The 55881-nt window shown below is 72.3% G+C and carries 56 protein-coding genes (1 of these 56 only partly in view); 32 read left to right on the top strand and 24 right to left on the bottom strand.

The annotated features are described in order from the left end of the window. The 9 genes from IEZ08_RS23800 to IEZ08_RS23760 form a co-directional block, all read left to right on the top strand. A protein-coding gene (locus IEZ08_RS23800; protein WP_068923401.1) for an ABC transporter permease crosses the window boundary here: on the top strand, positions 1-581 show its 3' portion. The gene continues 430 nt to the left of window position 1, outside the view; only the last 581 of its 1011 coding nucleotides appear in the window; its start codon lies off the left edge, out of view; the stop codon is at positions 579-581. Next, positions 578-1480: an ABC transporter permease gene (locus tag IEZ08_RS23795; protein WP_189242920.1), complete on the top strand. Its 903-nt coding sequence runs from the start codon at positions 578-580 to the stop codon at positions 1478-1480. Before IEZ08_RS23800 ends, IEZ08_RS23795 begins: the two co-directional genes overlap by 4 nt. A 3-nt stretch (positions 1481-1483) precedes the next feature. Further along, positions 1484-2533 carry an ABC transporter ATP-binding protein gene (locus IEZ08_RS23790; RefSeq protein ID WP_229803450.1) on the top strand — a complete coding sequence of 350 codons (1050 nt, stop codon included), beginning with the start codon at positions 1484-1486 and terminating at the stop codon, positions 2531-2533. Further along, complete coding sequence (locus tag IEZ08_RS23785) at positions 2530-3540, top strand: ABC transporter ATP-binding protein (RefSeq protein WP_068923403.1); 1011 nt, start codon at positions 2530-2532, stop codon at positions 3538-3540. Before IEZ08_RS23790 ends, IEZ08_RS23785 begins: the two co-directional genes overlap by 4 nt. Then, positions 3537-4544, top strand: a complete 1008-nt coding sequence (locus IEZ08_RS23780) for a GNAT family N-acetyltransferase (protein ID WP_229803448.1) — start codon at positions 3537-3539, stop codon at positions 4542-4544. Before IEZ08_RS23785 ends, IEZ08_RS23780 begins: the two co-directional genes overlap by 4 nt. 162 nt (positions 4545-4706) lie before the next feature. After that, on the top strand, positions 4707-5624 hold the full coding sequence (gene murQ, locus IEZ08_RS23775; RefSeq protein WP_068923404.1) for an N-acetylmuramic acid 6-phosphate etherase: 918 nt from the start codon (positions 4707-4709) through the stop codon (positions 5622-5624). Continuing rightward, positions 5617-6702, top strand: a complete 1086-nt coding sequence (locus IEZ08_RS23770; RefSeq protein ID WP_203863463.1) for a serine hydrolase domain-containing protein — start codon at positions 5617-5619, stop codon at positions 6700-6702. Before murQ ends, IEZ08_RS23770 begins: the two co-directional genes overlap by 8 nt. A gap of 220 nt (positions 6703-6922) precedes the next feature. After that, positions 6923-7918, top strand: coding sequence for an alpha/beta hydrolase (locus tag IEZ08_RS23765; protein ID WP_189242919.1), 996 nt, complete (start codon positions 6923-6925; stop codon positions 7916-7918). A gap of 100 nt (positions 7919-8018) precedes the next feature. Next, positions 8019-9005 carry an aldo/keto reductase gene (locus IEZ08_RS23760; protein WP_189242918.1) on the top strand — a complete coding sequence of 329 codons (987 nt, stop codon included), beginning with the start codon at positions 8019-8021 and terminating at the stop codon, positions 9003-9005. An 86-nt stretch (positions 9006-9091) separates the two neighbouring features. Here IEZ08_RS23760 and IEZ08_RS23755 read toward each other — a convergent pair whose 3' ends face one another. Together IEZ08_RS23755 and sigJ are read right to left on the bottom strand one after the other, a co-directional pair. Beyond that, positions 9092-9505 carry a hypothetical protein gene (locus IEZ08_RS23755; protein ID WP_203863464.1) on the bottom strand — a complete coding sequence of 138 codons (414 nt, stop codon included), beginning with the start codon at positions 9503-9505 and terminating at the stop codon, positions 9092-9094. A gap of 153 nt (positions 9506-9658) precedes the next feature. After that, on the bottom strand, positions 9659-10618 hold the full coding sequence (sigJ, locus tag IEZ08_RS23750) for an RNA polymerase sigma factor SigJ (protein WP_068923408.1): 960 nt from the start codon (positions 10616-10618) through the stop codon (positions 9659-9661). Positions 10619-10780: 162 nt separating this feature from the next. On the opposite strand from sigJ, the gene IEZ08_RS23745 reads away from it, so the two are divergent. Beyond that, positions 10781-11254 carry an NUDIX domain-containing protein gene (locus tag IEZ08_RS23745; RefSeq protein ID WP_068923409.1) on the top strand — a complete coding sequence of 158 codons (474 nt, stop codon included), beginning with the start codon at positions 10781-10783 and terminating at the stop codon, positions 11252-11254. A gap of 47 nt (positions 11255-11301) precedes the next feature. On the opposite strand, the gene IEZ08_RS23740 is transcribed toward IEZ08_RS23745, so the two are convergent. Continuing rightward, a complete protein-coding gene (locus tag IEZ08_RS23740; protein WP_068923410.1) occupies positions 11302-12201 on the bottom strand; it encodes a MurR/RpiR family transcriptional regulator in 900 nt (299 codons plus the stop codon). Positions 12202-12301: 100 nt separating this feature from the next. Then, positions 12302-13960 (bottom strand): glycoside hydrolase family 3 protein, encoded by a 1659-nt coding sequence (locus IEZ08_RS23735; RefSeq protein ID WP_189242917.1) that lies wholly within the window; start codon positions 13958-13960, stop codon positions 12302-12304. 206 nt (positions 13961-14166) lie between these two features. Between IEZ08_RS23735 and IEZ08_RS23730 the strand changes: the two genes are divergently transcribed. Then, positions 14167-15747, top strand: a complete 1581-nt coding sequence (locus IEZ08_RS23730) for a glycoside hydrolase family 10-like protein (protein ID WP_189242916.1) — start codon at positions 14167-14169, stop codon at positions 15745-15747. Positions 15748-15780: 33 nt separating this feature from the next. On the opposite strand, the gene IEZ08_RS23725 is transcribed toward IEZ08_RS23730, so the two are convergent. After that, on the bottom strand, positions 15781-16758 hold the full coding sequence (locus IEZ08_RS23725) for an N-acetylglucosamine kinase (protein WP_189242915.1): 978 nt from the start codon (positions 16756-16758) through the stop codon (positions 15781-15783). 169 nt (positions 16759-16927) lie between these two features. Here IEZ08_RS23725 and IEZ08_RS23720 point away from each other — a divergent pair, with 169 nt between their 5' ends. Further along, positions 16928-18190: an anhydro-N-acetylmuramic acid kinase gene (locus tag IEZ08_RS23720; protein ID WP_068923413.1), complete on the top strand. Its 1263-nt coding sequence runs from the start codon at positions 16928-16930 to the stop codon at positions 18188-18190. Between the two features lie 5 nt (positions 18191-18195). Here IEZ08_RS23720 and pgm read toward each other — a convergent pair whose 3' ends face one another. Beyond that, positions 18196-19833 carry a phosphoglucomutase (alpha-D-glucose-1,6-bisphosphate-dependent) gene (gene pgm / locus IEZ08_RS23715; RefSeq protein ID WP_068923414.1) on the bottom strand — a complete coding sequence of 546 codons (1638 nt, stop codon included), beginning with the start codon at positions 19831-19833 and terminating at the stop codon, positions 18196-18198. 211 nt (positions 19834-20044) lie between these two features. Here pgm and IEZ08_RS23710 point away from each other — a divergent pair, with 211 nt between their 5' ends. Further along, positions 20045-21007: a helix-turn-helix transcriptional regulator gene (locus IEZ08_RS23710; RefSeq protein WP_068923415.1), complete on the top strand. Its 963-nt coding sequence runs from the start codon at positions 20045-20047 to the stop codon at positions 21005-21007. Positions 21008-21160: 153 nt separating this feature from the next. Next, positions 21161-22777, top strand: coding sequence for a methyl-accepting chemotaxis protein (locus tag IEZ08_RS23705; protein WP_068928778.1), 1617 nt, complete (start codon positions 21161-21163; stop codon positions 22775-22777). A 9-nt stretch (positions 22778-22786) separates the two neighbouring features. Here the strand turns inward: IEZ08_RS23705 and IEZ08_RS23700 are convergent, their stop codons facing one another. Next, on the bottom strand, positions 22787-22984 hold the full coding sequence (locus IEZ08_RS23700; protein WP_068923416.1) for a hypothetical protein: 198 nt from the start codon (positions 22982-22984) through the stop codon (positions 22787-22789). 17 nt (positions 22985-23001) lie between these two features. Here IEZ08_RS23700 and IEZ08_RS23695 point away from each other — a divergent pair, with 17 nt between their 5' ends. Next, on the top strand, positions 23002-23637 hold the full coding sequence (locus IEZ08_RS23695; protein WP_068923417.1) for a hypothetical protein: 636 nt from the start codon (positions 23002-23004) through the stop codon (positions 23635-23637). Here the strand turns inward: IEZ08_RS23695 and IEZ08_RS23690 are convergent. Continuing rightward, on the bottom strand, positions 23630-24478 hold the full coding sequence (locus tag IEZ08_RS23690; RefSeq protein ID WP_189242914.1) for an SAM-dependent methyltransferase: 849 nt from the start codon (positions 24476-24478) through the stop codon (positions 23630-23632). The two genes, IEZ08_RS23695 and IEZ08_RS23690, sit on opposite strands and share 8 nt — an antisense overlap. 197 nt (positions 24479-24675) lie before the next feature. After that, positions 24676-25287: an ATP-binding protein gene (locus tag IEZ08_RS23685; protein ID WP_068923419.1), complete on the bottom strand. Its 612-nt coding sequence runs from the start codon at positions 25285-25287 to the stop codon at positions 24676-24678. Between the two features lie 152 nt (positions 25288-25439). Here IEZ08_RS23685 and IEZ08_RS23680 point away from each other — a divergent pair, with 152 nt between their 5' ends. Further along, entirely contained in the window at positions 25440-25676 is a 237-nt protein-coding gene (locus IEZ08_RS23680) for a DUF397 domain-containing protein (RefSeq protein ID WP_068923420.1), read from the top strand. Positions 25677-25794: 118 nt separating this feature from the next. Then, positions 25795-26700, top strand: coding sequence for a Sco1979 family transcriptional regulator (locus IEZ08_RS23675; protein ID WP_068923421.1), 906 nt, complete (start codon positions 25795-25797; stop codon positions 26698-26700). Positions 26701-26709: 9 nt separating this feature from the next. On the opposite strand, the gene IEZ08_RS23670 is transcribed toward IEZ08_RS23675, so the two are convergent. After that, complete coding sequence (locus IEZ08_RS23670; protein ID WP_068923422.1) at positions 26710-27333, bottom strand: TetR/AcrR family transcriptional regulator; 624 nt, start codon at positions 27331-27333, stop codon at positions 26710-26712. Positions 27334-27408: 75 nt separating this feature from the next. Here IEZ08_RS23670 and IEZ08_RS23665 point away from each other — a divergent pair, with 75 nt between their 5' ends. From IEZ08_RS23665 to IEZ08_RS23655, 3 genes are all read left to right on the top strand, one after another. Beyond that, positions 27409-28269 carry an SDR family NAD(P)-dependent oxidoreductase gene (locus tag IEZ08_RS23665; RefSeq protein WP_068923423.1) on the top strand — a complete coding sequence of 287 codons (861 nt, stop codon included), beginning with the start codon at positions 27409-27411 and terminating at the stop codon, positions 28267-28269. A gap of 62 nt (positions 28270-28331) precedes the next feature. Continuing rightward, the gene (locus tag IEZ08_RS23660; protein WP_176728488.1) at positions 28332-28490 is read left to right on the top strand and encodes a hypothetical protein; all 159 of its coding nucleotides are present in this window, start codon (positions 28332-28334) and stop codon (positions 28488-28490) included. Between the two features lie 3 nt (positions 28491-28493). Next, positions 28494-29933, top strand: coding sequence for a WS/DGAT/MGAT family O-acyltransferase (locus IEZ08_RS23655; protein ID WP_068923424.1), 1440 nt, complete (start codon positions 28494-28496; stop codon positions 29931-29933). On the opposite strand, the gene IEZ08_RS23650 is transcribed toward IEZ08_RS23655, so the two are convergent. The 3 genes from IEZ08_RS23650 to IEZ08_RS23640 all read right to left on the bottom strand — a co-directional run bounded on the left by IEZ08_RS23650 (position 29898) and on the right by IEZ08_RS23640 (position 31259). After that, positions 29898-30347: an ATP-binding protein gene (locus IEZ08_RS23650; protein WP_068923425.1), complete on the bottom strand. Its 450-nt coding sequence runs from the start codon at positions 30345-30347 to the stop codon at positions 29898-29900. The two genes, IEZ08_RS23655 and IEZ08_RS23650, sit on opposite strands and share 36 nt — an antisense overlap. Positions 30348-30429: 82 nt before the next feature. Continuing rightward, positions 30430-30711 carry a DUF4031 domain-containing protein gene (locus tag IEZ08_RS23645; RefSeq protein WP_189242913.1) on the bottom strand — a complete coding sequence of 94 codons (282 nt, stop codon included), beginning with the start codon at positions 30709-30711 and terminating at the stop codon, positions 30430-30432. Continuing rightward, the gene (locus IEZ08_RS23640) at positions 30708-31259 is read right to left on the bottom strand and encodes a TetR/AcrR family transcriptional regulator (RefSeq protein WP_068923427.1); all 552 of its coding nucleotides are present in this window, start codon (positions 31257-31259) and stop codon (positions 30708-30710) included. Before IEZ08_RS23640 ends, IEZ08_RS23645 begins: the two co-directional genes overlap by 4 nt. A 155-nt stretch (positions 31260-31414) precedes the next feature. Here IEZ08_RS23640 and IEZ08_RS23635 point away from each other — a divergent pair, with 155 nt between their 5' ends. Continuing rightward, positions 31415-33004 carry an MDR family MFS transporter gene (locus tag IEZ08_RS23635; protein ID WP_068923428.1) on the top strand — a complete coding sequence of 530 codons (1590 nt, stop codon included), beginning with the start codon at positions 31415-31417 and terminating at the stop codon, positions 33002-33004. A gap of 108 nt (positions 33005-33112) precedes the next feature. Next, positions 33113-34066: a GNAT family N-acetyltransferase gene (locus IEZ08_RS23630; protein ID WP_189242912.1), complete on the top strand. Its 954-nt coding sequence runs from the start codon at positions 33113-33115 to the stop codon at positions 34064-34066. A 103-nt stretch (positions 34067-34169) separates the two neighbouring features. On the opposite strand, the gene IEZ08_RS23625 is transcribed toward IEZ08_RS23630, so the two are convergent. Continuing rightward, positions 34170-35552 carry an MFS transporter gene (locus IEZ08_RS23625; protein ID WP_189242911.1) on the bottom strand — a complete coding sequence of 461 codons (1383 nt, stop codon included), beginning with the start codon at positions 35550-35552 and terminating at the stop codon, positions 34170-34172. A 101-nt stretch (positions 35553-35653) separates the two neighbouring features. Between IEZ08_RS23625 and IEZ08_RS23620 the strand changes: the two genes are divergently transcribed. Continuing rightward, positions 35654-36547 (top strand): helix-turn-helix transcriptional regulator, encoded by an 894-nt coding sequence (locus IEZ08_RS23620; protein WP_229803446.1) that lies wholly within the window; start codon positions 35654-35656, stop codon positions 36545-36547. A gap of 72 nt (positions 36548-36619) precedes the next feature. On the opposite strand, the gene IEZ08_RS23615 is transcribed toward IEZ08_RS23620, so the two are convergent. The 4 genes from IEZ08_RS23615 to IEZ08_RS23600 form a co-directional block, all read right to left on the bottom strand. Continuing rightward, positions 36620-37933, bottom strand: a complete 1314-nt coding sequence (locus IEZ08_RS23615; RefSeq protein WP_068923431.1) for an AAA family ATPase — start codon at positions 37931-37933, stop codon at positions 36620-36622. Between the two features lie 9 nt (positions 37934-37942). After that, positions 37943-39412: a hypothetical protein gene (locus IEZ08_RS23610; protein WP_189242910.1), complete on the bottom strand. Its 1470-nt coding sequence runs from the start codon at positions 39410-39412 to the stop codon at positions 37943-37945. Between the two features lie 64 nt (positions 39413-39476). Continuing rightward, positions 39477-40574: a hypothetical protein gene (locus IEZ08_RS23605; protein WP_189242909.1), complete on the bottom strand. Its 1098-nt coding sequence runs from the start codon at positions 40572-40574 to the stop codon at positions 39477-39479. 88 nt (positions 40575-40662) lie between these two features. After that, on the bottom strand, positions 40663-41460 hold the full coding sequence (locus IEZ08_RS23600) for a hypothetical protein (RefSeq protein WP_068923434.1): 798 nt from the start codon (positions 41458-41460) through the stop codon (positions 40663-40665). Positions 41461-41567: 107 nt separating this feature from the next. Between IEZ08_RS23600 and IEZ08_RS23595 the strand changes: the two genes are divergently transcribed. Together IEZ08_RS23595 and IEZ08_RS23590 are read left to right on the top strand one after the other, a co-directional pair. Continuing rightward, positions 41568-42014, top strand: coding sequence for an NYN domain-containing protein (locus tag IEZ08_RS23595; protein WP_189242908.1), 447 nt, complete (start codon positions 41568-41570; stop codon positions 42012-42014). A gap of 297 nt (positions 42015-42311) precedes the next feature. Continuing rightward, positions 42312-42956 carry a TetR/AcrR family transcriptional regulator gene (locus IEZ08_RS23590; protein ID WP_068923436.1) on the top strand — a complete coding sequence of 215 codons (645 nt, stop codon included), beginning with the start codon at positions 42312-42314 and terminating at the stop codon, positions 42954-42956. A gap of 44 nt (positions 42957-43000) precedes the next feature. Here the strand turns inward: IEZ08_RS23590 and IEZ08_RS23585 are convergent, their stop codons facing one another. Next, complete coding sequence (locus IEZ08_RS23585; protein ID WP_068923437.1) at positions 43001-43852, bottom strand: helix-turn-helix transcriptional regulator; 852 nt, start codon at positions 43850-43852, stop codon at positions 43001-43003. A gap of 205 nt (positions 43853-44057) precedes the next feature. Here IEZ08_RS23585 and IEZ08_RS23580 point away from each other — a divergent pair, with 205 nt between their 5' ends. From IEZ08_RS23580 to IEZ08_RS23570, 3 genes are all read left to right on the top strand, one after another. Then, entirely contained in the window at positions 44058-45527 is a 1470-nt protein-coding gene (locus IEZ08_RS23580; protein ID WP_189242907.1) for an MFS transporter, read from the top strand. A gap of 125 nt (positions 45528-45652) precedes the next feature. Then, positions 45653-46510, top strand: coding sequence for a metalloregulator ArsR/SmtB family transcription factor (locus tag IEZ08_RS23575; RefSeq protein ID WP_189242906.1), 858 nt, complete (start codon positions 45653-45655; stop codon positions 46508-46510). After that, complete coding sequence (locus IEZ08_RS23570) at positions 46507-47106, top strand: dihydrofolate reductase family protein (RefSeq protein ID WP_068923440.1); 600 nt, start codon at positions 46507-46509, stop codon at positions 47104-47106. Before IEZ08_RS23575 ends, IEZ08_RS23570 begins: the two co-directional genes overlap by 4 nt. A gap of 137 nt (positions 47107-47243) precedes the next feature. On the opposite strand, the gene IEZ08_RS23565 is transcribed toward IEZ08_RS23570, so the two are convergent. Further along, positions 47244-48398, bottom strand: coding sequence for an alpha/beta hydrolase (locus IEZ08_RS23565; RefSeq protein ID WP_189242905.1), 1155 nt, complete (start codon positions 48396-48398; stop codon positions 47244-47246). 3 nt (positions 48399-48401) lie between these two features. Here IEZ08_RS23565 and IEZ08_RS23560 point away from each other — a divergent pair, with 3 nt between their 5' ends. Both IEZ08_RS23560 and IEZ08_RS23555 read left to right on the top strand, forming a co-directional pair. After that, the gene (locus IEZ08_RS23560; RefSeq protein WP_229803444.1) at positions 48402-49448 is read left to right on the top strand and encodes a TerC/Alx family metal homeostasis membrane protein; all 1047 of its coding nucleotides are present in this window, start codon (positions 48402-48404) and stop codon (positions 49446-49448) included. 84 nt (positions 49449-49532) lie between these two features. Then, a complete protein-coding gene (locus IEZ08_RS23555; RefSeq protein ID WP_068923442.1) occupies positions 49533-50027 on the top strand; it encodes a hypothetical protein in 495 nt (164 codons plus the stop codon). Between the two features lie 3 nt (positions 50028-50030). Here the strand turns inward: IEZ08_RS23555 and IEZ08_RS23550 are convergent, their stop codons facing one another. Next, positions 50031-50657 carry a nucleoside/nucleotide kinase family protein gene (locus tag IEZ08_RS23550; RefSeq protein WP_068923443.1) on the bottom strand — a complete coding sequence of 209 codons (627 nt, stop codon included), beginning with the start codon at positions 50655-50657 and terminating at the stop codon, positions 50031-50033. 216 nt (positions 50658-50873) lie between these two features. Continuing rightward, the gene (locus IEZ08_RS23545) at positions 50874-52673 is read right to left on the bottom strand and encodes a serine/threonine-protein kinase (RefSeq protein WP_068923444.1); all 1800 of its coding nucleotides are present in this window, start codon (positions 52671-52673) and stop codon (positions 50874-50876) included. Positions 52674-52845: 172 nt separating this feature from the next. On the opposite strand from IEZ08_RS23545, the gene IEZ08_RS23540 reads away from it, so the two are divergent. Both IEZ08_RS23540 and IEZ08_RS23535 read left to right on the top strand, forming a co-directional pair. Continuing rightward, positions 52846-53454, top strand: a complete 609-nt coding sequence (locus IEZ08_RS23540; protein WP_068923445.1) for a TetR family transcriptional regulator — start codon at positions 52846-52848, stop codon at positions 53452-53454. A 127-nt stretch (positions 53455-53581) separates the two neighbouring features. Beyond that, entirely contained in the window at positions 53582-53917 is a 336-nt protein-coding gene (locus tag IEZ08_RS23535; protein WP_068928781.1) for a hypothetical protein, read from the top strand. 5 nt (positions 53918-53922) lie between these two features. On the opposite strand, the gene IEZ08_RS23530 is transcribed toward IEZ08_RS23535, so the two are convergent. After that, the gene (locus IEZ08_RS23530) at positions 53923-54741 is read right to left on the bottom strand and encodes an ABC transporter permease (protein WP_068923446.1); all 819 of its coding nucleotides are present in this window, start codon (positions 54739-54741) and stop codon (positions 53923-53925) included. Between the two features lie 13 nt (positions 54742-54754). Continuing rightward, positions 54755-55474, bottom strand: a complete 720-nt coding sequence (locus tag IEZ08_RS23525) for an ABC transporter ATP-binding protein (RefSeq protein WP_203863465.1) — start codon at positions 55472-55474, stop codon at positions 54755-54757. Positions 55475-55881: the final 407 nt, after the last annotated feature.

Here is a 55881-nt window from a genome sequence, read left to right as displayed (position 1 = left end):
CGATCTCCGGCTCGCTGCTGCACGGGGTGCCGCAGTACGTGCTGGCGCTGCTGATGGGCGCGATCTTCACCACGCTGATCCCGGTCCTGCCGCCGGGCGGCACCGCCGACATCCTGTTCGAGCCCGGGTTCAACGCCGGCTACATCGGCTCGCTGATCGAGCACGCCACGCTGCCGGTGGTGACGTACGCGCTGGCGGGCTACGGCGGCTGGATCCTGGCGATGAAGTCGAGCGTGGTCACGGTGCTCGGCGACGACTTCATCCTGGCCGCGGAACTGCGCGGGATGAAACGCTCGATCATCTTCCGGTACATCATGCGCAACGCGATCCTGCCGCTGTTCACGATCCTGGCGATCTCGCTGGGCCTGCTGTTCGGCGGCGCGATCTTCATCGAGAAGATCTTCAACTACCCGGGACTGGGCTTCCTGCTCATCGAGAGCGTCACCAACCGCGACTACGCCCTGATGGGCGGCGCGTTCCTGATCATCACGGTGGCGATCGTGGTGGCCAACATCCTGGCCGACCTGTTCTACACGGTCATCGACCCGCGGGTCCGTTCCGGCGCGGAGGCGGCGGCATGAGCAGCGCCATCCTGGAGACCGGCGGCACGACGGCGGCCATGCGCCGCGACTTCTGGCGCGGCGTGTGGCGGGTGATGCGGCGCAAGCCCAGCCGCCTGGCCGGGGCCGTCATCCTGCTCGGCTTCGCGTTCATGGGCGTGTTCGGGCCGATGTTCCATCCCGAGCCGCTCCCGCGCGACCCGGACGAGATCTACGCGCCGATGAGCGCCGAGCACTGGTTCGGCACCGACGGGCAGGGGCGGGACGTGCTCGCGCAGGTCGTCACCGGCTCGCGGTACGTGCTGCTGAGTGCCCTGGTCACCGCCGTCATCACGGTGGTGCTCGGCACCGCGATCGGGCTGTTCTCCGGCTTCAAGCGGGGCCGCTGGGACACCGTGCTCATGCGGCTGACCGACATGAAGCTGACGATCCCCGGTCTGCCGCTGCTGCTGGTGCTGTCGACGGTGTGGTCGTTCGGCAGCGCGGTGGAGATGGGGCTGGTGCTGGGCCTGCTCGGCTGGGGCACCGTGGCGCGGGCGGTGCGCGCGCAGACGCTGTCGCTGCGCGAGCGCGGCTTCATCGAGGCGGTCCGCGGCCTGGGACTGCCCACCACCCACATCGTGGGCAGGGAGCTGCTGCCCAGCATGGCGCCGTACATCGCGATGAGCATGCTCATCACGGTCACCGGCGCCGTCTACGCGCAGGTGGGCCTGTTCTTCCTGGGCGTGCTGCCGTACGAGGCGGACAACTGGGGCGTCATGCTCAACCTCTCGGTGTTCGGCGGGGGCGCGCTGACCACCACCGCGGCGCTGCCGTACATGCTGGCGCCGCTGCTGGCGATCCTGCTGCTGACCCTGGGCATCGTGCTCGTGGTGGACGCCATGGACGAGATCTTCAACCCCCGCCTGCGTGAGGAGTGACGGGTGCCTGCGACCCCATCGGCCATCCCCGGCGGGAAGACCGCCTCCGGCGAGAGGACCGCTCCCGGCGTTCGGATCGGCGGGCTGACCGTCGTCTACCGGACCCCGGCCGGCGAGCTGCCCGCCGTCTCCGGAGTCGACCTGGACCTGCCACCCGGGACGATCACCGGCGTGGTCGGCGAGTCGGGCTCCGGCAAGTCCACCCTGGCGCTCTCGCTGCTCAACGCCGTCCAGCCGCCCGGCCGGATCAGCGCCGGCAGCGTGGAGATCGACGGCCTCGGCGACGTCGTGGCCCTGCGCGGCGAGGACCTGCGCAGGGCCCGGGGACGGCACGTCGGCTACGTCTTCCAGGCCGCCCAGAACTCTCTCAACCCCCTCAAGACAGTCGGGAGGCAACTGCTCGACCTCGGCCGCTCACACGGGGTGGGGGACCTGCGCGCCCTGGTGCGCGAGGCCGGGGACCTGCTCGGCCGGATGGGCCTGGACGGCGCCCGCGTGCTGGACTCCTACCAGCACGAGTTGTCCGGCGGCATGCGCCAGCGCGTCGGCATCATGTTCGCGCTGGTCCTCAACGCCCACCTCGTCGTGCTGGACGAGCCCACCACCGCGCTGGACATGATCACCCAGGCGACGATCCTGCGGATCATCCGGGAGGTCCACGAGGAGCGCGGGCTCACCACCCTGGTCATCACCCACGACCTCGGCGTGGTGGCGGAGGTCGCCGACCGGTTGGCCGTCATGTACGGCGGGCGCCTGGTCGAGCAGGGCCCCACCCGCCAGGTGCTGGGCGACCCCCGCCATCCCTACACCCGGGGCCTCATCCAGGCCATCCCGCGCCTGGTCGGCGACATCGGCGAGGCCAGGGCGCTGCCCGGCCGCCCGCCGACGCTCGCCACGATCCCGGCACGGGGATGTGTGTTCCGGGAACGGTGCCCGCTGCGCATGGACGTCTGCGAGAGCGAGCACCCGCCCGCGGTCGCGCACGGGGCGCGGCTCGTGTCGTGCCATGCCGTCGAGGCGGTCACCGCCGGAGCGCGGAAGGAGCAGGCGTGATCACGGGACAGGGCATCACCAAGACCTTCAGGCAGCGGGGCGGCGTGCTCGGCGGCCGGGAGGTGAGGGCGCTGCGCGGTGTCGACGTCGCCATCGCCAGGGGCGGGGCGGTCTCGTTCATCGGCGAGTCCGGCTGCGGGAAGACGACCCTGGGCCGGATCCTCGCCGGGCTGGAGAGCCACGACTCCGGTGAGATCACCATCGACGGCGTCTCCATGGCGTCGCTGCGCCCGCGGGCGCGCCGGCCGTACTTCCGCCGGATCCAGCTCATCCACCAGGACCCCTACTCGGCGCTCAACCCGACCCGCACGGTGCACCAGGCGCTGACCGCGCCCCTGGCGCTGCGGGCCCGGCAGACCGGCCGGCCGAAGGGATGGATCGACGAGCGGGCCGCGGAACTGCTCGGGCTGGTCGGCCTCGACCCCGGCTACGCGCTGCCGCGCTACCCGCACCAGCTCTCCGGCGGCATGCGCCAGCGCGTCGTCATCGCCCGGGCCCTGACCGTGGATCCGGAGGTGCTCGTCGCCGACGAGGCCGTCTCGATGATCGACGTCTCGCTCCGGCTGGGCATCCTGGCGCTGCTTCGGGACCTGCGCGAGCGGCTCGGCGTGAGCGTGCTGTTCATCACCCACGACGTGGCGACCGCCCGCTACATCGGCGGCGACGGCGAGCTGTACGTCATCTACCGGGGACAGGTCGTCGAGCGCGGCCCCGTGGAGACGATCATCTCCGCCCCCGTCCACCCGTACACCCAGGCGCTGCTGTCGGCGATCCCGGTGCTGCACGGCCTGGAGGTGCCGGGAGGGCAGGCGGTGACGCCGGTCGGGGCGCTGGAGGAGGACAAGCACGACGCGGGCTGCCTGTTCGCCCGGCGCTGCCCGTTCGCCACCGGGCGCTGCACCGCCGAGGTCCCGGTCCTCGGCCGCACCGGCGACATCCCGCAGGAGCACGCCTGCCTGCACCCCGAACGCCGCGGCGTCGTCGCCATGCCGGCAGGCCGGGCGTGAACCCGGTGGGCGGAGACCGGGCGGCCCGGCAGACCCCTGGCAAGCCCGGCGCGGGAGATCCCGCGCCGGGGGAGATCCGGGAGGCGTCCGCCGCAGAGCTGGCCGCGCTCGGCGAGACCGCCGGGGCCGCGCTCACCCTCGACCCCGGGGAGGGGCAGGCGCTGGTCTCCCGGCTCGCCGCTCCGCCCCCGGAACGCCGCTGGACCGCGCTGACGACTCCCGGTCTCGACGGCGCCGTCTTCGTCTCGGTCTCCGGGCGCGACGCCGCCGTCGGGCACATCGACCTGCTGGCCGTCCACCCCGGCGCCCGGGGCCGGGGGTACGGCCGGGCGCTCGTCGGCGCGGCCGAGGCGTGGCTGCGGGCCGAGGGGGCGGCCGAGGCCCGCTTCGCCGGGAACCCGCCCTGCTACGCCTGGCCGGGTATCGACGTGCGCTACACCCCGGCCGCCTGCCTGGCCGAGAGTCTCGGCTACGAGCGTTACCACACCGCCTGGAACATGACGGTCGACCTGGCCGCCGCGGATCTGTCCACCGAGGCCGACGTGGAACGCCTGGCGGAGCGGGGCGTCACCGTGCACGCCGCCGGACGGGACGACGCCGTGCACGCCGCCGGGCCGCCGCTGGAACGCGCCACGGCCTCCGCTCCGGCGGACGGGGGAGACCGCGCCGCCGTGGCCGCCTTCGTGCGCGCCCACTGGAAGGACACCTGGGCCTGGGAGGCGGAGCAGGCGAGCGGCTGCCACTACGCCGCGCGCGACGGGGAGATCCTCGCCTTCGCGGCCTGGGGCGCCCGGCCCTCCTGGTTCGGCCCGATGGGCACCGTCCCGGCCGCCCGGGGCCTGGGTCTCGGGCGGGTGCTGCTGCGCCGCTGCCTGGCCGAGATGCGGGCGGCCGGGACGGTGAGCGCGCAGATCTCCTGGGTGGGCCCGCTGGGCTTCTACTCGCGGGCGGTCGGCGCGCGCGCCGAGCGGGTCTTCTGGCTCTACCGCCGCAGCCTGCGGTGACCGGCGGGACGGAGACAGCGGAGGAGGCGGGGGAGGAGACGGAGGCGGGAACGGCCGCCGGAACAGGCCGCGCGACTCCGGGACGGATGAGTGACATGTCTCGTCTTAGAAGATAATTTACACAAGAGAAGGTCTTGATGAAAATTAGCGACATGGGGCGTCATGACTGATTCACTCGCCGGGCTGTCCACCGAACAGAGTGATCCGCGCTACCGGGAGATCGACCGGCTCTCGACCGAGCAGGTGGCCCGGCTGATGAACGCCGCCGACGCGACCGTGCCCGCGGCGGTGGCCGAGGCGATCCCGGAGATCGCCGCCGCGATCGACGCGATCGTCGACCGGATGAAGCGGGGCGGGCGCCTGATCTACGTGGGCGCGGGCACCTCGGGCCGGCTGGCCGTGCTGGACGCCTCCGAGTGCCCGCCGACCTTCGGCACCGACCCGGAGCTGGTGCAGGGTGTCATCGCGGGCGGCGAGCCGGCGCTGACCCGCTCGGTCGAGGGGGCCGAGGACGACGCCCCGGCCGGGGCCGCCGCCATGGAGGAGCGGCAGGTGGGCGCCCTCGACTCGGTGGTGGGCGTCTCCGCCAGCGGCCGGGCGGCGTTCGTCGTGGGAGCCCTGCGCGAGGCGGCGCGCAGGGACGCGCTGACCCTGGCGCTGACCTGCAACGCCGGCACCCCCATCGCGGCGGCGGCGCGGCACCCGATCGAGGTCGTCGTCGGCGCCGAGGTGGTGACCGGATCGACCCGGCTCAAAGCGGGGACCGCGCAGAAGCTGGTCCTCAACATGATCTCCACGATCGCGATGATCGGGCTGGGCCGTACCTACGGCAACAACATGATCGAGGTGTCGGCGGCCAACGCCAAGCTCGCCGACCGGGCCACGCGGATGGTCAGCGACATCACCGGGAGCGGCCTGCCCGCCGCCCGCTCCGCGCTGGAGTCGGCGGACTGGAACGTGAAGGTCGCGGTGCTCATGGTCGAGCAGGGTCTGGACAGCGAGGGCGCCCGCACCCTGCTGGCGGCTCACGGCGACAACCTCGAGGCCGCCCTGGCCGCCGAGGGGGTGCGCGGTGGCTGATCCGCCCGCGGCCTGTTCCGCGCTGGAGCGCGTCCTGGCGGACGCCGTGCCCGGGGTGTGCTCGGCCGCGGTGGCGGCGGTCGCCGTGGGCGGGCGGGTGGCCGCCGTCGCCGCGGTGGGCGAGGCCGTACGGTATGCCGGGGTGTCGGAGGAGCTCCTGCCCGAGCGCCCGCCCGTCCGGCACGACTCGCTCTTCGACCTCGCCTCGGTCACCAAACTGTTCACGACGGCCGTCGTGCTGTCCCTGGCCGAGGACGGGCTCGTCGGCCTCGACGAGCCCGTCGCCGGCCTGCTGCCCGCCTGCTACGGCGGGCACCCGGAGATCACCCTCCGGCACCTGCTCACCCACACGGCGGGCCTGCCGCCCGGCCGCCGGGCCGACCGGGAGATCCCCGGGGAGGGGCCCGAGGTCCACGCCGCCCGCATGGAGTGCGTGCTGTCCACCGCGCCGCTGCACGCCGCCGGAGAGCGCTACCTCTACTCCGACGTCGGGATGATCACCGTGGGCCGGGTGGCCGAGCTCGCCGGGGGAGCGCCCCTCGATGTGCTGGTCCGCTCCCGCGTCACCGGTCCGCTGGGCCTGGCCGACACCGTCTACCGGCCCGGCGGGCCGCTGCTGTCCCGGACCGTCGCCACCGAGTACAAGGCCGAGCGTTCCCGCCCCGGGTGCGTGCGGGGCGAGGTCCACGACGAGACCGCGTACGGCCTGGGCGGCGTCGCCGGGCACGCCGGGATCTTCTCCACGGCGGGAGACCTGCTCCGCTTCGCCGAGACGCTGCGCACCGGGGGAGAGCCCGTCCTGCGCCCGGACACCGTCGCGGAGATGACCCGCGACCAGGGGATCGAGGGCGACGGCTTCCGCCACGGGCTCGGTGTGCGGATCGGCGACCCCGCCATCACCGGCCCGCTGCCCGGCGCCTACGGCCACTCCGGCTTCACCGGCACCTCCCTCGTCGTCGATCCCGCCCGCGCGCTGACCGTCGTCCTGCTGACCAACAACGTCCACCCCCTGCGCGGCCGTCCCGGCATCCGGGCCCTGCGCCACGCCGTCGCCGCCGAGGCCCTGCGCCTGACCTGAGCACGGCCCCCCCGATCGTCCTTCCGGTGGAGGCGGGTCATCCCCGGGTCGCATCCCGGATCTCCGCGCTCCCGGTCCGGCGGGCCCGCGAGGTCGGTCCGAGGGCCGATCCGCCCGGCGGGGCCCCGATGGAAACCTGATCGCCGGGAGGGACGGCACCCCGCCACGGCGGGCGCCGGCTCCCTCCACCGTCAGCCGACATCACACGGGGATCGGATACATGGGGACGAGGAAAACCGGCGGCCGGAAACGGTCCGGAGGGAAGGGACGGCTGCGCAGGGCGGCCCGGATCGCGGGCGGGGCGGCGGCCGTACTGCTCCTCCTGGCGGGGGCCGGATGCGGGGCCGAGACCGTCGCGGCGGCGGGGGACGGCACCCGGCATCCGATGCCCGGCAGGCTCGTCGACGTCGGCGGCCACCGGCTCCACCTGCACTGCGAGGGCCCCCGATCGGGCGGTCCGACCGTCCTGCTCGACGCCGGATGGGGCGAGTCCTCCACCACCTGGGCGGGCGTGCGCTCCGCCCTGGCCGCCCGTTCGGTCCGGGCGTGCGCCTACGACCGCGCCGGGTACGCCTGGAGCGAGCCCGGCCCCGGGCCCCGGGACGCGAGCCGGGCGGCCGGCGAACTGCACACCCTGCTGGAACGCAGCGGTGAGAGCGGGCCGTTCGTCCTGGCCGCCCACTCCTACGGGGGCCACGTCGTGCGCCTGCTCGCCGACCGTCACCCCGGCAAGGTCGCGGGAATGGTCCTGGTGGACGTCAGCGACGCGTCCGGGACGTCGGACGCCGCCATCGAGGCGAGCGTCCCGCTGATGACCGCCCAGACGCGCCTGTACGGCCTGGCCGCCCGGCTCGGCCTCGTCCGCTGGGCCAGGGGCTGGTTGCTGCCGGACACCGCCACGGGGCCGGGCCGCGAGCACGCGCCGGTCGTCTACGGACCCGGCTCGCTGGCGGCGGCGGCCCGGGAGGCGGAGTCGTTGCCCGCCAGCACCCGCCAGGTCCACGCCACCGAGCGCCCCGGAGCGTGGGGGGACATGCCCGTCGTGGTGATCGCCGCCCGCGCCGGGGGCCCGCCGGGGGTTCACGAGTCCCTGGCGGAGCTGTCCGGCCGGGGCCGGTACGTGCTCGCCGACACCGACGAGCACTACGTCCACCTCGCCCGGCGGGACCTGGTGGTCGGCGCCATCGCGGAGGTCGTCTCCTCCGCCCGTCCCTGAACGGAGGCGCCACCGGCTCCGGGGCTTGACCTGGAGCGCGCTCCACGTCCCAGACTCCTGTCCGAGGCCCGGAGACGACGGGCGCGAACGGGAGTAAACAATGAAATATCGCACTATTGGCACCGATCCGAAGACCCGCCGCGAGGTGAGCGTGCTCGCCCTCGGCGCGATGCTGTTCGGGTCGGTGACCGACGAGAAGACGTCCTTCGCCATCCTCGACCGCTACGTCGAGGCCGGCGGGACGTTCATCGACACCTCCGACAACTACGCCTTCTGGGTCGACGGCGGTCAGGGCGGGCAGAGTGAGGAACTGCTCGGCCGGTGGCGGCGGAGCCGCGGCGTCGGCGACGAGGTCGTCATCGCGACCAAGCTGGGGGCGCGGCCGCTCGCGCCCGGGACCAGCTACGTCGACAACGCGGAGGGGTTGTCGGCCAAGGTCATCCGGGAGTCCGCCGAGCGCAGCCGGGAGCGGCTCGGGGTGGACAAGATCGACCTGCTGTACGCGCACATCGAGGACCGGACGGTCCCGCCGGGCGAGACCGTCGAGGGCTTCGCCGAACTGGTGGCGGAGGGGACGGTCGGCCTGCTCGGGGTGAGCAACCACGCGATCTGGCGGGTGGAGCGGGCCCGCGCCCTCGCCGTGGCGGCCGGGCTGCCCGGTTACGAGGTCCTGCAGTACCAGCACAGCTACCTCCGGGCACGCTCCGACATGCCCGAGCCGCTCTTCCCCGACGGCAGCCTCGGCCACGCCGGAGCCGAGCTCCGGAGCTACCTGCGGGCCGAGCCCGGCCTGACCCTGGTGGCCTACTCGCCGCTGCTCCACGGCGTCTACACCCGCCGGGACAAGCAGCTCCCGCCGGACTACGACCACCCGGGCACGCCCGCCCGGCTGGCGGTGCTGCGCGAGGTCGCGGAGGAGACGGGGGCGACCGCGAACCAGGTGGTGCTGGCCTGGCAGATCGGCGGGGAGCTGCCGGTGATCCCGCTGGTCGGGATGTCCTCGGTGGCGCAGCTGGAGGAGAACCTGGCCGCGGTGGAGCTGGAGCTGACGGAGGACCAGCGCGCCCGCCTGGACGCGGCGCACTGAGCGGGCACCCGGGGACGCCTGATCGCGATGGGGCCTGATCACGATGGGCGCGTCGCCGCATCCGGCCCCTGGACGCCGTGCTCAGCTCACGGGCGGTCAGGTCGGCCGGACATCGCGTGAACCTCGTCGTCCCTCCGGTCCGCGGCGGGCGCCTCGACGCGGCGGCCGGCCCAGACCCGGCTGAGCTGAAGGAGGCTCAGGCCGAACAGCAGCACGCCCAGGGGGATGTGCAGGGTCTTCAGACCCGCGATGCCCAGCGCCACCTGCGCCAGGACGAGCCCCAGGAACCCGGCCGCGTGCAGGATGGGCCTGGGCGAGCCGCCGCCCGGCCGCCACACCAGGACCGCGGTGACCAGGTGCAGCACCGTCGCGACGAACACCCCGTACGACGACGCGCTGTGCAACGTGTGCCCGCTGGGCGTGGACAGCAGCAGCCCGGCGGTGACCGGAGTGGAGAAGAGGGCCAGGGTCTGCAGGGCGATCGCGGCACGGAGGAACACGGGTGACTCCTTGACTGGTGCGGACGGCTGGGGACGGCGGCGGGCTGTGCGCCGGAGGGTGTCCCGGTAGTCCGACGGAACAGCCGCCGGGAATGTGAGGCGACGCGCCGCCCCCGCATCCCCGGCCGCGCCGTTCCGCCGTCCGGGGCGGAACTACGGGATGTCCTGCGGCCCGGCCGTCCACGGCCTGAGCTTGTCGGGGTTGCGTACCGTCCAGATGCGTGTGATCCGGTCGTCTGCGATCTCGAACGCCATCACCGACACGGTGACGCCGTTGCGCTGGGCCACCAGACCGGGCTGGCCGTTGACCGTACGCTCCAGGAGCGTCAGGTCGGGCGCCATGCCCGCGATGGCCAGGGCGTAGCGCACGATCTGCTCGCCGCCTTCGATTGGGTGGAGGGCGGCGCCGGCGAGACCGCCGCCGTCGGAGATCATCGTGACGTCGGGGGCGAGCAGGCCGATGAGGGCGCCGACGTCCTTGGTCTCCCACGCCTGCCTGAAGTCCCTGATGACGTCGGCGCGCCGGGCCGCCGGAGCCGGGGAGGCCCGGGATGCGCGGATGCGCCGGCGGGCCGAGGAGGCCAGCTGGCGGCAGGCCGCCGGGGTACGGCCGACGATCTCGGCCACCTCGGCGAAGGAGTAGCGGAAGACATCGTGCAGGACGAACGCCACGCGCTCGGCCGGGGTCATCGACTCCAGCACGACGAGGAAGGCCATGCTGATCGACTCGTCGAGGGTGACGCGGTCAGCCGGGTCGGCCGGGTCGGCCGTGGAGCCGCCCGGACGCCCGGTGATCCACTCCGTGCGGTCGGGCAGCGGCTCGGGGATCCATTCGCCCACGTAGCGCTCGCGCCGGGCGCGGGCCGAACCGAGCAGGTCGAGGCAGACGCGGCTGGCGACCGTCGTCAGCCAGGCGCCGGGGGACTCGATGGCCTCCTGCTGCTGCCGGGACATGGCGTACCAGCGGGCGTAGGTCTCCTGGACGACATCCTCGGCGTCGGACAGGGAACCGAGGAGCCGGTAGGCGAGATTGGTCAGCTGGCGCCGCTCGCTGACGACCGCGCTCAGGCTCGGATCGAGCCGGGGGTGGCCCGGCTCGGATGGGGTGGTCATGGTGTGCCGTCTTCCCTCCGTCGCAACCGCCTTCATCTGTCCGACGAGACAGGGCGCCGGAGTGTGAGGCCGGCGGGCCTGCTCGCCGGATCCCGCCCGTCCGCCGGGCCGGACACCGCTAGGCTGGGCCTGTGATCCGTTTCCCGAGCCCCCGCCGGTAGCATGCCGATCCCCGAGTATCTCGCCTCGCTGCGTGCCCGCGTCGGGCACGACCTCATGGTCCTCCCGTCGGTGAGCGCCTGCGTGTTCGACGACGACGGCCGCCTCCTCATGGCGTGCCACGAGAGCGGCGTGTGGGCTCCCCCGGGCGGCCTGGTCGAGCCGGACGAGCACCCCGCCGACGCCCTGGTCCGCGAGGTCCGCGAGGAGGTCGGCCTCGCGGTGGAGCCGCTCGGTATCATCGGCGTCCACGGCGGGCCGGAGTTCCGGGTCCACTATCTGAACGGCGACCAGACCTCCTACGTGATCACGGTGTACGGTTGCGCGCTCCTGGGCGGCGAGATCGTCCCGGACGGTGAGGAGGTCAGCGAGGCGCGCTTCATGCACGAAGCCGAGATGGCGGGCCTGAAGCTGCCCCGCTGGGCGCCCGTCGTGCTGCCCGAGGCGTTCGCCTGGTGGCACGCGCGGCGGGGCTGACCGCCGGCGGTCCCGGATTCCTCCCGGGGCAGTACGGCGGGGGCGGTTCAGGAGGACCGGCCCCGGCGGGGAGAGTCGGCCAGAAACCCGTCCAGGGCGTCACGGGTGGCCCGCAGGGCGGCGTCCGAGGTCTCGAAGGTGCGCTGGGCGACCCCGACGAAGACGCAGTCGACGATCAGCAGCTGGCTGATCCGGCTGGCCAGCGCGCCGGGGCGGAAGGCGGTCTCCCGGCCCGCGGAGATGAGGACGTGGTCGGCCAGCTCGGCCAGGGACGAGCGCGGGTTGTTGGTGATCGCCACGGTCGTGGCCCCGGCCTTGCGCGCGACGCGTACCGGTCCCAGCACGTCGGAGGTCTCGCCGGTGCAGCTCACGCCGACCACCACGTCGCCCTCCCGGACCAGCGCGGCGCTGGTGACCGCCAGGTGCGCGTCCGTGAAGGCGTGACCGGACAGGCCGATGCGCATGAGCTTCTGCGCCATGTCGATCGCCACCAGGCCCGACGCGCCGACCCCGTAGACGTCCACCCGCCGGGCGGCGGACACCGCCCCCACGACGGCGTCCAGCGTGTCGGGGGAGAGTTGCGCGGCGGTGTCGGCCAGCGCCTCCGACTCGGCCCGCGTCACCTTCGCGATCACGTCGGTGAGCGGGTCGTCGGGCGCCAGGTCGCCGGGGACCAGCCGTTCGGGGGCCCGGCTGGCGACCGCCGCGGCCAGCGCGAAGCGCAGCTGGGAGTATCCGGCGAAGCCGAGGGCCCGGGCGGTGCGCACGATGGTGGCCTCGCTGGTCCCGGAGACCGCGCTGAACTCGGTGATGGTGCTGCGGGCCACCATTCCCGGATCGTCGAGGATGCGGGCGGCGATGGCCTGGGCGGCGGGGGTGAGCGAGGGCAGGACCGCCCGGATCGTCGCCACGAGGTTCGTCGGGCTGGGGCCTTCGTTCTCAGTCATGCGCAACCCTCGTGACGATGGTCTCCGGTCGTGGAAGCGTGGCGCCCGGCGGGAACGCCGTGCTGGTCCACCGATTCCACCCTTCCATGTAGGGATCAGCTTATTTGCCACCGGTCAGCCAGCGCGCGACCACACGGGCGGAAGCCCGGGAGACACCATGCGTGGTGACATATACCGCTCCGACCGGCTCATCGGGAATCCCGGTCTCCACAACGATCGCGTCGGGCCGGAGCCGTACGGCCCGGGCCAGCGCCTCCCGGACCCAAGGGCGCCGCCCGGCGTCGTGGACGACCAGCACGACCGGCCGGCCGTCCGGCAGGGCGGGCAGCTCGGGCTCCCGGGCGGTGACGGTGTGCCCGGCCGTGCCGGGCAGCGTCTCGCGCAGCGCGCCCAGCAGGCCGGTGGGAGTGGCCGGATCGGCGGCGAGGTTGGGACGGGGGGCGATGTCGACGACGAACGGCGGAGCCGGGAGCGGGGGAGGGGGAGGGGGAGGGGGAGACCCGTCGATCCCCGGCTCCGCTCCCCGGAACGCGCCGTCCGCTTCCGCGGTCGCCGGGGTCCCCGTAGTCCCAGCGGTCTCAGCGGTCTCAGCGATCTCAATGGTCTCAGTCATCACGGTGGTCCTGGCGGTGGCCGCGGTCGCGGCAGGCCCGGGGACGACGATCCGCACGGCCGCGCGGGCGGCCTCCAGGCCGAGGGCCACCCCCTCCGCCCCGTCCTCGGAGCCGGAGCCCGGGGCGCTGCGGAGGTCCGCCCGCCCGGCGTGCCAGGCGGCCAGGGCCAGGACGCGGGAGGCGGCCTCGGCCAGGCGCTCCTCGGGGAGCCGTCCCGCGTGCACCGCCTCGACGATCGCGTCGCGCAGCTCGTGGACGTTCTCACCGCCGGGGGAGGAGACCCCCGTGCAGATCGCGTCCGCGCCTGCGGCCAGCGCGCGGACCGCGATCTCGCCGGGCGGGTGGAGGGCGGCCACGGCGCGCATCTCGATGGCGTCGGTGACCAGCATGCCGTCGAAGCCCAGCTCCTCGCGGAGCAGGCCGGTCAGGATCCGGCGGCTCAGCGTGGCGGGGGCGTCCGGGTCGAGCGCGGGGACCAGCAGGTGGCCGCACATCACCGCCCGGACCCCGGCCGCCAGCGCCGCGCGGAACGGCGGCAGGTCGCGCTCGCGGAGCACGTCGAGGGAGGCGTGCACGGCCGGCAGGGCGAGGTGGGAGTCGGTGACGGTGTCGCCGTGGCCGGGGAAGTGCTTGGCGCAGGCGGCCACCCCCGCGCCCTGCAGTCCCCGTACCCATGCGGCGGTGTGGCGGGCGGCGAGCGCCGGGTCGGGGCCGAAGGAGCGCACGCCGATCACCGGGTTGGCCGGGTTCGCGTTGACGTCCGCGACGGGGGCGTAGTCCAGGGTGATGTCCGCGGCGGCCAGGAGGCGGCCGATCGCCCGGGCGACCCCCTCGGTCCGCCCGGTGTCGTCGGCCACGCCCAGCGCCCGGTTGCCCGGGAACGAGCTGCCGGTCCCGGCCTCCAGCCGGGTGACCGACCCGCCCTCCTCGTCGACCGCGACGACCATGGCCGGGCTCTCCGCTCGCAGTGCCGCGACGAGCCCGGCCGTCTGGGCGGGATCGACCAGGTTCCTGGCGAACAGCACGACCCCGCCGAGGCCCTCGCCCAGGGCGCGGCGCAGCCAGCCGGGCGGGGCGGTGCCGTCGAAGCCGGGCTGGAGCACGGTCATGGCCAGCCGGGCCAGATCGGGACTGCTGTGCGGCATCGGTCGCCTTCCCGGCGGTCGTCTCCCCGGCGGTCGCCTCGCGGCGGGGCGCCTTCCCGCCTCCGGTGTCGTACGACGCCGCGGGCCGGGCGTCTGGCAGCAGGTTACACATCGATGACGCTTTCTTTCATCGGCATTGATGTGAATGTAATTTTCTGTCACCGCCGGCATCGGCGCCCTCGTCTTCGCCCCCCCCAGGAGTCCGCATGAGCTGCCCACCCACCCGGCGTACCATCCTGCGCGGTCTGGCCCTGGCCGCCACCGCGTCGGCCGTTCCGCTGCCCGCCCTCGCCTCGCCGCTTCCCGGCCGCGCCTCCTCGCCCTCCCCGGACCCCGCCGGGTACGTCCCGCCGCTGCGCCAGATGCGCGGCATGTGGATCGCCTCGGTGCTCAACATCAACTGGCCGTCCAAGCCGGGTCTCACCGCCGACGAGCAGAAGGCCGAATACCTCGCCTGGCTCGATCTCGCCCAGGCGCGCAGGCTCAACTCGGTCTTCGTGCAGATCCGGCCGACCGCCGACGCCTTCTGGCCCTCGCCGTACGAGCCCTGGTCGCAGTACCTGACCGGCACACAGGGGCAGGACCCCGGCTACGACCCGCTGGCCTTCCTGGTGGAGCAGACACACCGCCGGGGCCTGGCCTTCCACGCCTGGTTCAACCCCTACCGCGTGTCGATGCAGGGTGACCCGGCCAGACTCCACCCCGACCACCCCGGCCGCCGGCACCCCGACTGGATCGTCGCCTACGGCGGCAGGCTCTACTACAACCCCGGCATGCCCGAGGTCCGCGCGTTCGTGCAGGACGCCATGATGGACGCGGTCACCCGATACGACATCGACGGCCTGCACTTCGACGACTACTTCTACCCGGTCAACACCCCGGCCTTCGACGACAGCGCCGCGTTCACCCGGTACGGCCAGGGCTTCCCCGACCTGGCGGCCTGGCGGCGCAACAACGTGGACCTGCTGGTCCAGGAGATGCAGCAGCGGGTACGGCGGGCCAAGCCGGAGGTCGCCTGGGGCATCAGCCCCTCCGGCATCTGGCGCAACAGGTCCACCGACCCGCTCGGCTCGGACACCGACGGCGGCCAGTCCTACGACAACCTGCACGCCGACACCCGGGGCTGGGTCAAGAAGGGCTGGCTGGACTACATCGCCCCGCAGCTGTACTGGTACATCGGCCAGTCCAACGCCGACTACGCCAAGCTGGTCCCCTGGTGGTCCGACGTGGCGGCGGGCACCGGCGTGCAGCTCTGGATCGGCCAGGCGGCCTACAAGGCGGGCGCGGCCGGGCAGCCGGCCCCGTGGTTCCAGCCGGACGAACTCACCCGGCACCTGACGCTCAACCGGGACCACCCGGTGGTCGGCGGCGACATCTGGTACAACTCCGGCGACCTGCGGGCCGACCGGATCGGCTCGATCAGCACCGTCGTGGCCGACCACTACACCCGGCCCGCGCTCCCGCCGCTCCTGCCCCGCCTGGCGGACGGCCCGGCCCCGCGCCGGCCGGTCCTGGCATCGGCGCACATGACCGACGGGGGAGTGGAGCTGAGCATCGTCGCCACCGGCCGGACCCTCCCGTTCCAGTTCGCGATCTTCCGTCTGGACCGGAAGGCCCGCCCCGGCGACTTCGCCGACGCCCGCCACCTGGCCGCCGTCGTCCCCGCCGGCCGCCACGTCCGCTGGGTGGACCCGCAGGGCGCCAGGGGCGCGTACTACTACGTGACGGCCGTCGACCGCGTCAGCCGCCAGAGCCCTCCCGGCGGCGGCCGCCGAGTGATCGTCTGACCCCGCCCCGCCCCGCCCGCGCCCGGGTCAGGGTCAGGCGATCAGTTTGCGGTGGGCGGGCAGGGCGTCCGGGACGGTGCCGTGGAGGGCGAGGGCGGCGGCACCGGCGGCGCTGTCGCGGGCCGTCAGGAGGGTGCCGCCGAGATCGGCGCGGACCCGTGCGGCCAGCAGCGTCGGCTCCGTCAGCAGGGAACCCGCCAGTACCAGCGGCCCGGGACCGGGGCCGAGCGAGAGCGTGGTGGAGACGAGCCGGCCGGCCGCCTCCCGCACGATCTCCAGGGCCGCCGCGTCCCCCTCCCCGGCCGCCGCCTCCACCGCCGGGGCCAGCCGTCCCAGCCAGGCGGGTCCCACCTCGGCGATGCCTCCGTGGACCGCCTGGACGACCCGCTGAGTGGTCATGGGGGCGGCCGCACCACCGTGCCCGGCCGCGGCCTCGCGATCGGGCTCCTCCCGGAGGGCGACGTGCCCGGCCACCGCGTCGAGGAGCGCCGTCGGCCCGGCACGGCCGTCGAGGAAGGCCAGCACGGCCTGTACGGCCCGCCGCCCGATCCACACCCCCGACCCCGCGTCCCCCAGGAGCCACCCGTGCCCGTCGGCCCGGCGGGCGAGGCGACGGCCGGTGATCCGGGCGGCCACGGCCCCGGTGCCCGCGATCAGGACCGTTCCCGACGGTTCCTCGGTGGCCCCGGCGAAGGCGGCGAGCGGGTCGGGGACGATCTCGACCCGCCCGGCCAGCCCGCAGGCCCGCCATGCCTCGGCGGCCAGGATCCCGGCCCGTTCGCGCGCCGACTCCGAGCCCGCCAGAGCGAACACCCCGGCCGCCACCGCGCCGGGGGAGAGTCCCTCCAGCGCGGCCAGGAGCGCCGTGCGCAGGCTCTCTCCGGGATCGGCGGCCGACAGGATGTTGGCTCCCGCGCCGTACCCCCGCCCCGCCACCTCCCCGGACTCCGTCGCGACCACGCACCGGGTGCTCGTCCCGCCCCCGTCCACGCCGATGACCAGTGTCGTCACACCCGCTCCGTTCTCCGCCCCGGCCCGGGACGGCTTCGAGAGATCGCGCTCCGGGCCCGGAGAGCCGGCCGGGCCCCATTCTCGCGGACGGCACACGCCGCGGGCCCCGTCTCGGTAGATATCCTCCGGCCGACTATATTCGTGTGAAGGTTTTCTACAAGGAGCGGGCATGCGGGTGCTGGGCCTGATCTCGGGGACGTCCCACGACGGCATCGACAGCGCGGTCGTGGACTGGTCGCTCTCCGGCGGTGTTCTCACCGGCGTCGTCGAGCACACCGGCGCGGCGCCGTACGATCCCGCGCTCCGCGGGCGCATCGTCGCCGCGCTGCCGCCGAACCGGACCGGCATGGACGAGGTCTGCCGGCTGGACACGCTGATCGGGCGGGCGTTCGCCGACGCGGCGGCGCGGTGCCCGGCGGCCGATCTGGTCTGCTCGCACGGGCAGACCCTCTTCCACTGGGTGGAGGACGGCCGCGCGCACGGCACCCTCCAGCTCGGCCAGCCCGCGTGGATCGCCGAGCGGCTCGGCGTGCCGGTGGTCTCCGACCTGCGCGCGCGGGACGTCAGCGCGGGCGGACAGGGCGCGCCGCTGGTCTCCGCCTTCGACCTGCTCCTGCTGGCCGGGCTCCCGGGCCGGACCGGCGCGCTCAACCTCGGCGGAATCGCCAACCTGACCGTGCCCGCCGACCGGAACGCGCCCGCCGACCGGAACGCGCCCGGCGTGCCGGACGGGGAGCACGGCCCCGCGATCCCCCATGGCGCGTCCGCGGCGGCCTACGACACCGGCCCCGCCTCCGCGCTGATGGACGCCGCGGTGCTCGCCGCCACCGGCAGGCCGTACGACGAGGACGGCCGTCTCGCCGCGCGGGGGAAGGTCTGCGAGCCGCTGCTGGCGGAGCTGCTCGCCGAGCCGTACTACCGCCGCTCCCCGCCGAAGAGCACCGGCAAGGAGCTGTTCCACCTCGGCTACCTCGACCGGTTCGCCGCGCCGTACGGCCTCGGCCTGGAGGACCTGCTGGCGACGCTGGCCGCGCTGACCGCCGAGACCGCGGCCGCCGAGATCCGGCGGCACCGGCTGGACACGGTCGTCGTGTCGGGCGGCGGAGTCCGCAACCCGGTCGTCATGGGCATGCTGCGCGAGCGGGCCGGGACGGCGCGAACGGTCCCGAGCGACGAGGTCGGGGTGCCGTCCGACGCGAAGGAGGCGATCGCCTTCTCGTTCCTCGGCTGGATGACCGCGCACGGGCTGCCCGCGACGGTGCCCGGCTGCACGGGCGCCTCGGGGCCGCGTGTGCTGGGCGCGATCATCCCCGGCCGCGGGCCGCTGCGCCTGCCGGAGCCCGTACGGCAGGCTCCGGCCCGGCTCCGCCTCACCCGGAGGGGAGCCCGGCCGGATGAGGCCGCGGCCGGAAGGGACGCCCTCCACCGGTGACGTTCTCAGCCGAGTGACGCCGACACCAGTTCCCTGGCCGCCTTCTGCACCTCGGCCAGGTGCTCCGGGCCCCTGAACGACTCGGCGTAGATCTTGTAGACGTCCTCGGTGCCCGAGGGGCGGGCGGCGAACCAGGCGTTGTCGGTGCAGACCTTGAGTCCGCCGATGGGCGCGCCGTTGCCGGGTGCGGAGGTGAGAACCTGCGTGATCGGCTCCCCGGCCAGCGTGCCGGCGGTGACCTGCTCGGCCGAGAGCCGGGCGAGCACCGCCTTCTCCTCGCGGGTCGCCGGGGCGTCGACCCGGGCGTAGGCCGGGTCGCCGAACCGGGACACCAGATCCGCGTAATGCTCGCTGGGGGAGCGGCCCGTGGCCGCGATGATCTCCGCGGCGAGCAGGGCCAGGATGATGCCGTCCTTGTCGGTGGTCCACACCGAGCCGTCGCGGCGCAGGAACGACGCGCCCGCGCTCTCCTCGCCGCCGAAGCCGAGCGAGCCGTCCAGCAGCCCCGGTACGAACCACTTGAACCCGACGGGCACCTCGGCCAGCGGCCGGCCCAGATCGGCGGCGACCCGGTCGATCATGCCGCTGCTCACCAGGGTCTTGCCGATCCCGGCCCCGGCGGGCCAGCCGGGCCGGTGGGAGTAGAGGTAGGAGATCGCCACGGCCAGGTAGTGGTTGGGGTTCATCAGGCCGCCGTCGGGGGTGACGATGCCGTGCCGGTCGGCGTCGGCGTCGTTGCCGGTGGAGACGGCGAAGGCGTCGCGGCCGGCGATCAGGGAGGCCATGGCGTACGGGGACGAGCAGTCCATGCGGATCTTGCCGTCCCAGTCGAGCGTCATGAACCGCCACGTCGGATCGGTCAGCGGGTTGACCACCGTCAGGTCGATCCGGTGCCGCTCGGCGATCTCCGCCCAGTAGGCCACGCTCGCCCCTCCCAGCGGGTCGGCGCCCACCCGCACCCCCGCGGCCCGGATCGCGTCGAGGTCCAGCACCGAGGGCAGGTCGTCCACGTAGGCGGCCAGGAAGTCGTGGCGGACGGTCGTCTCCGCGGCCAGCGCCCTGGCCAGCGGGATGCGCCGGACCTCCTTCAGCCCGCCCGCGATCAGCGCGTTGGCCCGGTCCTGGATCCAGGAGGTGGCGTCGGTGTCGGCCGGCCCGCCGTGCGGCGGGTTGTACTTGAAGCCGCCGTCGCCGGGCGGGTTGTGCGAGGGTGTGACGACCACGCCGTCGGCGAGTCCGGCCGTACGGCCCCGGTTGCGGCTCAGGATGGCGTGCGAGACCGCCGGGGTCGGGGTGTAGCCGTCACGGGAATCGATCATGACTGTCACCCCGTTGGCCGCGAACACCTCCAGCGCCGACACCCGGGCAGGCTCCGACAGCGCGTGCGTGTCGGCCCCCAGGAACAGCGGCCCGTCCACACCCCGTGCCGCGCGGTACTCCACGATGGCCTGGCTGGTGGCGACGATGTGGTCCTCGTTGAAGGCGGCGTTCAGCGCCGAGCCGCGGTGCCCCGAGGTGCCGAACGTCACCCGCTGGGCCGGATCGGACGGGTCGGGATGCAGGGCGTAGTAGGCGGTCACCAGCCGGGCCACGTCCACCAGGTCGGACGGCCGGGCGGGCTGCCCGGCACGCTCGTGCGTCATCGGAATCTCCTTACCTCGTCCCGGGGAAGTGACCCGGGGAAGTCCCGGGAAACGCTACATACCCGGATTCATCGGATTCCGCGGGGCGCGCCGGTTTCGCGATGGGTGGTTCACCGCGCGATGGGGAAGCGACTCCGGGACGGGCCGTCCACTGGAGATGGACGATCCGATGCGGAAGGAAACGTTCCGCTGCGCGTGACATTCTTGGGTGATGGCGGACACCTCGGCGCGCCTGCTGCGCCTGCTCTCCCTGCTCCAGACCCCGCGTGACTGGTCGGGCCCCCAACTGGCCGAGCGGCTCGGTGTGACCACCCGGACCATCCGCAACGACGTGGAACGGCTGCGCGGCCTGGGCTACCCCGTCCACGCGACTCCGGGCGCCGCGGGCGGCTACCGGCTGGGCGCGGGCGCGTCCCTGCCGCCGCTGCTGCTCGACGACGAGGAGGCCGTGGCGGTGGCGGTCGGGCTCCGTACGGCCGCCGGAGGGTCGGTCGCGGGCATCGAGGAGACGTCGCTGCGCGCCCTGGCCAAGCTGGAACGGGTGCTGCCCTCGCGGCTGCGTCACCGGGTCGGTGCCCTGGCCGGCTACACGGTGCCGCTCTCCGGCGCGGGACCCACCGTCGGGGCGGACCTCCTGGCCGCCATCGCCGGGGCGTCCCGGGACCGCGAGCGGCTCCGGTTCGACTACGTCGGCCACGACGGAACGAGCGGTCCGCGCGAGGCCGAGCCCCACCGCCTCGTGCACGCGCGCGGCCGCTGGTATCTCGTGGCGTGGGATGTCGGGCGGGCCGATTGGCGCACCTTCCGGGCCGACCGGATCCGGCTGCGCACGCCCAACGGCCCCCGCTTCGCCCCGCGCGAGCCCCCGGAGGGAGGCTTCGCCGGTCACGTGGCCAAGGGTCTGGAGGCGGCCGTCTGGAAGTACTCCGTCCGGGTGACGGTCCGCGCGCCCGCCGAGGTGATCGCGGCGCGGGTGCCGCCGTCGGTCACGGTGGAGCCGGTCGACGAGCACACCTGCGTGGTCATCGCCGGATCCGACACCCCGCACATGCTCGCCCTCTATCTCGGCATGCTGGAGGCCGACTTCGAGGTCACCGGACCCCCTGAACTCGTCGAGATCATCCGTGGTCTGGCCGGTCGCTACGCTCGCGCGGTCGCCCCACCCTCCGGCTGAGCCGGGACCACCGCCCCCACCCTGAGCCGCGTGCTCACGAGTCGTGTGATAACAGTACGTGAGAGAAATGTTACAGATATGTGTCGTGATTCCTCAACCGCGCCGCTCTGCCACCGATGGAGGGAACGGTAAACCCGGATGAAGGACACAATCATGATCACACTGCTCCGCAGAGTCAGGCTCCGCACCCGTCTGCTCGCCGCCTTCGGAGTCCTGTTCGCCATGCTGGCCACGATGGCGGCCGTAGGCGCCCACCAGGCCGACTCACAGCGGCAGGTCACCGAGCGCATGGGGCGGTTGCAGACCCTCACCCGTGAAGTCATGGAGCTGAAGTTCCGTGACGCCGACGTCAGCGGCTGGCAGGTCGCCTACGCGTGGGACGTCCCGCTCATCGGAGGCAGGGCCGCGACCGAGGCGAGCTCGGTCAACCGCAAGGGCTTCCTCGACTCGGCCGCCGCCCTGGAGAAAGACCTGGCCCGGGTCCACACGGAGTACATGTCACCGGGTGAGGAGGCGCTGTTCGAGGAGATCGCCGAGCAGTTCCGGATCTTCCTCGACCATGACGCCGAGGTCGTGAAGGCGTTCCGGAAGGACACCGAGGCCGGGATGAAGGAGGGCAACGCGATCATCCTGGGTGAGGGCTACAACGCCTACTACAAGATCCTGGAGGCGACCGACAAGCTCATCGGCTCGGTGAAGACCCGTGCGGACGCGGCCCACAACGAGGCCGGGAACGCCGCCGCGGACTCCCGTACCACGATGCTGGTGGGCGTGGCCCTGGCGCTGGTCGCCGCCGTGGCGCTGGCCCTGCTCATCACCGCGAGCGTGGTGCACCCGGCGCGGGAGGTCGTCGAGGGGCTGCGCACCGTGGCCCGGCGCGACCTCTCACAGTGCCTGCCGGAGCAGGGCAAGGACGAGCTGGCGCAGATGGCGCGGGCGCTCAACCGGGCGACCGCCGCGATCCGTGAGGCGCTGACCGGCGTCGGGGAGCGCACCGACACCCTGACCGCCTCCGGCAACCAGCTGGCCTCGCTGTCGGAGCGGCTGGACACCCAGGCGACCGACACCAGCGGGAAGGCGGACGAGGTGTCCCGCTCGGCCAGGGAGGTGTCGGCCAACGTCACCACCCTCGCCGCGGCCGCGGAGCAGATGAACGCCGCCATCGACGAGATCGCCCGCAACACCAGCGTGGCGGCGGGCGTGGCGGGCGACGCCGTCAGCAGCGCCCGGGCCACCTCCCGGACGGTGGGACACCTCAGTGAGGCGAGCGAGGAGATCGGGCAGATCGTCAAGACGATCACTTCGATCGCCGAGCAGACGAACCTGCTGGCACTGAACGCCACCATCGAGGCGGCCCGCGCGGGTGACGCCGGCAAGGGTTTCGCGGTGGTGGCCGGTGAGGTCAAGGACCTGGCCCAGGAGACGGCGCGGGCCTCGGGAGACATCATCTCCAAGATCGCCGCGATCCAGGAGGAGACCTCGCGGGCGACGGCGGCGATCGCGGAGATCTCCGAGATCGTCGAGCGGGTGTCCGAGATCCAGGCGACGATCGCCGCCGCGGTCGAGGAGCAGTCGGCCACCAGCAAGGAGATCAACCGAAGCGTCACCGAGCTGGCCGGGGGCTCCGAGCGGATCGCCACCACCATCACCGACGTCGCGGAGACGGCCGCGTCCACGACCGGCGAGGCCAACGCGACCCGGCACGCCTCGTCGGAGCTGGCGGCGATGTCCGGTGCCCTGCAGGAGATCGTCTCCTCGTTCCGCTACTGAGACGTTCCGCTACTGGGGCGTTCCGCTGCCGGGCTCCGTGTTCCCCTCCGCGTCCGTCGACCCGGCCTCGGCCAGGCGGGCGCGGAGCCGCTCCCGGATCTCGTCGGGTGTGTAGGCACGGCGGCGGCGCTCCGCCCGGGCGATCACCACACCGGTCGCCGCCACACCCGCGACTCCCGCCAGACCGAGTATCTTCCACCACCGCATATCCCTAGAGTAGAGGAATGCCCGCTACGAGCATCAGCCTGGACGAGGCGCTGAACCTGACGCGGACCGGTGACGTGTGGCTGTTCCGCGGGCGTTCGGTGCCCGACCGGGCGATCCAGACCGTGACCAACAGCCCGGTCAACCACGTCGGCATGTCCGTCGTGATCGAGGACATGCCCCCGCTGATGTGGCACGCCGAGCTGGGCCGTTCGCTTCCCGACATGTGGGCGGGGACGCACCAGCGCGGCGTCCAGCTGCACGACCTGCGCGAGGCGGTCTGCGTCTGGGCCACCAGGTACGGCCAGCGCGGCTGGCTGCGCCAGCTCGAACCACAGGTCACCGCGGAGATGGAGGACGCCGTCCTGCGGACGATCGCCCGGCTGGACGGCACGCCTTTCCCCTCCACGGCCCGGCTCGCCGGCCGGTGGCTGCGCGGCCGGGCGCCCAGGCTCCTGAGGCGCAGCGCCGAGGAGAGCGCTCTGGAGAGCGCCTACTGCGCCGAGGTCGTGGCCGTCACCTACGAGGAGATGGGGCTGCTGCCCGGCGGTCGCCGCCCGAACTGGTACGACCCGGGCCGCTTCTGGAGCGGGGACGATCTCGAACTGCAGGGCGGTTTCCGGCTCGGCGGGGAGATCACCGTAAAGATCACGTGAGCGCCGGGTGCTCCCGCGGGCGGCGGGGCTTGCGGCCGACGCCGCCGACCACCCACGTGGCGTCGGGCCGGTGGGGGGTCTCCTCGCCGGGGCGCCACAGGGGGGTGTAGACGACCCCGGGCTCGACGAGATCGAGGCCGTCGAAGAAACGCTCGACCTCGGCCTTCGTCCGGAGGTTGCCGCGCCTTCCCCCGGTGATCGTGCCCTGCGCCTGGTAGACGGCGGCGAGCTTCGCCGTCTTCTCGGGGCACAGGTCCGAGACCGGGTGGGAGAGCGCCAGGTAGCTGCCCGGCGCGATCGCCTTGCGCAGGTGGGTGACGATGTGCGTGGCCAGATCGTCGTCGGGGACGCAGTGCAGGACGGCGAACAGCAGGATCGCCACGGGCCGGTCGAGGTCGATCACCGAGGTGAGGCCGGGGTGGGTCAGCAGCGCCGCGGGATCCCTGGCGTCGGCCTCGATGACCACCGTCCGCTCGTTGTCCTGGAGCAGCGCCTGACCGTGGACCACGGTCATCGGGTCGTGGTCGACGTAGACCACCCGGGCGTCGGGCGCGACGGAGTGGGCGATCTCGTGCACGTTGCCCTGGGTCGGCAGCCCGCAGCCGATGTCGACGAACTGCCGGATTCCCGCCTCACCGGCGAGGAAGCGCACCGCCCGGCGGAGGAAACGCCGGCCCTCCCGCGACAGCGCGGGCAGTTCCGGGGCGATGGTCAGGGCGTGTTCGGCGGCTGCCCGGTCGGCGGCGAAATTGTCCTTCCCGCCGAGGAAATAGTCGGCGATCCGGCTCTCGTTCGGAATCGTGGTGTCAAGCTTCGCACGCTCCGGCTCCAGAGCCGCCATCGCGTTCTCCGTTCAACCGACTTCAGGTCTCAGCGGAGAATATCCGTTTTCACATCATTCATGGTGGGACTTGGAAAGGATTGGGCCGAACGGTCTTTCCGGGAATACGTACGGTGACGCCCCGGAAACCGTGTGGTGATCGAGGGTGCGGAGGCCCTGGAGGGGATGCGGCCAGGGGCGGTGGCCAGGGGCGGTGGTCAGGGGCAGGGTTCCAGCCGCCGCTCGCGCGCGGGAGAGGAGGGAGAGATGGTGAACGCCGCCCACACGGCCTTGCCCCGCGTCTGGAGGGGGGACCAGCCCCACGTGTGGCTGATCCCCTGGATGACCTGGAGGCCGCGGCCGTTCTCCGCCTCGTAGTCGGGGTCCCGGAGCTGAGGGCCCCGCGGGCTGGGGTCGGTGACCGCGCAGACCACGGAGCGCTCCGTGCGGCAGATCATCACCTTGACCGGCTCGGCGGAGCGTACGGAGGCCGGATCGTCCGCGTCGTCCGCGTCGTCCGCGTCGTCCACGCCGTGGCGCACGGCGTTGGTGACCAGTTCGGAGACGACGACGGCGGTGTCGCCTATCAGGTGTTCCAGCGCCCAGGCCCGCAGCGACGTGGAGGTGAACTCGCGGGCGGCCCGGGCGGCGTACTGGTCGTGGTGGAGGTTGCGCACCGCCAGCTGCAGGTGTCCGGGGCGATCGTCCTCACCGGGCTCATCCGGAACCCCGTTCGGCAGGAGTGCCTGGTCGAGCAGCGACAACCATCGCTCCCAGTCGCCGATCTCGGCCGGGACGGAAGCGAGCTCATGCCTCTGGAAACCAGTCATCAGCGACCCTGGGGGGAGACGGCGATCGCGTAACGGGGTGTTCGCTTAGTTATCTTGCACGTGCGGCTATGGAGACGCAAGTACGGATGCACGTGCAGCTGCACAAAGCCTATGCTGATCACAACGTTTCCTGCTGGCTCGGGAGGGTGAGGATGGATCGGCTCGGCAACGGGGTGCCGGCGTCTCTGCTCGGGGCGGTCGCCTGGCGGAAAAGCCGTTTCAGCAACCCCAGCGGCAACTGCGTGGAACTGGCGCGCCTCCCCGGTGACGGGATCGCCATGCGGAACTCGCGTGATCCTCAGGGGCCCGCGCTGATCTACACGCGTGGTGATGTCGAGGCCTTCATTCACGGTGTGAAGAACGGGGAATTCGACGATCTGGCGGACTGAAATGATTGAAGAATAAAGTTCTATCTGGTCGATTCCGAGTGATCGGAGTACCGTAAGGGGTCGCGACGACCACGATGAGTGGGCAGAGGTTCGCAATCCGCGCACGAAGGACTGCTCAATGATCGCATCCCCCGCCCGGCAGGACCCGACCACCCCCGTCTCGATGACCCAGATGCAGGGCAGCTCGACGGTGCTGAGGATCGTGATCGGAACGCAGCTCCGCCGCCTGCGCGAGGAGCGGCACATCACCCTCGACGAGGCGGGCCGCGCGATCCGCGCGTCCCACTCGAAGGTCAGCCGGATGGAGCACGGCCGCGTGAGCTTCCGGGTCAGGGACGTGGCCGACCTCCTCACGCTGTACGGCGTGGAGGGCGAGGGCGAGCGCTCCGCGCTGCTGTCACTCGTCGAGCGGGCCAACCGGCCCGGCTGGTGGCACAACTACAGCGATGTCCTGCCGTCCTGGTTCGAGACCTACGTCGGCCTGGAGCAGTCCGCCGCCATCATCCGCAACTACGAGGTCCAGTTCGTCCCCGGCCTGCTGCAGACCGAGGAGTACGCGCGGGCGGTGATCCTGCTCGGCTTCCCGGACGCCTCCGAGGAGGAGCTCCGGCAGCGGGTGCGGCTGCGCATGGCGCGCCAGCGGCTCCTGTACGCCGCCGACCCGCCCCACCTGTGGGTGGTGCTGGACGAGGCGGCGCTGCGCCGTCCGCTCGGCGGCCCCGAGGTGATGCGCGACCAGCTCGACCACCTCCTGCAGATGCTCGACCTGCCCAACGTGACCATCCAGATCGCGCCGTTCAGCATGGGCGGTCACGCCGCCGCCGGGGGCCCCTTCAGCATCCTGCGCTTCTCCCAGCCCGACCTGCCCGACGTGGTCTACATGGAGCAGCTCACCAGCGCCGTCTACCTGGAGAAGCGCAACGAGGTGGATCGCTACCTCGAGGTGATGGAGCGCCTGTGCATCGACGCCGAGCCCGCCGCGAAGAGCGGAGAGATCCTCACCCGGATCCGCGGGGAGCTGTGACCGCGAGGACTACGGGGACATCGCCCGCCGGGCTTGCTCCGGGCTGAGCGGGGGTTCGGGCAGCGGGCTGGGTTCGGGGGTCCGCAGACCGTCCAGGAGCAGGGCGAGGTGGCGGCGCCAGAGGCGGGGCGCGATCGCCGCCGTGGCCTCGACGGTACGGGCGTGGCCCCAGACCACGAAGACCATGTCCTCCAGCGTCACATCGGGACGTAACGTGCCGCTCTCCTGCGCCCGTGCGACGATCCGCCGCATGAGCGCGTAGCCCTCGGCCACGGCCTCCTCGCTCGCGGCGGCGTAGGGCCCGCGCTCGGAGGCCAGGGCGTTGTAGCCCAGGTCGGCGGCCTGCATCTCGCACACTCCCGTCAGGAAGCGGACCAGGCCGTCCCACGCGTCCGGCATGTCCAGCGCCTCCTCCGCGAGCACGCGCGTGGCCGCCACGCGGTCGGCGAAAACCGCGTCGATCAGGTCGGCCCTGCCCGGGAAGCGGTTGTAGAGCGTGCCGATGCTCACCCCCGCGCAGCGGGCGATCTCCTCCAGTGGGACGTCGAGCCCCCGTTCGGCGAAGAGCTCCCGGGCCGCCGCGACGAGCAGGTCGCGGTTGCGCTGGGCGTCCTTGCGCAGCGGTTTCGCCATATCCGCAGCCTACCTACTTGAGGGCACCCTCAACTTCCCCTTAATCTGAGGAAGACCTCAACTTGTGGAGGACCGATGAGAACGATCGTCATCACGGGCGGCACCGACGGCATCGGCCGGGGACTCGCCCTGCGCTACCTGGCGGGAGGGGAGCGGGTCGTCGCCGTGGGCAGCGACCCCGGCAAGGGCGGGCGCCTCCTGCGGGAGGCCGTACGGCTCGGCGCCGGCGAACGGGCCGAGTTCGTCCAGGCCGACCTCGGCTCGGCCGCCCGGTCGCGGGCCGTCGCCGCCGAGCTCGCCGACCGGCATCCGGTCCTGGACGCCCTCGTCCTGGGGGCCTACCGCTACAACCCCCGCCGGATCCGGACCGCCGAAGGGCTGGAGCAGACCTTCGCCCTCTACGTCCTCAGCCGCCACCTGCTGGCCGAAGGGCTGCGCGGATCCCTGGAACGCGCCCCCGGCACCCCGGTGATCCTCAGCCTGTGCGGGGTGGGCGGGATCACGGCCGGGACGATGCGCTGGGACGACCTGCAGCACGAGCGGGCGCCGTACCGGGCCGGAAGGGTGACCATGCAGGGCGCCCGGGCGAACGACCTGCTGGGCGTGTCGTTCGCGGAGCGGCACGCGGGCGGGCGGACCCGCTACGTCCTCTACAACCCCGGGTTCGTCGCGACCGGGATGACGCAGTCGCTCCGGCAGCCCATGCGCGGTCTGACGAAGGCGATGGCAGCCCTGTTCGCCCAGCCGGTGGACAGGGCCGTGGGCCCGGTCGCCGCCCTCCTGGACGACCCGCCGACGGAACCGCTCAGCGCGTTCCTCCGGGGCCGGCCGGTGCGCCTCGACCGTCCGGAGTTCGACCCCGCGAACGCGGCCCGGCTGCACACGGCCCTGCTGTCCCTGCCGGGGGAGGCGTTCCGGGATGGCACCCGGGGGTGAGAACTTTCTCCCGTGCGCGGGAACCCGGTGTACGAAGCGGATAATCCGGGCAGTGCTCTCCGGTGCGTCAGTTGATCGGCGAGATCTTCACCATCCTGATCGCGTTCGGGCTCATCGGTCTGGCAGTGCTGGCCATCGCGGCGATCGGGCTGATCGTCCTCGTGGTGACGGCCGTGTTCACCGGACGGGAGAAAGACGGAGCACAGACCCCCGGGAGGTAGGCCATGCGTCAGCTCAGCGCGCTGGACACGCAGTTCCTGAACCTCGAGACCGCGACGAACGTCGCGAACATCGCCGGTCTGGCGATCCTGGAGGGCGGGCTGACCCGGGGGGACCTGCTCTCCCTGATGGCCGGCCGGCTCCACGTGGCCGAGCCCTTCCGGCAGCGGCTCGTCTCGGTCCCCTTCGGCCTGGACCATCCGTACTGGACCGAGGATGACAAGATCGACCTCGACTACCACGTGCGCGAGCTCGCGCTGCCCGCGCCGGGCAGCGACGAGCAGCTGGGGGAGCAGGTGTCCCGGTTGCACGCCCGCCGGCTCGACCGGCGCCGCCCGCTGTGGGAGATGTACCTGATCCATGGCCTCGCGGGCGACAGGATGGCCCTCTACATCAAGGTCCACCACGCCGCGGTCGACGGCGTCACCGGTGCCGGCGTGCTCGCCTCGCTGCTGGACACCTCACCCGAGCCCGCGCAGCTCCCGCCCGCGCAGCCGGCGGCCGGGCCGCCCGAGCGCGTCGGCGCATCCGAGATGATCGCCCGGGGCGTGGCCAAGGCCGTCGTCAACCCGGCGAACACGTTCAGGTTCCTCGTCGACGCGGTCCCCCACCTCGACGAGATCCCCGTCGTCTCCCAGGTGCCCGGCGCGGGCCTGGTCTCTCGCGTCACCCGCGGCCTGGCCCACCGCCTGACCGGCAGGGTCCCGGTGCCCGCGCTGCCCAGGATGAGCGTGCCGCGCACCCCGTTCAGCGGGCGGATCAGCGCTCACCGCAGGTTCGCCTTCGCCGCGCTCTCGCTCGACGAGGTCAAGCAGATCAAGAACGCCTTCGGCGTGACGGTGAACGACGTGGTGATGACCATCTGCGCGGGGGCGCTGCGGCAGTGGATGCTCAAGCACGACGCCCTGCCGGACCGGCCGCTCATCGCCGGTGTGCCGTTCTCCCTGCGCACCCCGGGGGACGAGAGCGCGGGCAACCAGGTCACGATCATGATCGCTCAGCTGGCGACGCAGATCGCCGATCCGGTGGAGCGGCTGAACGCCGTGCGGGACGCGATGGCAATGATCAAGGCCCGCTCGTCGCTCGCCCCGGCCCGCTGGCTGCAGCAGGTCAGCGACGTGATGCCCTCAGCCCTGACGGGGCTGGCGGCCAGGGCCGCCTTCAACCTGTTCGCCGAGACCGCCGGGCCGATCAACTTGATCATCTCCAACGTCCCCGGCCCGCAGATCCCCCTCTACGTCTGCCGTTCGCGGCTGCTGTCCTACTATCCCGTCTCGGTGATCACCGACGGCAGCGGCGGTCTCAACATCACCGTCTTCTCCTACGACGGCTCGCTGGACGTCGGCGTGATCGCCTGCCGGGAGATGGTTCCCGACGTGTGGACGATCACCGACTATCTCCGCGACGCCCTATCGGAGCTCAAGCTCATCGCTGAGCAGCAGTGACTCGCCGGGGGCGTCCTCGTCGAACCGGAGTTCCTTCTCCAGGCAGACGATGGAGCCCTTCTCCTCGCGCTTGTCGAAGCGGATGTTGTCGGCCAGCGCTTCCATGATCATCAAACCGCGGCCCGACTCGGCGTTCGGAGGGGCCTGACGGGCTCCGGTGAAGTCGAACCCCTTCCCCTCGTCCACGACCTTGATCACGCAGCGGTCGTGGCAGAGCTCGGTCCGCACGGTGTAGTCGTCGCTGGAGGCGGCGTGTTTGATCACATTGGAGCACGCCTCCGAGAGCATGAGCTGGATGTCCTCGCGGATCTGCCGCTGCACGCCCAGAGCGTCCAGCGCCGAGTCCAGCATCTGCCTGATGACCGGAACACTGGCGGCGTCGCGCGGCAGGCGCAGTGCGATCGTGGCTTCCACAGTCCCCTCCTTCACGGCTGGCTCATAGCCCTTCCCGTGGTGGAGACACCCATGCGGATGCATAACGATTTAAGGACGAACTTTACCAGCGGTGGGTTGAGGGACGGATTCTGCGCCTGCGCAGGCCCGCGGCGGTGAGGCGGGTGACAAGCTCGCGCGAGGACACCGCCTCGGCGCCCAGCGCGATCGCCCGTTCGTAGACGGTCTCGGGCACGTCGTAGTGGTCGCGGTCGAAGGCCCGGGGCGGCACGCCCAGCGCGGCGGCGAAGGCGTGCAGCTCCTCGACGGAGACGTCGCTGACCAGATGGGACCAGAGCAGCCCGCGCGGGCCCGGCCAGTTGGGCGGATCGATGAGTACGCTCACCGCCGGGCGAGCTCCAGTGCGACCTCCAGGCCGGCGGTCTGGCGTTCCTCGTCGGTCATGTCGTCGTCCTTGAGCAGGAACCAGGCCGCGTGCAGGGCGAACAGGGCCATGGAGCTCCGCAGCCGGACGGTCGCGGGGTCGCCGGGGTCGACGAGGAAGGCGAGGAGGTCCAACATCTTCGCGCGGGCCTTCTCCATCACCGGGTGGTTCTTCAATGAGGTCTGGTTGCGCTCGAAGAACCGCATGATCTCCCGGTGCCGGCTGCGGTGCAGCTCGTCGGCGTAGCGGCGGATAAGCTCGCGCCGCGTCTCGTCGGTGCGCGGCTGGGCAGCGGCCCAGGCCGCCAGCTCCTCGACGCTGCGCAGCCGGTCCTCGGCCAGGCTGGTGACGATGTCGTCCTTGGTCTTGAAGTGGTAGTAGAGGGCGGCCTTGGTCACGCCGAGGGCCTCGGCGATCTCGCGGAGCGAGGTCGCCTCGTACCCCTGATCGGTGAAGAGTTTCAGGGCGATGTCCTGGATTCGGGTACGGGTGTCGGCCTGGTCCCTCATGACGCTCGCACGCTTCTCTCTGCTCGGATCTCTCTGCTCGGAAATCTGCTTGACGGCCGGCAAGTAAGTGCCTACCTTCTTAGCATATCGGACACTTGCCGGTCGGCAAGTAAGCAAGATCGACTAACTGGTGACCATCCCTGGGGGCGACGGAAGTGAAGGAAACCGCACCGGCACCGGGGCGGCGGCGCGAAGTCATGGTCGTGCTGCCGGGCCTGATGCTCGCGATGGTGCTGGCCATGCTCGACAACATGATCGTCGGGACCGCGATGCCCCGCATCGTCGGCGAGCTCGGCGGCATCTCCCACCTCTCCTGGGTGGTCACGGCATATGTCCTCGGCACGACCGTCTCCACCCCCATCTGGGGGAAGATCGGCGACCTGTACGGCCGGAAGAACATCTTCCTGATCTCCATCGTCATCTTCATGGTCGGATCGGCCCTGTGCGGCATGGCCGGGTCCGAGCCGCTCGGCGGTCCCGAGGGAGGCATGACCCAGCTCATCGCCTTCCGCGCCTTCCAGGGGCTGGGCGCGGGTGGCCTGATGGTCAACGCCATGGCGATCATCGGCGACCTGGTCCCGCCCCGTGAGCGGGGACAGTACCAGGGCCTGATGGCCGGGGTGATGTCACTTTCCATGATCGCCGGCCCGCTCGTCGGCGGGTTCATCACCGACCACCTCGACTGGCGCTGGGCCTTCTACGTGAACCTGCCCATCGGGTTCGTCGCCCTGGCCCTGCTCGCCGCCAGGCTCAAGCTGCCCAGGCTCCGCACCGAGCACCGCATCGACTGGCTCGGCGCGACCCTGCTCTCGATCGGCATCACCGCGCTGGTCCTCATCACCACCTGGGGCGGGAACGAGTACGACTGGACCTCGCCGCAGATCCTCGGCCTGGCCGGGCTCGCCGTGGCGACCCTGGCCCTGTTCGTCCCGGTCGAGCGCCGCGCCGCCGAGCCGATCCTGCCGCTCGGCCTGTTCGCCAACCGCAACTTCACGCTGATCTCGCTGATCGGCTTCCTGCTCGGCTTCGCCATGTTCGGTGCGATCAACTTCCTTCCGCTGTTCCAGCAGATCGTCCAAGGTGCCTCGGCCACCGACTCCGGCCTGCTCATGCTGCCGATGATGGGCGCCGCCATGGTGATCTCCCTCTTCGTCGGCCGCGCCATCACCACCACGGGGAAGTACAAGACCTACCCGATCGCCGGCGGCGTCGTGATGGCGATCGGCATGTGGCTGCTGTCACTGATGGACGTCACCACCCCCTCCTGGCAGACCGGAGTCTTCATCGCGGTGCTCGGCGCGGGAATGGGCTTCCTGATGCAGACCACCATGCTGATCGCGCAGAACAGCGTGGAGCAGAAGGACCTGGGCGTCGCCAGCAGCACCTCCACCTTCTTCCGCTCCATCGGCGGCTCGTTCGGCGTCTCCCTGTTCGGCGCCGTCTTCAACAACCAGCTGACCGACGGCATGACCGCCAGGTTCGGCGCGGAGGGGGAGAAACTCGCCTCAGGAGGCGGCCAGTTCGACCCCGCCGCCCTGGAGGAGCTGCCCGCCCCCGTCAAGAGCGGATTCCTGGAGGTGCTGGCCGCCTCCATCGCCGACGTGTTCTGGTGGGCGATCCTGTTCGCGGTCGTGGTCCCGCTGCTGGCCGCGTTCGTCAAGGAGATCCCGCTGCGCGGCGGCCCCGGTCAGGGGGACGGGCCGGACGCGGAGGCCGCGCCCCCGGTCCCGGCCGCCCTGGACTGAACCGCGGCCACATCGGGGCCCGCCGGTGAGCATGCGGCGGTCGGTGAGCACGCGGCGGCCAAGCCGTGACCCAGTCAGAGCCAAGTCGGCCGGGTCACACTCGATCCCATGGACAGCACCGCAACCGCCGCCGGGTACGTCACCCGGCGGCCCACCGCCGACGACGCCCAGGCCATCCACGAGCTGATCTCGCTGTGCGACACGCAGGTCATCGGCAAGGCGGACATGACCCTGGACGACGTCACGGACGAACTCAACGAGCCCGACTTCGACAGGGACAGGGACGGCTGGCTCGTCCACGACACCGGCGGCCGTCTGGTCGCCTGGGCGTGGGCCCGCCGCAAGGGCACCAGCGACAACGTGGACGTCGACGTGGTGACCCACCCCGACGCCCAGGCCCTCACCGGCCGCCTGTGGGACACCGTGACCGAGCGGGCCAGGCAGATCACCGCCGAGCTGGGCCACGACCGCGCCGTCCTGGACATCGGCCTCTACCGCGAGGACAGCGGCAAGCGCGCCGTCGCCGCCGCCCGCGGTTTCACGCCCGCCGCCAGCTTCATCCGGCTCCTGATCGACCACGAGGGGCCGGTCACCGAGCCCGCCCTCCCGGCGGGGGTCACCCTCCGTGCCGGCGACACCGACGAGGCGCGCCGCCAGGGCCACGCCGTCCAGCAGGCGGGCTTCGCCGAGCACTTCGGGTTCGTCCCCAAGGGCTTCGACGAGTGGTTCGCCGAGCTGGACTCCTCCAGCACCACCGACTGGTCCCAGCTGCTCGTCGCCTCCGTCGACGGCGAGCCCGCGGCGATGCTGCTCGGCACGGACATGTTCGCCGGCGACGAGAACTGCGGCTACGTCCGCCAGCTCGCCGTCCTGCCCGCCTTCCGCAGTCGCGGCCTGGGCCGTCTCATGCTCCGCACGGCCTTCGCCGCCGACGCCCGGCGCGGCCGGGCCGGCACCTACCTGCACGTCGACGCGGGCAACAGCACTCCCGCCCTGGACCTGTACCTGTCGGTGGGCATGCGCCAGGTGCTGGCCATCGACGTCTGGCGGCGCACGGTCTGACTCCCGGGAGCGGGTACGGCCCAGCGCGAGGGCCGTACCCGCTCCCGGGCGCCAGGGAGACCCGGCGCGGGGACCGTGCCCGGCTCCGGGCACCGGGGGCGGCTCAGCGCGGGGACCGTACCCGCAGCAGGGGCAGCGCGCACAGCCCCGCCGCCGCCGCGGTGACGCCCAGCGCCACCGCGGTGGCCGTGATCGACCCCTGGGCCAGGTACAGCGTGCCGAACGTCGCCACGCCCGCCACCTGGCCGAGCTGCATCACCATCACGAACAGCCCGCCGGCGTCGGAGGCGTCGGCGGGGGCGACATGCGTGAGGGCCACCCCGAGCACCGGGCTGAACGTCCCGGCCAGCGCCGCCCCCGTCACCGCCAGGGTGACGGCCAGCAGCGGCTGCCCGTGCCCGCCCCCGCCGAACGCCGCCGCCAGGGCGAGGTAGCCGAGCCCGGCGACGCCGAACGAAGCGACGATCACCCGGCGCTGCAGCCGCTCGGGGACCCGCCGCCAGTTGAGGCTGACCGCGGCGAAGGCCGCCGCCATCGGCAGGAATGTCAGGCCCGCCTCGACCGGGCTGTCACCCAGCGGGCCCTGCAGGTGCAGCGCGACGGTGAACAGGAACCCCCCGTAGGTCGCCATCACCCCGAGGACCGCCAGCATCGACGGGACCACCCCCGGGGCACGCAGCACCCGAGCCGGCGCCAGCGGCGCGGCGGCCCGCCGCTCCACCGCCACGAACACCCCCGCCAGGACCGCGCTCCCGGCCATCGTCACCCAGCCCCACAGCGGCCAGTGCTGCTCGTGTCCCAGCACCAGCGGCACCACCAGCAGGCTCACCGCCGCCGAGAGCGTGACCAGGCCAGGCAGGTCCAGGGGCCGCCGGGCACCGGGCTCGGAGGCGGGCAGCAGCCGCCGTCCGGCGACGAGCAGGCCCAGCCCGATCGGCACGTTCACCAGGAACACCGGCCGCCACGCGGTACCCAGCAGGTCGGCCGAGACCAGCAGGCCGCCCAGCACCTGCCCGGCGATCGCCGCCCCGGAGATCACCGCGGCGTAGAGGCTGAGCGCCCGGGCCCGCGCCGCCCCCGCGAAGTTCGTCTGAATCATGATCAGGACCTGCGGGACCATCAGCGCCGCCCCCGCGCCCTGCAGCAGCCGGAAAACGATCAGCTGTCCCGCGGAGGAGGCCAGCCCGCAGGCCAGGGAAGCGGCGGTGAACAGCGCCAGGCCGGACAGGAACAACCGGCGTCCGCCGTACCGGCCGCCGAGGCGGGCACCGGTGACCAGCAGCATGGCGTAGGCGACGGTGTACCCAGAGATGATCATCTGGAGGGCGGAACCCGACGCGCCGAGATCGGAACGGATCACGGGGGCGGCGACGTTGACGATCGAGACATCGAGTACGGCCATGAACTGCCCGGTCAGGATGATCGTCAGCAGCCAGGGGGAGCGCAGGGCCGGAGCCCTCGTGGGGCTTGTGGAGACAGCGGTCATGGGACGACTCTGCGGCCGGCCGGATACGGGTAGTGAGAGCCTGCCGATCCTGGTATCGGTAACACCTGGCAAGCGGATCACACGTCGGCCAGCATGGGAGGGTGACCGTGATCCAGCCGGACAGCCGTACCGGAAGCCGCCGGAACGCCCGAGCCCGCCGGACGGAGCTCGCCGCCTTCCTGCGCAGCCGCCGGGAGCGCATCACCCCGTCGGACGTCGGCCTCCCGCCCGGCCTGCGCCGCCGCACCCCCGGTCTGCGCCGCGAGGAGGTCGCCCAGCTCGCCGGGGTCGGCGTCACCTGGTACACCTGGCTGGAGCAGGGACGGCCGATCAACGTCAGCGTGCAGGTGCTCGACGCGATCTCCCGCACCCTCGGGCTGGACCCGGCCGAGCACGAGCACCTCTACCGGCTCGCCGACGTGCCCGAGGTGACCGAGACCGGGGGATGCCTCAGCCTGGAACCCGAGACGCAGCTCATCCTCGACCAGCTTGACCCGATCCCCGCCGCGGTCTACAACGCCCGCTACGACCTGCTGGCCTGGAACGCGACCTACGAGTCGATGTTCCCCATCCTGACGACGCAGCCGCCCGCCACCCGCAACGCGCTCTGGCAGCTGTTCACCGGCCGCGACTGCTGCAACCCGGTGGTCAACCGGGAGGAGGAACTGCCGCAGATGGTGGCCACCCTGCGCGCCGGGTTCGGCCGCCACCTCGGCGAACCCGCCTGGACCGACTTCGTCCGCCGTCTGTCGGCGGCCAGCCCCGAGTTCGCCCGGATGTGGGCCACCCACGACGTGGCCAGGCCCGGCAGCCGCATGAAGATCTTCCAGCACAGCGCCGCCGGGCTGATCCGCACCGTCTCGACGAGCATGACCCTGGCCTCACCGCCGGAGACCCGCCTGGTGGTCTACACGCCCGCCGACGACGAGAGCCGCGAGCGCATCGCCTGGCTCCGCGCGCACCCGGAGGACTCGGTCCCCGACCACGTCCACTGATCCGCCCGGTACGGGCAGGGCGGCCTCACCCGGTGTTCGGCGTCATCCGGTTTTCGGGGCGTCACCCGGCGCTCAGGGCGTCACCCGGTGACCGGCCAGGTGGGCCATCACGGCCTGGTTGGCCTCCCAGCCGTCCGGGAACTTCACCGGCACGCCCAGCTGCACCGGTTCGGCCGACGGATGGGCGTCCAGCAGCTCCGGGATGCCCGCCCGCGCCACCACGATGCACGCGTGCCGGTGCCGCGAGGTGAGCACGCACAGCCGCCCCGACTCCAGATGGAACGCGGTGGCGTCCCGCCGCCCCGAGAGCGGATGCAGCACGATCGTCACGTCGTACTCCCGGCCCTGCAGCCGGTTGGCGGTGTCCACCGTGATCTCGTCCGGCACCCCGGCCGCGCGGATCGCCGCCACCTGGTCGCGGTGCGCCGCGCCGATCGCGATCCGGTCCGCCGTGACCGGGTGGCTGCCCCGCTCCGAGTGCGCCACCGGCGCCCGCTGCAGCAGCCGTACCGCCAGCAGCGCCACCGCCTGCACCGCCTCGGCGTCGGTGCGCACCGTGTGCCGGCTCGGCAGCTCGTACAGCGCCCAGCCCGAGGCCGCCGCCGTCTCCAGCGCCCGGTCGTAGGAGGTCCGCATGCCGTTCACCGTCAGCTCCAGCGACCGGTCCGCGTGCCCGGTCCCCGACCGGAACCCGGTGAACGGGTAGAACGCCTCCGACACCACCGGCGCCGCCGACGCCGGCAGCCGCCACGAGACCGGGAGCCGGTGCACCGGAAGGTCCGGATTGTGGCGCAGCAGCACCGAGACGGCGCTCTGCACCGGATCCCACGACAGGCCCGCCCAGCGGTCGCCGTCCACGATCGAGAACGGGTCCAGCTGCCCCGGGTCGCCCACGAACAACGCGCGCTCGAACAACGACGCGATGCGCAGCAGCTTGTCCGAGCGCATCTGGTACGCCTCGTCGACGATCGCCCACGGCCAGGTACGGTCACCGACCCAGGCCCACTTGTCCGCCGTGGCCACCACCACCGCCGGATCGCCCAGGTCGGGCAGTTTGCTCGCGATCGAGACGTTGGAGTGCCCGCGGATCCGGGACGGCGCGGTGTACCCGCTCGCCGACAGGCGGCCGACCGCCAGGTCCGGATGCTCGGTCGCCAGCCGCTCCACCAGGTCGTCGACCTGCTCGTTGGTCTGCGCGACGATCATCAGCGGTTCGCCGGTCTCCGCGACGTGCCCGGCGGCTCTGACCACCAGTGTCGACTTGCCCGCCCCGGGCGGGGAGTCCACCACCACGCCGCGGTGGCGCGGCAGGTCCGCCAGCACGCCCGCCACGACGGCCGCCGCCTCCTGCTGCGGGGTCGGGGTCCGCACGATCTCAAGCGCCATGACCGCTCCTCACTCCCATTCCTCCCGCGCGTCATCGTCGCTGGGCACGTACTCCTCGGGCGGTCCGCCGTGGGTCCACGGCGTCTGCTCGGGATCCGGCAGCGCCGCCGAGGTCTGGAAGTCATCGGTCAGCGAGGTGTAGCAGACCCGCTCGCCCGGTTCGGGCACCGCGCCCGGAGCAGGCGTCCTCCCCCGTCCCATCCCCTTGACGATCTTCAAGGTGATCTCGTCGCCGGCCAGCCCGACCACCTCGGCGCCGTGGCCCTTCCGGTCCGGGCTGCCCAGCACGGTGCCCGGCGCCAGCCGTACCGGATCCTCCGTCCGGACCGTGATCAGCGGCCGGAGCTTGCGCGAGCGGCCCTCGCCCTCGAAATGCTCCGGCTCGGCACTCGTGACCACCCCGGCGAACGCCTCACCGGTCAGCCGGTACTCCGCCATGACGAGCGGGTCGTCATAGGCCCGCTGCACGTCGTAACCGGCCCGCGCCCGCTCCAGCCCGGCCAGCCGCGCCGCCGCGCTCACCGCGCCGTCCCTGCGCGCCTGCGGGGGCCCGCCCTCGGCGAGCCGCTCCACGAACCGGGTGAACGACCCCCGGTCCGCCTCCCACCGGTCCCGCACCCGCGAGCCCTCCGGCAGCGCCCGCAGCAGCTCCACCGCCCGCCACATCAGCCGCCAGGTCGGCTCCAGCTGGGTCCGCAGAGCCTGCGTGATCCGCTCCACAGCCCGCGCCGTCGGAGCGTCCTCGTAGGCCCGGATCGCCGGGCCCAGCACCTCGTTGTCGAACCCCGGATCGGTCGCCGGACCGGCCGGCGGCCACAGCAGCGGATCCTCCGCCTCCTCCGCCGCCCGCCGTCCGCTCATCCCGGCCGGCGGATCGATCCAGCCCATCAGCGCCGCCAGGTTCGCGTCCTCCAGGCCGCTCTGCCCCGTCGCCCAGTGTGCGCCCAGCGCCTCCGTCGCCGCCAGCAGCAGCGACGACCCCGGCTGCGCGGCCCGGTCCGCGAAATACGTCAGCCACCGGCCCAGCAGCGGCACCGACGGATGCACCGGATGGGGCCCGTCCACCCGCCGGAAGCGGGTGGAGCGCCCCAGCAGCCCGGTGAACGCCACCGCCGGGCGGTTCGGCACGACGATCTGCGGCGCGTCCAGGCACCGCTCGTACGGCTCGCCGCCCTTCTTCTCCACCGTCTCGGTGGCCTTCTGGAAGCTCTCGATGTACGGCAGCAGCACCTCGGCCAGCTCCCCGGCGAAGGCGAAACGCAGATCACGGTTGCGCGGCTGCGGCACGACCAGGAGCCGCGGATGCCCCGGATCGGTGCCCACCATCGCCCCCAGCGGCGCCGCGGCCTCACCGGCGAGCTTCAGCGGGATGAACACCATCGGCCGCTCCGCGACATGGCAGTGCCGGACCGTGGTGATCCGCTGCGCCGTCCCGTCCCGCATCGCCCGCAACCGCGCCAGCGCCAGCAGAGTGCTCACGCGACCTCCTCCGCCGGCCGCGTCCGCGACGCTGCCGCGTCCACGGCCCGCTCGCTCCGCTCGCTCACCTGAGGCACTCCTCCCGCAGGCGGTTGGCCAGCCGGAGCACCCGGGCGATCTCCTCCTGGCCCTCGCCGGGGACGATCGTCCCCTCGGCCAGTCCCAGCGCCTCGGCCGCCCCCGACACGCCGCCGAGCTGGTCGCGGACCTGACGGCCGAGCAGGTCCGTCGAACCGCAGGCACGCGCCTCGTCGCGGCAGAACATGCACATGTCACACGTCGACAGGCAGTCCGGCGCGTACCGGGCCGGCACCCGGCCCAGCGCCTCGGCCAGCTCACGCGCCGAGCGCGTCGGCACGCCCTCGTCATCCGGTTCCAGGGAGAAGGTCAGCTCCGGGGGGAGCCCCTCCAGCAGCCGGTCCACCCGGGTCATCCGTACCAGCTGCCGCTTGAGCACCGCCAGCTGCCTGCGCACGTCCACCAGCGACGCGGTCGGCCGGTTGGCGAAGTTCTCCGGGCAGACGAGCACCACGTCGTGGGAGACCCGCTCCGGATCGTGCCCGAGATCGGCCATGAGCGCGCGCAACGCGAGCACGTACACCGCCGCCTGCCGGGCCGCCGCCGCCACCTTCTCGGGCTCCGCCTGCCCGTCGATCACCGAGAACGACTTGATCTCCACGATGTGGAAGCGCCCGCCCAGCTGGAAGGCGAGCACGTCCGGCTCCAGATAGGCGGTGTGCCCGGCGATCTGGAGGCTGAGCATCGGATGGTCGTAGAAGACCGCCGCGTCCAGCTCCCGCGCGGCCCGGTCGATCAGCGTCCGGGTGTGCGAGGCCCGCAGGTGCGAGCCAACGGTCTCCACGTCCTGGTAACCCACCTGGTCGATGGGGAGCCCGAGCAGCTCGCGCAGCAGCCGCAGCAGCTCCGCGCAGCCGTTCTCCTTCACCAGGGCCTCGAACACGTTCCCCCGGGTGATCGCGAACTGTGACTGGCCGAAGGGCGCGGGGAAGCCCAGATGCCGTGCCGTACCGTCCTTGTCCACCCCGGCCGCGTCCATCAGCGCCCGCCGGGCGCACCCCGGGTTGGCGGCCAGGGCCGCCAGGGCCCGCGCGTCGTGCGCGCGCGGCGGCACCGGCCCGCGCAACCTGTCCAGCCGGTTCACCGCACGCCCCCATCGCGCACGCTCGTGACGACTCCGCCACGCCGCCCGCCCGCCCGGGCAGGCCGTGCCGGTGTGTGCCCGCTCATGGTCAACAGGCCCCTCTCAGGGTGCTCAGCGTGGACGCGCCGAACAGGCGCTCCACGTCGGTCAGTTGCTCACCCGCCCGCGCCGCGACCTCGGCCCGCTGCGCGGCGTCGGCGGCGAGGTGCACCTCCAGCTCGGCCCGGGCCGCACGGATCACGGTCGTCGGGTCGGTCGGCGCGAAACCCTCGGCGGCGCCGGGGATGTTCTGGGCCATCCGCGACAGCAGCCGGACCGCGCCCGGCGGCGGATCCGCCAGCCGCTCCAGGTGCTCGGCGATGCGCACGGCGGCGGTGAGGTAATCGACGCGCGGGCTCAGCGGCCCCACCACCCGCGCCTCCAGCGGCCAGGTGCTGTCGGCGAGCAGGCCCCGGGCGGGGGAGAGGCGGTCGGTCAGCGCGGCGCACAGGTAGTACGGCCTGGCGTAGGGATCGCTGCGGAAGGAACGCTCCTCGTCCCGGCGGAGGCTGGTGAGCTGCGGTCCCCGCAGGGCCCCGGAGAAGAACGCCGCGTTCACCGCCACGACCATCCGGGCCGCCGAGGGCACGCCCAGCAGGAGGAGCGCCTGGTGCACCTGCTCGCGGATCGGCAGCAACGAGGTCGCGGGCTCCTGCAGCTCCCGCAGGCCGGGCACGATCGCCGCCGGGTCCTCGGCCATGATCGCCTCGTCCCAGGCCAGCTCGGCCCGGCGCAGATCGGCGCGGAGCTGGCGGGCCCGCATGCCGTCACGCGCTTTCACCGCCCGCCGCACCTCGGCACGGAGTTCGGCGATCCGCCGCTCCAGCGCGTCCAGTGATTCACTCACGGCCCGGATCGTAACAGGAGTTCCACGTGTCTCCCTTGAGTTCCAGCGATTTCCAGCATTAAAGTGGCGGCCATGCAAAGGTAACTCAGGGGCAAGGGGGCATCGCTATGCGTAACCTTTCGTGCGGCCGATCCGTTCACCTGCTGGACGTCGAGAACCTCGTCGGCACCCCCCGCCCGGCGACCGCCGAGGTCGTCACCCTGATGGGCCACTACCGCCGCCGCGTCCCCGCGGGTTTCACCGACCAGTACGTCGCGGCCGTCAACCACGGCGCCCTCCTGGCGGTCGGCCTGGCCCTGGCCGGCATCCAGCTCCTGGTCCGCTCCGGCCCCGACGGCGCCGACGAGGCGCTGTGCGAGGTGATCCGCCTCGACCACCTCGACGACCGCTTCGAACGCGTGATCATCGGCTCCGGCGACGGCATCTTCACCGACCTGGCCGACTGGCTCCGCCGCCGCGGCGTCGAGGTCGTGGTGGTCTCCCGCCCCGACGCCCTGAGTTACCGCCTCCGCCGCACAGCCGCCCAGGTCATCCCCTTGGACCTGGCCGCCTGACGACTCAGAAGCTCACCCCCGCGTAGCGAGGGAGCGGTTGCGGTGGAAGGCCGGCGCCTTCTTCGGTCACCCCTAAAGGGGTCATGACGGCTCCGGTATGGAGTCCTCCGGTACGTCGTGACCGCACGAAGGAACCCGTGCCCCTCTCCATCCGGCGTATAGCCGGTAGCGATCGGTCACCCGCGCTCCCGCTCGTGGGCGGGAGCGGGAGGTCGGACGACCGTATGGCAAATATGTGTGTCGAACATAGAAAGATGTCAAAGACAAATTTGTGTCTATCCCATATATGATGAGGATGTGAGCACGCAGAAGACGGGTCTCAGAGAGCTGAAGAAGCAGCAGACCAGGGAGAACATCTCCGACCGGGCCACCCGGCTGTTCCTGGAACGCGGCTTCGACAAGGTGACGATCGCCGAGGTGGCGGAGGCCGCGCAGGTGGCCAAGATGACGGTCACGAACTACTTCCCGCGCAAGGAGGACCTGGTCTTCGACCTGAGCGAGGAGTTCGTGCAGGCGCTGGCCCGGACCGTCCGCGACAGGGCGCCCGGCGAGTCCGCCCTGGCCGCGCTCCGCCGCGCCTACCTGGCCGCGGTCGCCGAGCACGATCCGGTCATCGGCTTCTCCGGTCCGGCCTTCGCCCGGATGGTCCACGACAGCCCGGCCCTGACGGCCCGGCTGCGGGAGTTCCACGACGAGCGCGAGAAGGCCCTGGCCGGCGCGCTCGCCGCGGAGACCGGCGCCGGCCCCGGCGACATCCTGCCCCGCGTGGCCGCCGCCCAGCTCGGCGGCGTCCACCGGCTGCTGTTCGACGAGACGCTCCGCCGTACCATCGCGGGGCAGGACAACGCGGAGATCGCGGCGGTCCTCACCGGCTACATCGACACCGCCTTCGGCTTCCTGGAGCCCGCCCTCGGCGGCTACGCCGTCCGTTCCGCGGGATGACCCGAGGGTCTTCACCCCGAAGTGAACCGAAGCGAACCGGAGTCTCAGAGCGGGTGATCCGGCCCGGCCTGCGTGAGGATGCGCAGCGCGTCGGCCGAGCCCGGACCGTCCGGGGTGTACACCTCCAGCCGATGGTCGGGGCTGTCGGGCTGCAGCCAGACCTGGTAGTTCACGCTCAGGGCGCCGACCGTGGGATGCCGCAGGTGCATCGTCCCGACAGTGCAGTCGGAGACCTCTCCGCCGGCCCACATCGTCGCGAACTCGTCGCTGCGCATCGTGAGTTCGCCGATGAGTTCCGCCAAGCGCGCGTCGGTCGGGAACCGGCCCGCGGTGAGCCGGAGGTAGGCGACATGGATGCGGGCCAGTTCCTCCCAGTTGCGGTGCAGGTCGCGGGTGAACGGATCGAGGAAGAACATCCGCGGCACGGACGGGCGGCCGTGCGGCCGGGACGGCGCGTCGAAGGGAAGGTGCTCGGCGAACAGCGCATGGCCGGTACGGTTCCACGCCAGCACGTCTCCACGGCGGCCGAGGACCAGCGCCGGGATCGACTCACCCAGAGCCGCCAGGAGCACGAGGACTCGTGGGTGCGGTTCCTCCGCAGGCGGTGCGGACAGGCGCGGGACGGCCGGTTGCCCGGCGAGGTTGTGCAGGTGGGCGGTCTCGACCCGGTCCAGCTGCAGCACCCGGGCCAGGGCGTCGAGCACCTGCGCGGAGGCGGTGCCCGCCTGGCCCTGCTCCAGCCGGGTGTAGTACCCGGCGCTCACCCCCGCCAGATGGGCGAGCTCCTCGCGGCGCAGGCCGGGAACCCGGCGTGCGGTCCCGAAGGTCCGCAGCCCGACCTGCTCGGGTGTGACTCGATCGCGGCGGCTCTTCAGAAATGCTCCAAGTCCTTCCACGGCTTCGAGCGTAGGCCGCGCCGTACGCGGGTGGGTGTACCTGCCGGGTGCACCCACGGCAGGGGGATGGCTGGCGGGCCCGTCCCGGCAGAGGGTCGGCACCATGTCTCGAGAACTCACACACCAGACGTCTCGACAACTGACAGACCAGGCGTCTCGACGGCTCACGCACCGGCCGCCGGGTCTGCGCGCCTGGCTCGGCCTGATGGTGGTCCTGGGACCCGTCCTGCTGGTCTCCATGGACGGATCGATCCTGTTCCTGGCGATGCCGCGGATCAGCCAGGCGCTCACGCCGACCGCCGACCAGGCCCTGTGGATCCTCGACGCCTACGGCTTCGCCGTCGGCTCGCTGCTGATCACTTTCGGCAACGTCGGTGACCGGTACGGCAGACTGCGGCTGCTGATGATCGGCGCGGCGGTGTTCGGAGCCGGTTCGGCGGCGGCGGCGTTCGCCCCGAGCCCCGAGCTGCTGATCGCCGCCCGCGCGCTGATGGGAGTGGCGGGCGCGACCCTGCTGCCGTCGGCACTGGCGGTACTCGGCGAGTTGTTCACCGAGCCGCGGCGGCGGGCTCAGGCCATCGGCGTCTTCGCCGCCGTGTTCGCGGCGGGGTTCGCGATCGGGCCGGTGATCGGCGGGGTCCTGCTGGAACGGTTCTGGTGGGGGACGGTCTTCCTGATCAATCTGCCTGTCGTCGGCCTGTTCCTGTTCCTCGCGCCTTTCCTCCTCCGGGAGGTGCGCGCGGCCCGCGCGGGCAAGATCGACGCGCGGAGCGTCGCGAGTTCGGCGGCCGGGTTGCTGCTCACGGTCTACGCGCTCAAGCACACCGCCGCCGAAGGGCCGCAGCCGGTCCCGGTCCTGCTGGGAGTCGCGGGACTCGCCGTGCTGGCATGGTTCGTCCTCAGGCAGCGGAACCTGCCGCATCCGCTGATCGACCTCTCACTCTTCCGCGACCGGGTCTTCACGGTCTCGATCATCACCGGGTTGCTGCCTCTGGCGGCATGGTCGGCGACGGCCTACCTGGCGGGCGTCTACCTGCAGTCCGTCCTCGGCCTGCCGGTGCTGGACGCGGCGCTGCTCGCGCTGCCCGGCGCCGCCGTGCTCACCGTCACCTGCGTCGTCACGCCCTTCGTGGTCGACCGCGCCGGGAAGCGGGCGGCCCTCGTCGTCTGCCACCTGTCCATCGCCGGTGGGCTGCTGCTGCTCTTCCCGCTCTCCGAGACCGCCGGGGCCGGCTGGTACGTCGCCTCCACGGTCGTCGCGGGCATCGGGTACGGCATCTGCTTCAGCGTCGTCGCCGACACCGCCGTGGGCGCGGTCCCGGTGGACCGGGCCGGCGCGGCGGGCGCGGTCGCCGAGACCAGTAACGAGATCGGCAACGCCCTCGGCATCGCGCTCCTGGGTTCGCTCGCTGTCCTGGTGTTCCGGCTCCAGGGGCCGGATGCGGCCTCCACCCTGGAGGAGACCCTCCAGCTTCCGGCTCTCGCACCCGCGGTCGCCGCCGAGGCGAGGGCGGCCTTCGTCGCGGGCCTGCACCTCGTCGCCGTGGTGGCGAGCCTGCTCCATCTGGGGCTGGGGGTTCTCGCCTTCCGATGGCTGCCCCGGACGAGCGCCGGCAACGACCCGGCGGAGGCCCGCGCCGACCGGGGGCGCGAGGGCCGGCGGCGTGCCGGGTGACGGCAACGACTCCCCGGCCCCTGCGGCTCGAACGGCGGTTGCCCGGCGGTGTCTGCCACCGCCGGCTCCTGCCCGCCCTACATATTACTTGACACGAATATTCTCCATGGCGAATACTTCCCTTCGTGGACGAACTCCTCGCCGCGCTGGCCGACCAGGCCCGCTGGCGGCTCGTGAACCTGCTGGCCGAACGGCCCCGCTCGGTCGGCGTCCTCGCCCAGCTCGCCGGGGCGCGTCAGCCGCAGACGACCAAGCACCTGCAGACCCTGGAGCGCGCCGGTGTCGTCATCTCCCGGCGCACCGGTCAGCGCCGCGTCTACGCGCTGCGGCCCGATACCCTGCGGGAGCTGGCGGCCGCGCTCACCCGGCTCGCCGACACCGCGGACCAGGGCGGCGGCCCGTACGAGACCTATGAGCGCTACGGGCTCAGCCTCCACGCGGAGCGGCTCGCCGCCGGGGAACCGGGCTGGGCCGACGGCCGCTCGTTCGGATTCCACCGGGCGCTGACGGCGCGCCCCGAGCTGGTCTGGCGCCACCTGACCGAGGCCTCTCTGCTCACCCGCTGGTGGACGCCCGACGACCTGCGTGTCTCCGAGCTCGTCTTCGAGGCGCGGCCCGGCGGGCGGATCGTCCACGAGTACCGCGACGCCGACGACGCCGACGGCTCCGATCCGGTCGCCGGGCGCGCGGAGGGGGTCGTCGACGAGGCGCTTCCCGGCAGGCGCCTCGCCTACCGGCTCTCCCCGCTGCTTCCCGACGGCGCCCTCGCCTTCACCGCCCACGTCGACATCGACCTCCGGCCCACCGGCGTCGGCACCGACCTCGACGTCCGCTGGCGGATCACCGGCAGCACCGTTGACTCCGCGGACTTCATCGCGGGCATCGAGATCGGCTTCGGCCAGAGCCTCGACAAGCTCGCCGCGACCTTCACCGACCCGCACAACATCGACCCGCACAACACCGACACAAGGAGTGCCAAGTGATCGACTTGACCGGCCGCAAGGTGACCGCGAACCTGAGCCTCACCCTCGACGGGCGTTACAACGGTCCCGGCGGGCCGGGTGATTTCAGTGCATTCGCCCCGTATGTAACCAGCGAGGTGGCACGGGAGCACATGACCCGCATCTGGGAGAGCGCGACGACGGCGCTGCTGGGCCGGATCAACGCCGAGGGGTTCATGGGGTACTGGCCGTCGGTCGCCGAAGACGGCAACGCCGACCCGCGTGACCGCGGATATGCGAAGTGGCTGGTCGGCGCGGAAAAGGTGGTCTTCTCAACCACCTTGACCGAGGCGCCGTGGGAGCGCACCCGCGTGGTGAACGCCCCCGTCGCGGACGTCGTCGCCGAACTCAAGACCACCGGCGAGGGCGACATCCTGGTCAACAGCAGTGCGAGCCTCATCAAGCCGCTCCTGTCGGCGGACCTGCTCGACCGGCTCTATCTCATGATCTTCCCCGAGATCGCCGGGGGCGGCCAGCGGCTGTTCGACGACGGCCTGCCGGCTTCGAAGTGGAAGCTCACCCACCAGGAGACCGGTGAGCTGGGCGAGATCGCCCTGGTCTACGACCGGGTCCGCTGAACCGGCTCGATCACCGTTCATTCCGTTGTGACCCGCCTCTTGCGCGGGCTCCTCGCTGGGAGGGTCTTTCTCGGGAAAGCCCCTCCCGAATGGGTCCTGTCCGGCGACGAGTCGACCGCGCGAGTCGACCGTGTGGGTCAACCACGCGAGCCGACCGTGCGGTGTTTCGTGAGCCACGCGGCGACCGCCTCGGCGTAGGCGTCCGGGATCGCCGCCGGTATCACGTGCCCGGCCCCCTCGAACACGTGCAGGTCCCAGTCGGGCCGCTGCGTCATCAGGTGGTCGATCACGACACGGGAGATCACCGGATCCCGGTCTCCCCAGGCCAGGAGCGTGGGCGGGGAGATCCGGCCGATCGCCGTCTCGACGGGACGGCGGTTCACGAACATCGTCGAGGACGCGGAGGCGAAGGCCGTCACGGCGCCGCTCAGCCGCCGCGGCCGGGACCGGGCTTCCTTGAGCTGGTCGGTCAGCAGCGCCGTCATCTCCGGGGACAGGCGGAGGATGTCGCCCCCGGTGCTGTCGCGTCCGCGGGCGACCCATGCCTCCGGGTTCGCGAGGGCGTCGAGCTTCACGGCCAGCGCTTTCGGGCCCAGCACGCTCAGCAGGCCGCGGACGATCGGCGGGCCGGCGAGCAGCGCGAGCCGTCCGAGCGTCTGCCACCACGCCCGCTCCGCCGCGGTCATGGGACCGGGCAGGGTCGGGGCGGCCAGGACGAGGCGTTCGACGCGCCGGGGCGCGAGGTCGGTGAAGAGCAGCGCCACCAGGCCGCCCATCGACCAGCCGTGCAGCACGACGCGCTCCAGGCCCAGCTCGGAGGTGAAGGCGCGCAGGAAACGGGCGTTCACCTCGGCGCGGGCGGCGTTGCGGCGCGGGGATCCGGTGTGGCCGAACAGGGTGCCCGGCAGGTCGGGGGCGATCACCGTGCCGTACGCGCTGAGCGGTCCGACGGTGTCCAGCCACGCGGTCCCGCTGCCGGCCATCGGGTGGATGAGGAGGTGGACCGGGGCGCCGGGCGGCGCGCCGGGGGCGGCGGGCTTTCTGAGCAGATGGACGGGTGTGCCCCGCAGGTCGAGCGTCTCACTGCGGATTCCGGCCCAGCGGGGTGACCGTTCGCCCCAGTCGGGGTAGCGCATGGCGGCTCCAGAGATGTCGTCCCCGTCGTCCCGAGGGTAGTTCCGGCCGCGGTCGTGCACCAGGCGGATATTGCTCTCGCAGCCGGATAAGAGGGTGCCCGCCGGGTATACGCAGGTGATCATGCCGCGTCGCAGCCGCACGTCAGGGTGGAGCAAAAGGTGATCATCGATTCGCTGGGGGCCTGGGCCGTCGTCGTGGGGATCGTGGTGGCCCTGCTGGTCCTCGACTTCGTGGTCGCCTCCCGACGCCCGCACGCCGTGGGCCTGCGGGAGGCGGCGCTCTGGTCGGTGTTCTACATCGCGGTGGCGATCGTCTTCGGGCTCGTGCTGTGGCCGCTGGCGGGCGCGGACATCGCGACCGAGTACTTCGCCGGATGGCTGGTGGAGAAGAGCCTGTCGGTGGACAACCTCTTCGTCTTCGTCATCATCATGAGCCAGTTCGCGGTGCCCGACGAGTACCAGCAGAAGGCGCTGCTGTTCGGCATCGCGGCCGCGCTCGTGATGCGGGCGGTGCTCATCACCGTGGGCGCCACGGCCATCACCGTGTTCTCGCCGACGTTCCTGCTCTTCGGTCTGCTCCTGCTCTGGACCGCGGTGCAGCTGGCCCGTCACCGGAACGACGACCCGGACGTCGGCGACAACCCGCTGATCCGATGGGTCGGCCGGATCTTCCCGGTCAGCGACGACTTCCACGGCGGGAAGCTGGTCGCCGCGGAGAACGGCAGGCGCGTGATCACGCCCCTGTTCCTCGTCTTCGTCGCCATCGGCAGCACCGACCTGCTCTTCGCCCTCGACTCGATCCCGGCGATCTTCGGGATCACCCAGCACCCGCTGCTCGTCTTCTCCGCCAACGCCTTCGCGCTGCTCGGGCTGCGGGCCCTGTACTTCCTCATCGAGGGCCTGCTCGAACGGCTGGTCTACCTGTCGATCGGGCTCTCAGTGATCCTCGGGTTCATCGGCGTCAAGCTCATCCTGGTCTTCCTGCACGAGGACGTCTCCTCCTCGATCCCGGAGATCCCCACCCCCGTGTCGCTCGGTGTGATCCTCCTCGTGCTGCTGGTCACCGTCGTCGCGAGTCTCCGGCGGGTACGGCGGCACCCGGAGGAGCGGGCGCACGCCGGGTCGCTGCGCAAACTCCCCGGGAAGAAGGACCGGGCCGGTACGGAGGGTCACGGGCGCGGGCGTCGGGCGGCGGGGGACGGGTGAGGCGTTCGCGCCGCTCCGGTGCCGGTGAGGCAACCTGGCGGCGCCGTACTGCGTCTACTCTATGTGTCGTCTCGAAAGCTCTACGTGACATTCCGGGTCATCGCGCTCGCCGCCCTCGCTCTCTCCGCGGGCAGCTGTTCCGGCTCCCCGGCCCCCGCCCCGACCCCGACCGAGGCGCCGGTCACGCCCACCGCGCTGCCGCCCCCCGCCCCGACGCCAACGCAGGTTCCGGCCACCGGACCGGGGTCGGTCTGCGACGACACGGACCTGCGGGCCTTCCTCGGCGAGGTCGCACGGCACCACTCGGACGAACGCGGCCTGAAGCCCGGCGCCCCGGTCTCCCGCTGGCTCACCCTCCTGCTCGACGCCGCTCCCGGCGCGGTCGAGCCGACGCTGCGGCACATCCAGCGGGGCATCACGGCGGCGGAGGCGTACACGGGCGCCGAGGCGGGAAGCGCGGAGGCCGCCGCCCACGCCCGCCGGCTCGTGGCCGCGGCGGCCGGCCTGGCGGAGGTGTGCGGCCTGTCCGACGTCTACGACATCCCCGCTCCGGGGGAGGCATCGCCGGCTCCGAGCTGACGCCTATCGGATCACGATCGCCGGGTGCTTCGGGTCGTCCATCCGGACGACGAGGTCGGCGGTCTCCGAGGGTTCGGCCTCGTGCTCGTAACGCTCGTAGGCGGGCAGGGTCCAGTGCAGCTCCGGCGGAGTGCGGCGGGCCAGCGCGGCCGGGGAGAGCCGCAGGTGCACGGTCAGGTCGAACGGGAGCCACCGGCCCAGCAGCAGCGCCCCGTCCAGCAGCAGCACGCCGCCCGCCGGCACGGTGACGTACGGCGCGCGGGTGGCCCGGTCCGTCCTGGTGTCCCACAGGGAGGGCAGGACCTCGCCGGAGCCGCCGGGGTCCAGCCGCGCCAGGACCTCGCGGGTCAGCCCTCCCGTGTCGAGCCAGTCGTCGTAGAAGGCGTCCGGGTCGGTCTTGCCGTACTCGAACCGGAGCGACGCCGGGCGCAGGAAGTCCCGGGCGGACACGCGCAGGACCGCGCGGCCGCGCAGCCGGAGCGGCTCGGCCAGCGCGTCGGCGAGCTCGTCCGGCCGCGCGGCGGGCGCACCGTCGAAGGCGACCCGCGTCCAGGCGTCCTGGGGTCTCTCGGCGATCCGGTCGGCGATCTCCTCGGCCAGCGACGACGGGGATATGGGGCGTATGCGCACCCTGCCATCCTGCCGGACGGCGGGACCGCCGCCGGAGGACGCCGCGCGGCCCGGATGATGCAGCCGCCCCGCCGGATCGCGGCCGGCGCGCCCGCCTCGACCATGATCAGGATGCGCCGGGGGCGCTCCAGGGCGGAGACGAGCTGTTCGGGCGTCTCACAGGAGATGAACGCACCCTCTTCACCTCCACGATGCCGGGGAGCAGCCGGGTTCACCCTAGTAAGGGCGGAAAACAGTGCCGTTGGCCTCGGGGCCGAGGATCCCGCCGAGACAGCGATAGGTGCGCTCGCCCTGATCGAACTGCTCCTTCGACGGGGGCAGCACCGTCGAGCGCCACTTCCCGGCCGCGACCTTGCGCGCGTCCCCGGACCGGGAGGCGAGCATGACCCGCGCCGAGCACACCTTCTTGATGACCGGGTGCTTCTTCACGACCTGCTGCCGGTAGGTGGTGACGTCCTGCGGCAACGTGGCGATCGCGTAGGTCTCCCAGTAGTGGGCCTCCTCGCAACCGACCGTCGTGGCGCTCGCGTCGCCCGACACGACCAGCAGCCCGCTCCAGCACTCGGCCTCGGCCACACACGCGGCGCCCGCCCCGGAGACCCTCGCGGCGGGGCACGACGCGGTGACCGTGTCGACTCCCGCGATCTCCGCCACCTTCGAGGGAGGGGCGTCCTCGGCTCCGGACGCGTTCGCGCCGCCCGTCGTGCCGGGCTTCGCGGCCACGGCCGGTTCCTCGGCGGAGGGAACGGACGGTGAGCCGGTTCCGGGGTCGCGGTTCTCGAAGTACATGAGTCCGGCCCCGGCCAGCAGCAGGATCACGAACGCCACCGCCACCGCGACGAACACCCTGCCGTTCGACCCGCCGGAGGGCGTGACCGCCGCGGGCGCCTGGGTGCTCGCCAGGCCGCGCAGGCCGGGGGAGGTCAGGTGCGTGCGCGCCGCCTCCCTGCCCGCGACGGGCGGAGCGGGGTGCGCGGGCGGCATGCCGTACGGCGAGGGCCCGGCCGGGAACGGCGCCGCGGAACCGGACGGAGCGGGGGCGAACGGCCTGCCGGGGCCGGACAGCGCCCCGTGACCGGACGACGCGTAACCGGACGACGCGTAACCGGACGGCGTCTCATGGCCGAATGGGGCGGGACCGGACGGGTGAGCCGCCGGGCGCGGGGGGAGCGGCCGGGACGCCGGGGCGTGACGCGTCAGGCGCAGGTCGGTGAGGGCGTCGCGCAGGGCCGCCACCGAGGCCGTGCGCCGGGCCGGATCGGTGGCCATGGCCTGGCGGAGCACCTCGGTCAGCTCCGGCGGCACGCCCGGGATCTCCGGGACGGGACGGCGGTGCAGGGCCATGATGACCGCGATGTTGACCACGCCGCTCTCCGGGAAGCGCGGCGGGCGGCCCGACAGCAGCGCGTAGAGCGTGGCGGCCAGGGAGTAGACGTCCCCGGCGGCGCTGGGTTCGGCCAGCTCGAACGCCTCCGGCGGGGCGTAGGCGGGGGTGAGCGACTCGCGGGTCACCGACACCTCCCCGCCCGCCGACGGCATGGTGGCCAGCCCGAAGTCCGACAGCACCACGTTGCCGTAGCGGTTGACCAGGATGTTGGCGGGCTTGATGTCGCGGTGCAGCACCCCGGCGGCGTGGGCGGCCGCCAGCGCGTCGGCGATGCGGATGCCGATGTCGGCCACCTCGGCCGGGTCCAGCCGGCCCTCGGCGCGCAACCGGTCCAGCAGCGACCCGCCCGGACAGAGCTCCAGCACCATGTACGGCCTGCCGTCGGGCAACACCCCCGCGTCGTAGACATGGGCGACGTGGGGATGACCGGAGAGCGCCCCGGCAGAGGTGACCTCGCGCATGAACCGGCGCCGGTCGCGCTCCGAGACGAGCACCCGATTGTCGATCTTGAGCGCCACCTCGCGGTCCACGGCGAGCTGCCGGGCCCGGTAGACGATCCCGAAACCGCCCTGCCCGAGGATGCCGGACACCTCGTAGCCCGGCACCGCCACGGCACCCGCTTCGGACACCTGCCACCTCCTGGAGAGACCGGCAAGATTACCGGAACTTCGCTTTCATCCCGCTTGAACTCCTGTTTGAACGACCGCCGCGGATACCGGGAACATCGGCGAGATCGTAAAGCGCCCGGGTGCCTATGCTGTTCTCTTCTGATCTCTTCTGAGAGGTGAGGGGAAGAGAATCGTGAGTGGACGGGATCCAGACCGCCGAAGGACACTCCTGGACGCCGCGGACCGGGTGATCCGGCGCGAGGGCCCGGAGGCGTCGATGGCGGCGATCGCCGCCGAGGCCGGGATCACCAAGCCCATCCTCTACCGGCACTTCGGCGACAAGAGCGGGCTCTACCAGGCTCTGGCCAACCGGCACGTCCGTACCGTGGTCGACCTGCTGCGGCAGCAGTTCGAACAGACCGGCACCGACCTGCGCGGCCGGGCCCGATCGACGATCACCGCCTACCTCGACATGATCGCGGCCAACCTGAGCCTCTACCGGTTCCTGTTCCACCGGGCGGGAGCGGAGGACAGCCGGACCCATTCCCAGATGACCGCGATCGTCCGCAGCCTGGGCGAGGAACTCGGCGAGGTGATCGCGGCCGCCTCGGACGGCCTCGACCCGGTCCGCGCCCAGGTGCTCGGACACGCTTTCGTCGGCATGGTCCAGGCCACCGGCGACTGGTGGCTGGAGCATCCCGAGGTGGACCGTACCGAGGTCGTGGAGAGCCTGGTCGGTGTGATCGTGGCGGCGATGTCCTCCGCGACGGCTCCGCTGACCGGTCCGCGGGGTTTCAGCTGACCGGCCCGCGAGGTTCCGGCCGACGGACCGGCGGGGTTTTCGGCGAGCGGCCCGGCCACCCGGTGAACCCGGGCGGTCAACGCACTAGCCTGGTCCCGGGACGACCCGGATGGAGGTACGGACGCAGATGAGCGAGACCGATCCGCACATCCACGTCGAGCAGAAGGTGATGCAGGCCGGTGCGGCCTACCGCAATGTGATCGCGTCGATGCTGGGCCGCGCCCCCGACGCGCCCAGCGTCGTCACCACCGGTTGCGGGCTCCAGGTGCCCTATGCGATGACCTCGCCCCGTCCGGAGAGCGTCACCTGCCTCGCCTGCCGGGAGCACGCCCACCGGGAGTGCCTGCGCTTCGCCGAGCAGGTGGAGCACCTGAGCCGGATGCCCGGGGCGCCCATCACCGGCGAACAGGCGGCCGAGGCCGTGGAACGGGTCCGGGACCTCGCGAAGCGGTTCTCCGGCTAGGCGCGCTACTCGCCGAAGCGGGACAGCTTTCCGCGGGCGCGGGCATAACGGAGGGCCCACACGAACAGCCCCAGCGTCGCCGCCAGGTAGACGACGTCCAGCGCCGCGGCCAGGGCCAGACTGTCCCACGGTACGGCGCCGCCGTTCAGGACGGTCCGCATGCCGGTGAAGACATGGGTGGCCGGGAGGAACGAGGCGATGGCCTGGAGCGGGGCGGGCAGGACGTCGACCGGATAGAAGATCCCGGCCAGCGGCTGCACGATGAAGACCAGGGACCATGCGATCACCTGGGCGTTCTCCCCGAAACGGAGCACCGCCGAGATTCCGACCAGGCCGAGGGACCAGCCCATCACCAGCAGCAGGACCATGAACGGGATCAGGCCCGCGCCGAAGACGGTGATGCCGAACCCGTAGAAGGCCAGGGCCAGGCCCGCCATGACCGCTATGGCGAAGACCACCTTGCCGAAGGAGAACACGATGAGGCCGATCACGTACTCGACGGTGGAGAGCGGGCTCACCTGAACGTTCAGGAGATTCCTGCTCCAGATGTCCTCCAGGAACGCGATCGAGATCTCGTTGCTGGCCTTCTGCAGCACCTGCCAGAGCAGTACGGCGCCGAGCAGGAAGGCGGCGACGAACGGCACCCGCTGCGACTGCAGGAACAGTGTCACGAATCCCCAGACGAGCAGTTCGACCGTGGGCCAGAAGACGATCTCGAACATCCGGATCGGGCTGCGGCGCAGCGCGGCGAAGTCGCGGCGGACCACGCCGCCGACGCGGGTCGCGCGGGCGGCGAGGCTCAGCGGAGGGTGGGTGATGGTCATGCTCGGGTCACCTTCACGATCGGGCCACCTTGAGGAAGACCTCTTCCAGGGTCTCGGCGCCGTAGACGCCGGCGAGCTCGGCGGCGCTGCCGCTCGCCACGATCCTCCCGGCGGACATGAAGTGGATGCGGTCGCACATCCGCTCCACCTCCTGCATGTTGTGCGAGGTGATCAGCATCGCGCGGCCGTTCTCCCGGGCCAGCCGGACCAGGAGGTTGCGGATGCGGTCACCGGCGTCCGGGTCGAGGTTCGCCGTCGGCTCGTCGAGGATGAGCAGGCTCGGCTCGTTGACGAGGGCCTTGGCGAGCTGGACGCGGGTGCGCTGACCGGAGGAGAGCTCCATCACCCGTCGCCTGCGCAGCGGGCCGAGTTCGAGGAGGTCGACGAGCTCCGCGACGCGGGCCTTCGGGTCACGCACGCCGTACAGGCGGGCGAACACATCCAGGACCTCGCGGACGTGCAGCACACCCGGCAGGTCGACGTAGCTCGCCGCGAAGTTGATACGGCTGAGAGCCTCGACGCGGTGCCTGCCCAGTTCCTTGCCGAACATACGGATGCTTCCGGAATCGGGGGTGATGAGTCCCAGGAGCATGTGCAGGGTGGTGGACTTGCCGGCGCCGTTGGGGCCGAGCAACCCGATGATCTCTCCGGGGCCCACGTCGAGGCTGATGCCGTCGACGGCCGTCACCGGCCCGAACCGCTTCGTCAGCATGGTGGCCTGAAGGATGGTCACCAATCAAGCGTGCGCTCCGCCGGCCTTGGTGGCAAAGGGTTTTCGATCCAGGTCGCCGGGCTGATTTGACGAGCCCGGCGAGGGTTCGTAGCCTTTCTGGGCCCGACGCAGGCCGGTGGTGACACCGCGTGCTCGGGACTCCCTCTGATCGCCTCGTTCGATTCGACACGAATCGAATGCGTGGCTAAATTAGAGGGGTTGCCTCGGAGACGAGGTGGGCCGAATTCCCGAAAGATCAGCTCGAACCGGTCAAATTGACACGGAAAAGCGGATCTGAAAGAATAAAGTCACAACGAAGCGAACAAAACGCCCCGGATCGGGACGATCAAGGAAATGATCGGCTCGGACGGTGTACGCGTCCGTTTCTTGAGAACTCAACAGTGTGTTAAAAGCCAGTGCATGAAGCA

The organism is Planobispora rosea (assembly GCF_014648175.1).
GTDB lineage: Bacteria > Actinomycetota > Actinomycetes > Streptosporangiales > Streptosporangiaceae > Planobispora > Planobispora rosea.
Note: the sequence above shows the minus strand (reverse complement) of the source record. Positions and strands in the feature narration are given on the sequence as shown.

Excerpts from the sequence above, each read along its gene's own strand:
- IEZ08_RS23655 (WP_068923424.1), top strand. The coding sequence starts at position 28,494 with ATGCGTCAGCTCAGCGCGCTGGACACGCAGTTCCTGAACCTCGAGACC.
- IEZ08_RS23740 (WP_068923410.1), bottom strand. The coding sequence starts at position 12,201 with ATGACTGAGAACGAAGGCCCCAGCCCGACGAACCTCGTGGCGACGATC.
- IEZ08_RS23535 (WP_068928781.1), top strand. The coding sequence starts at position 53,582 with ATGAGCGAGACCGATCCGCACATCCACGTCGAGCAGAAGGTGATGCAG.
- IEZ08_RS23705 (WP_068928778.1), top strand. The coding sequence starts at position 21,161 with ATGATCACACTGCTCCGCAGAGTCAGGCTCCGCACCCGTCTGCTCGCC.
- IEZ08_RS23760 (WP_189242918.1), top strand. The coding sequence starts at position 8,019 with ATGAAATATCGCACTATTGGCACCGATCCGAAGACCCGCCGCGAGGTG.
- IEZ08_RS23730 (WP_189242916.1), top strand. The coding sequence starts at position 14,167 with ATGAGCTGCCCACCCACCCGGCGTACCATCCTGCGCGGTCTGGCCCTG.
- IEZ08_RS23795 (WP_189242920.1), top strand. The coding sequence starts at position 578 with ATGAGCAGCGCCATCCTGGAGACCGGCGGCACGACGGCGGCCATGCGC.
- IEZ08_RS23765 (WP_189242919.1), top strand. The coding sequence starts at position 6,923 with ATGGGGACGAGGAAAACCGGCGGCCGGAAACGGTCCGGAGGGAAGGGA.
- IEZ08_RS23735 (WP_189242917.1), bottom strand. The coding sequence starts at position 13,960 with ATGCCGCACAGCAGTCCCGATCTGGCCCGGCTGGCCATGACCGTGCTC.
- pgm (WP_068923414.1), bottom strand. The coding sequence starts at position 19,833 with ATGACGCACGAGCGTGCCGGGCAGCCCGCCCGGCCGTCCGACCTGGTG.
- IEZ08_RS23625 (WP_189242911.1), bottom strand. The coding sequence starts at position 35,552 with ATGACCGCTGTCTCCACAAGCCCCACGAGGGCTCCGGCCCTGCGCTCC.
- IEZ08_RS23700 (WP_068923416.1), bottom strand. The coding sequence starts at position 22,984 with ATGCGGTGGTGGAAGATACTCGGTCTGGCGGGAGTCGCGGGTGTGGCG.
- IEZ08_RS23670 (WP_068923422.1), bottom strand. The coding sequence starts at position 27,333 with ATGGCGAAACCGCTGCGCAAGGACGCCCAGCGCAACCGCGACCTGCTC.
- IEZ08_RS23680 (WP_068923420.1), top strand. The coding sequence starts at position 25,440 with ATGGATCGGCTCGGCAACGGGGTGCCGGCGTCTCTGCTCGGGGCGGTC.
- IEZ08_RS23685 (WP_068923419.1), bottom strand. The coding sequence starts at position 25,287 with ATGACTGGTTTCCAGAGGCATGAGCTCGCTTCCGTCCCGGCCGAGATC.
- IEZ08_RS23615 (WP_068923431.1), bottom strand. The coding sequence starts at position 37,933 with ATGGCGCTTGAGATCGTGCGGACCCCGACCCCGCAGCAGGAGGCGGCG.
- IEZ08_RS23710 (WP_068923415.1), top strand. The coding sequence starts at position 20,045 with ATGGCGGACACCTCGGCGCGCCTGCTGCGCCTGCTCTCCCTGCTCCAG.
- IEZ08_RS23595 (WP_189242908.1), top strand. The coding sequence starts at position 41,568 with ATGCGTAACCTTTCGTGCGGCCGATCCGTTCACCTGCTGGACGTCGAG.
- murQ (WP_068923404.1), top strand. The coding sequence starts at position 4,707 with ATGACTGATTCACTCGCCGGGCTGTCCACCGAACAGAGTGATCCGCGC.
- IEZ08_RS23665 (WP_068923423.1), top strand. The coding sequence starts at position 27,409 with ATGAGAACGATCGTCATCACGGGCGGCACCGACGGCATCGGCCGGGGA.
- sigJ (WP_068923408.1), bottom strand. The coding sequence starts at position 10,618 with ATGACCACCCCATCCGAGCCGGGCCACCCCCGGCTCGATCCGAGCCTG.
- IEZ08_RS23580 (WP_189242907.1), top strand. The coding sequence starts at position 44,058 with ATGGTGGTCCTGGGACCCGTCCTGCTGGTCTCCATGGACGGATCGATC.
- IEZ08_RS23695 (WP_068923417.1), top strand. The coding sequence starts at position 23,002 with ATGCCCGCTACGAGCATCAGCCTGGACGAGGCGCTGAACCTGACGCGG.
- IEZ08_RS23745 (WP_068923409.1), top strand. The coding sequence starts at position 10,781 with ATGCCGATCCCCGAGTATCTCGCCTCGCTGCGTGCCCGCGTCGGGCAC.
- IEZ08_RS23690 (WP_189242914.1), bottom strand. The coding sequence starts at position 24,478 with ATGGCGGCTCTGGAGCCGGAGCGTGCGAAGCTTGACACCACGATTCCG.
- IEZ08_RS23720 (WP_068923413.1), top strand. The coding sequence starts at position 16,928 with ATGCGGGTGCTGGGCCTGATCTCGGGGACGTCCCACGACGGCATCGAC.
- IEZ08_RS23530 (WP_068923446.1), bottom strand. The coding sequence starts at position 54,741 with ATGACCATCACCCACCCTCCGCTGAGCCTCGCCGCCCGCGCGACCCGC.
- IEZ08_RS23640 (WP_068923427.1), bottom strand. The coding sequence starts at position 31,259 with ATGAGGGACCAGGCCGACACCCGTACCCGAATCCAGGACATCGCCCTG.
- IEZ08_RS23675 (WP_068923421.1), top strand. The coding sequence starts at position 25,795 with ATGATCGCATCCCCCGCCCGGCAGGACCCGACCACCCCCGTCTCGATG.
- IEZ08_RS23630 (WP_189242912.1), top strand. The coding sequence starts at position 33,113 with ATGGACAGCACCGCAACCGCCGCCGGGTACGTCACCCGGCGGCCCACC.